General features: G+C 69.2%; 44 protein-coding genes (1 of these 44 only partly in view). 23 read left to right on the forward strand and 21 right to left on the reverse strand.

Annotated features, from left to right (window positions below; translation table 11 throughout):
- From Q8Q77_RS10500 to clpB, 3 genes are all read left to right on the forward strand, one after another.
- Positions 1 to 1,319: the 3' portion of an arylsulfatase gene (locus Q8Q77_RS10500; RefSeq protein ID WP_305583522.1), read on the forward strand. The gene continues 907 nt to the left of window position 1, outside the view; the window shows 1,319 of its 2,226 coding nt (coding positions 908–2,226); the start codon falls outside the window, past its left edge; the stop codon is at positions 1,317 to 1,319.
- A gap of 66 nt (positions 1,320 to 1,385) precedes the next feature.
- A complete protein-coding gene (locus Q8Q77_RS10505) occupies positions 1,386 to 3,293 on the forward strand; it encodes a S9 family peptidase (protein ID WP_305583523.1) in 1,908 nt (635 codons plus the stop codon).
- Positions 3,294 to 3,401: 108 nt separating this feature from the next.
- Positions 3,402 to 5,984, forward strand: a complete 2,583-nt coding sequence (gene clpB / locus Q8Q77_RS10510; protein ID WP_305583524.1) for an ATP-dependent chaperone ClpB — start codon at positions 3,402 to 3,404, stop codon at positions 5,982 to 5,984.
- A gap of 40 nt (positions 5,985 to 6,024) precedes the next feature.
- Here the strand turns inward: clpB and Q8Q77_RS10515 are convergent, their stop codons facing one another.
- From Q8Q77_RS10515 to arfB, 3 genes are all read right to left on the reverse strand, one after another.
- Positions 6,025 to 6,399, reverse strand: coding sequence for a hypothetical protein (locus Q8Q77_RS10515; protein WP_305583525.1), 375 nt, complete (start codon positions 6,397 to 6,399; stop codon positions 6,025 to 6,027).
- A gap of 72 nt (positions 6,400 to 6,471) precedes the next feature.
- The gene (locus tag Q8Q77_RS10520) at positions 6,472 to 7,011 is read right to left on the reverse strand and encodes a hypothetical protein (protein ID WP_305583526.1); all 540 of its coding nucleotides are present in this window, start codon (positions 7,009 to 7,011) and stop codon (positions 6,472 to 6,474) included.
- 173 nt (positions 7,012 to 7,184) lie between these two features.
- Positions 7,185 to 7,610 carry an alternative ribosome rescue aminoacyl-tRNA hydrolase ArfB gene (gene arfB / locus Q8Q77_RS10525; protein ID WP_305583527.1) on the reverse strand — a complete coding sequence of 142 codons (426 nt, stop codon included), beginning with the start codon at positions 7,608 to 7,610 and terminating at the stop codon, positions 7,185 to 7,187.
- A gap of 204 nt (positions 7,611 to 7,814) precedes the next feature.
- On the opposite strand from arfB, the gene Q8Q77_RS10530 reads away from it, so the two are divergent.
- Together Q8Q77_RS10530 and hisC are read left to right on the forward strand one after the other, a co-directional pair.
- Positions 7,815 to 8,309 (forward strand): GNAT family N-acetyltransferase, encoded by a 495-nt coding sequence (locus tag Q8Q77_RS10530; RefSeq protein ID WP_305583528.1) that lies wholly within the window; start codon positions 7,815 to 7,817, stop codon positions 8,307 to 8,309.
- 38 nt (positions 8,310 to 8,347) lie between these two features.
- Positions 8,348 to 9,421 carry a histidinol-phosphate transaminase gene (gene hisC, locus Q8Q77_RS10535; protein WP_305583529.1) on the forward strand — a complete coding sequence of 358 codons (1,074 nt, stop codon included), beginning with the start codon at positions 8,348 to 8,350 and terminating at the stop codon, positions 9,419 to 9,421.
- Here the strand turns inward: hisC and Q8Q77_RS10540 are convergent.
- A complete protein-coding gene (locus tag Q8Q77_RS10540) occupies positions 9,418 to 9,897 on the reverse strand; it encodes a Fur family transcriptional regulator (RefSeq protein WP_305583567.1) in 480 nt (159 codons plus the stop codon). The two genes, hisC and Q8Q77_RS10540, sit on opposite strands and share 4 nt — an antisense overlap.
- A 133-nt stretch (positions 9,898 to 10,030) precedes the next feature.
- On the opposite strand from Q8Q77_RS10540, the gene Q8Q77_RS10545 reads away from it, so the two are divergent.
- On the forward strand, positions 10,031 to 12,025 hold the full coding sequence (locus Q8Q77_RS10545) for a TonB-dependent receptor (RefSeq protein ID WP_305583530.1): 1,995 nt from the start codon (positions 10,031 to 10,033) through the stop codon (positions 12,023 to 12,025).
- A gap of 60 nt (positions 12,026 to 12,085) precedes the next feature.
- Here the strand turns inward: Q8Q77_RS10545 and Q8Q77_RS10550 are convergent, their stop codons facing one another.
- The 3 genes from Q8Q77_RS10550 to Q8Q77_RS10560 form a co-directional block, all read right to left on the reverse strand.
- Entirely contained in the window at positions 12,086 to 13,141 is a 1,056-nt protein-coding gene (locus Q8Q77_RS10550) for a DUF4167 domain-containing protein (RefSeq protein ID WP_305583531.1), read from the reverse strand.
- 241 nt (positions 13,142 to 13,382) lie between these two features.
- A complete protein-coding gene (prmC, locus tag Q8Q77_RS10555) occupies positions 13,383 to 14,252 on the reverse strand; it encodes a peptide chain release factor N(5)-glutamine methyltransferase (RefSeq protein ID WP_305583532.1) in 870 nt (289 codons plus the stop codon).
- A complete protein-coding gene (locus Q8Q77_RS10560; protein ID WP_305583533.1) occupies positions 14,249 to 15,019 on the reverse strand; it encodes an MOSC domain-containing protein in 771 nt (256 codons plus the stop codon). Before Q8Q77_RS10560 ends, prmC begins: the two co-directional genes overlap by 4 nt.
- 119 nt (positions 15,020 to 15,138) lie before the next feature.
- Between Q8Q77_RS10560 and Q8Q77_RS10565 the strand changes: the two genes are divergently transcribed.
- Complete coding sequence (locus tag Q8Q77_RS10565) at positions 15,139 to 16,371, forward strand: YihY/virulence factor BrkB family protein (RefSeq protein WP_305583534.1); 1,233 nt, start codon at positions 15,139 to 15,141, stop codon at positions 16,369 to 16,371.
- On the opposite strand, the gene prfA is transcribed toward Q8Q77_RS10565, so the two are convergent.
- From prfA to ispG, 3 genes are all read right to left on the reverse strand, one after another.
- Positions 16,329 to 17,405: a peptide chain release factor 1 gene (gene prfA, locus Q8Q77_RS10570; RefSeq protein ID WP_305583535.1), complete on the reverse strand. Its 1,077-nt coding sequence runs from the start codon at positions 17,403 to 17,405 to the stop codon at positions 16,329 to 16,331. The genes Q8Q77_RS10565 and prfA overlap by 43 nt on opposite strands.
- A gap of 121 nt (positions 17,406 to 17,526) precedes the next feature.
- Positions 17,527 to 17,820 (reverse strand): hypothetical protein, encoded by a 294-nt coding sequence (locus tag Q8Q77_RS10575; RefSeq protein ID WP_305583536.1) that lies wholly within the window; start codon positions 17,818 to 17,820, stop codon positions 17,527 to 17,529.
- A gap of 134 nt (positions 17,821 to 17,954) precedes the next feature.
- Positions 17,955 to 19,097 (reverse strand): flavodoxin-dependent (E)-4-hydroxy-3-methylbut-2-enyl-diphosphate synthase, encoded by a 1,143-nt coding sequence (ispG, locus tag Q8Q77_RS10580; RefSeq protein ID WP_305583537.1) that lies wholly within the window; start codon positions 19,095 to 19,097, stop codon positions 17,955 to 17,957.
- 154 nt (positions 19,098 to 19,251) lie between these two features.
- Here ispG and Q8Q77_RS10585 point away from each other — a divergent pair, with 154 nt between their 5' ends.
- Entirely contained in the window at positions 19,252 to 19,683 is a 432-nt protein-coding gene (locus Q8Q77_RS10585) for a nuclear transport factor 2 family protein (RefSeq protein WP_305583538.1), read from the forward strand.
- Between the two features lie 120 nt (positions 19,684 to 19,803).
- Here Q8Q77_RS10585 and Q8Q77_RS10590 read toward each other — a convergent pair whose 3' ends face one another.
- Both Q8Q77_RS10590 and ptsP read right to left on the reverse strand, forming a co-directional pair.
- Positions 19,804 to 20,802 carry a RodZ domain-containing protein gene (locus Q8Q77_RS10590; RefSeq protein WP_305583539.1) on the reverse strand — a complete coding sequence of 333 codons (999 nt, stop codon included), beginning with the start codon at positions 20,800 to 20,802 and terminating at the stop codon, positions 19,804 to 19,806.
- Positions 20,803 to 21,039: 237 nt separating this feature from the next.
- Positions 21,040 to 23,307: a phosphoenolpyruvate--protein phosphotransferase gene (gene ptsP, locus Q8Q77_RS10595; RefSeq protein ID WP_305583540.1), complete on the reverse strand. Its 2,268-nt coding sequence runs from the start codon at positions 23,305 to 23,307 to the stop codon at positions 21,040 to 21,042.
- A 237-nt stretch (positions 23,308 to 23,544) separates the two neighbouring features.
- On the opposite strand from ptsP, the gene Q8Q77_RS10600 reads away from it, so the two are divergent.
- Positions 23,545 to 25,269, forward strand: a complete 1,725-nt coding sequence (locus tag Q8Q77_RS10600) for an alpha/beta hydrolase (RefSeq protein ID WP_305583541.1) — start codon at positions 23,545 to 23,547, stop codon at positions 25,267 to 25,269.
- Here the strand turns inward: Q8Q77_RS10600 and Q8Q77_RS10605 are convergent.
- Together Q8Q77_RS10605 and Q8Q77_RS10610 are read right to left on the reverse strand one after the other, a co-directional pair.
- Positions 25,266 to 25,817, reverse strand: coding sequence for a GNAT family N-acetyltransferase (locus Q8Q77_RS10605; protein ID WP_305583542.1), 552 nt, complete (start codon positions 25,815 to 25,817; stop codon positions 25,266 to 25,268). The genes Q8Q77_RS10600 and Q8Q77_RS10605 overlap by 4 nt on opposite strands.
- Positions 25,790 to 26,431 (reverse strand): metalloregulator ArsR/SmtB family transcription factor, encoded by a 642-nt coding sequence (locus Q8Q77_RS10610; protein ID WP_305583543.1) that lies wholly within the window; start codon positions 26,429 to 26,431, stop codon positions 25,790 to 25,792. The genes Q8Q77_RS10605 and Q8Q77_RS10610 overlap by 28 nt, the downstream gene beginning before the upstream one ends.
- Positions 26,432 to 26,501: 70 nt before the next feature.
- On the opposite strand from Q8Q77_RS10610, the gene Q8Q77_RS10615 reads away from it, so the two are divergent.
- A complete protein-coding gene (locus Q8Q77_RS10615; RefSeq protein WP_305583544.1) occupies positions 26,502 to 27,917 on the forward strand; it encodes an MFS transporter in 1,416 nt (471 codons plus the stop codon).
- Here the strand turns inward: Q8Q77_RS10615 and Q8Q77_RS10620 are convergent.
- Complete coding sequence (locus tag Q8Q77_RS10620; RefSeq protein ID WP_305583545.1) at positions 27,877 to 28,467, reverse strand: TetR/AcrR family transcriptional regulator; 591 nt, start codon at positions 28,465 to 28,467, stop codon at positions 27,877 to 27,879. The two genes, Q8Q77_RS10615 and Q8Q77_RS10620, sit on opposite strands and share 41 nt — an antisense overlap.
- Positions 28,468 to 28,586: 119 nt before the next feature.
- Between Q8Q77_RS10620 and Q8Q77_RS10625 the strand changes: the two genes are divergently transcribed.
- From Q8Q77_RS10625 to Q8Q77_RS10635, 3 genes are read left to right on the forward strand one after another with little or no spacing between them, the layout of a single operon-like run.
- Complete coding sequence (locus Q8Q77_RS10625; RefSeq protein WP_305583546.1) at positions 28,587 to 29,237, forward strand: N-acetyltransferase; 651 nt, start codon at positions 28,587 to 28,589, stop codon at positions 29,235 to 29,237.
- Positions 29,234 to 30,220: a hypothetical protein gene (locus Q8Q77_RS10630; protein WP_305583547.1), complete on the forward strand. Its 987-nt coding sequence runs from the start codon at positions 29,234 to 29,236 to the stop codon at positions 30,218 to 30,220. The genes Q8Q77_RS10625 and Q8Q77_RS10630 overlap by 4 nt, the downstream gene beginning before the upstream one ends.
- A complete protein-coding gene (locus Q8Q77_RS10635; RefSeq protein WP_305583548.1) occupies positions 30,217 to 31,167 on the forward strand; it encodes an NAD(P)-dependent alcohol dehydrogenase in 951 nt (316 codons plus the stop codon). Before Q8Q77_RS10630 ends, Q8Q77_RS10635 begins: the two co-directional genes overlap by 4 nt.
- Here the strand turns inward: Q8Q77_RS10635 and Q8Q77_RS10640 are convergent.
- A complete protein-coding gene (locus tag Q8Q77_RS10640; RefSeq protein WP_305583568.1) occupies positions 31,164 to 32,414 on the reverse strand; it encodes an aspartate kinase in 1,251 nt (416 codons plus the stop codon). The two genes, Q8Q77_RS10635 and Q8Q77_RS10640, sit on opposite strands and share 4 nt — an antisense overlap.
- A 176-nt stretch (positions 32,415 to 32,590) precedes the next feature.
- Here Q8Q77_RS10640 and ubiG point away from each other — a divergent pair, with 176 nt between their 5' ends.
- From ubiG to Q8Q77_RS10660, 4 genes are read left to right on the forward strand one after another with little or no spacing between them, the layout of a single operon-like run.
- Positions 32,591 to 33,340, forward strand: coding sequence for a bifunctional 2-polyprenyl-6-hydroxyphenol methylase/3-demethylubiquinol 3-O-methyltransferase UbiG (gene ubiG, locus Q8Q77_RS10645; protein ID WP_305583549.1), 750 nt, complete (start codon positions 32,591 to 32,593; stop codon positions 33,338 to 33,340).
- 25 nt (positions 33,341 to 33,365) lie between these two features.
- On the forward strand, positions 33,366 to 34,169 hold the full coding sequence (locus Q8Q77_RS10650; RefSeq protein ID WP_305583550.1) for an FkbM family methyltransferase: 804 nt from the start codon (positions 33,366 to 33,368) through the stop codon (positions 34,167 to 34,169).
- Positions 34,170 to 34,172: 3 nt separating this feature from the next.
- A complete protein-coding gene (locus Q8Q77_RS10655) occupies positions 34,173 to 34,613 on the forward strand; it encodes a thiol-disulfide oxidoreductase DCC family protein (RefSeq protein WP_305583551.1) in 441 nt (146 codons plus the stop codon).
- Entirely contained in the window at positions 34,610 to 36,238 is a 1,629-nt protein-coding gene (locus tag Q8Q77_RS10660; protein ID WP_305583552.1) for a DUF4166 domain-containing protein, read from the forward strand. Before Q8Q77_RS10655 ends, Q8Q77_RS10660 begins: the two co-directional genes overlap by 4 nt.
- Before the next feature lie 82 nt (positions 36,239 to 36,320).
- On the opposite strand, the gene Q8Q77_RS10665 is transcribed toward Q8Q77_RS10660, so the two are convergent.
- Positions 36,321 to 36,731, reverse strand: a complete 411-nt coding sequence (locus tag Q8Q77_RS10665; protein WP_305583553.1) for a nuclear transport factor 2 family protein — start codon at positions 36,729 to 36,731, stop codon at positions 36,321 to 36,323.
- Between the two features lie 343 nt (positions 36,732 to 37,074).
- Here Q8Q77_RS10665 and Q8Q77_RS10670 point away from each other — a divergent pair, with 343 nt between their 5' ends.
- The 6 genes from Q8Q77_RS10670 to Q8Q77_RS10695 all read left to right on the forward strand — a co-directional run bounded on the left by Q8Q77_RS10670 (position 37,075) and on the right by Q8Q77_RS10695 (position 42,595).
- Complete coding sequence (locus Q8Q77_RS10670; RefSeq protein ID WP_305583554.1) at positions 37,075 to 37,752, forward strand: tetratricopeptide repeat protein; 678 nt, start codon at positions 37,075 to 37,077, stop codon at positions 37,750 to 37,752.
- 112 nt (positions 37,753 to 37,864) lie between these two features.
- Positions 37,865 to 39,481: a long-chain fatty acid--CoA ligase gene (locus Q8Q77_RS10675; protein WP_305583555.1), complete on the forward strand. Its 1,617-nt coding sequence runs from the start codon at positions 37,865 to 37,867 to the stop codon at positions 39,479 to 39,481.
- An 82-nt stretch (positions 39,482 to 39,563) separates the two neighbouring features.
- The gene (locus tag Q8Q77_RS10680) at positions 39,564 to 40,514 is read left to right on the forward strand and encodes an alpha/beta fold hydrolase (RefSeq protein WP_305583556.1); all 951 of its coding nucleotides are present in this window, start codon (positions 39,564 to 39,566) and stop codon (positions 40,512 to 40,514) included.
- Between the two features lie 64 nt (positions 40,515 to 40,578).
- Positions 40,579 to 41,016 (forward strand): hypothetical protein, encoded by a 438-nt coding sequence (locus Q8Q77_RS10685; RefSeq protein ID WP_305583557.1) that lies wholly within the window; start codon positions 40,579 to 40,581, stop codon positions 41,014 to 41,016.
- A 183-nt stretch (positions 41,017 to 41,199) separates the two neighbouring features.
- Entirely contained in the window at positions 41,200 to 42,282 is a 1,083-nt protein-coding gene (locus Q8Q77_RS10690; RefSeq protein ID WP_305583558.1) for a Zn-dependent alcohol dehydrogenase, read from the forward strand.
- Positions 42,283 to 42,454: 172 nt separating this feature from the next.
- The gene (locus Q8Q77_RS10695) at positions 42,455 to 42,595 is read left to right on the forward strand and encodes a hypothetical protein (protein WP_305583559.1); all 141 of its coding nucleotides are present in this window, start codon (positions 42,455 to 42,457) and stop codon (positions 42,593 to 42,595) included.
- Between the two features lies 1 nt (position 42,596).
- Here Q8Q77_RS10695 and Q8Q77_RS10700 read toward each other — a convergent pair whose 3' ends face one another.
- The 4 genes from Q8Q77_RS10700 to Q8Q77_RS10715 all read right to left on the reverse strand — a co-directional run bounded on the left by Q8Q77_RS10700 (position 42,597) and on the right by Q8Q77_RS10715 (position 48,292).
- Positions 42,597 to 43,826, reverse strand: a complete 1,230-nt coding sequence (locus Q8Q77_RS10700; RefSeq protein WP_305583560.1) for a TetR/AcrR family transcriptional regulator — start codon at positions 43,824 to 43,826, stop codon at positions 42,597 to 42,599.
- A gap of 150 nt (positions 43,827 to 43,976) precedes the next feature.
- Positions 43,977 to 45,335, reverse strand: coding sequence for a M23 family metallopeptidase (locus tag Q8Q77_RS10705; RefSeq protein ID WP_305583561.1), 1,359 nt, complete (start codon positions 45,333 to 45,335; stop codon positions 43,977 to 43,979).
- A gap of 189 nt (positions 45,336 to 45,524) precedes the next feature.
- A complete protein-coding gene (gene arsC, locus Q8Q77_RS10710; protein WP_305583562.1) occupies positions 45,525 to 45,875 on the reverse strand; it encodes an arsenate reductase (glutaredoxin) in 351 nt (116 codons plus the stop codon).
- Positions 45,876 to 45,898: 23 nt separating this feature from the next.
- Positions 45,899 to 48,292, reverse strand: coding sequence for a M20/M25/M40 family metallo-hydrolase (locus tag Q8Q77_RS10715; RefSeq protein WP_305583563.1), 2,394 nt, complete (start codon positions 48,290 to 48,292; stop codon positions 45,899 to 45,901).
- Between the last annotated feature and the right edge of the window lie 277 nt (positions 48,293 to 48,569).

A 48,569-nucleotide genomic window follows, 5' to 3' on the forward strand; every position in this document is an offset into this window, starting at 1 on the left:
ACCATGCGGACCGCCACCTGGCGCGTCTGGTGGAGTTCCTGGACGAGGCGAACCTGCGCGACGACACCCTGATCCTGGTGCTGTCGGACAACGGGGCGAGCCAGGAGGGCGGCCCGTTCGGCTTCGTCAACGCCATGGGCCCCTACAACATGAAACCCGAGCCGGTGGCCGAGAAGCTGGCGCGGATCGACCTGATCGGCGGACCCGACAGCCATTCCAACTTCCCGCACGGTTGGGCTATGGCCTCCAACACCCCGCTGCGGCGCTACAAGCAGAACACCCACGGCGGCGGCATCCGCGACCCGCTGGTGATCTCCTGGCCCAAGGGGATCGCGGCGCGCGGCGAGCTGCGCGGCCAGTTCGCCCATGCCAGCGACTTCACACCGACTCTGCTCGAGGTCCTGGGCCTGACCCCGCCGGACGCCATCAACGGCGTGGTCCAGATGCCGATGGAGGGGGTGAGCTTCGCGCCCTCCCTGGCCGATCCCACCGCGCCGCCGCGAGGCCGAGCGCAGTATTTCGAGATGTTCGGCCATCGGGGCCTGTGGAAGGACGGCTGGAAGGCCGTGGCCTACCACCCGCCGGGCCTGTCGTTCGATGACGACCGGTGGGAGCTGTTCCACTTGGACGCCGACTTCTCCGAGACCGACGACCTGGCGCGGGCGCAGCCCGCCAAGCTCGCCGAACTTCAGGCCCTGTGGTGGAAGGAAGCCGAGGCCTGCCAGGTGCTGCCCCTGGATGACCGCTTCGCCGCCCGCTTCGCCGAGAACGCCGCGCGCTATTCCGGCCCCCGCAAGCGCTTCGTCTTCCACAAGGGCATGGGGCACCTGCCCACCGACTGCGCCCCGGACGTGCGCTCGCGCGACTACCGCATCGTGGCCGAGGCCAGGATCGAGCCCGGCTGCGAAGGCGTGCTGATCGCCCATGGCGACGCCACCTGCGGCTACAGTTTGTTCGTCCGCGACGGACGCCTGCACCACACGATCAATATCGGCGGGACGCGGGCCACGGTCAGCTCCGATGCGCCGCTGGCGCCCGGCTGGCGGACCCTGGGCGTGATCTGCGCGCAGGGTGATGGGCGGACCTTCACCCTGACCGTCGACGGCGAGCCGGCCGGCCAGCTCCACACCTATCTGGGCTTCGCCACCCTGATCTCCTGGTCGGGCCTGGACATCGGCCGTGATCGCGGCAGCGCGGTGGGCGACTATCCCGCCCCCTTCAGCTTCACAAGCAAGCTCCGCAAGGTGACCGTGACCATGGACGGCGAACAGGATCTGGACGGCGAGGCCGTCGGCCAGGCGGAGATGGCCCGGCAATAGGCCGCGACTCAAGGTTGATCGCCGCCGACCGCTGCGCCACTCTGCGTGGGTTGGGGAGTGGGGCGCATGAGCATCCGGAATCTGGTCTTTGCGGCGTGTGCGGCGCTGTTCGCCTGGCCCTGCCTGGCGGCGCCGCTTGAGGCCTATGGCAGACTGCCCAACATTGAGGTGGCGACCGTTTCGCCCGACGGCGCGTACCTGGCCGTCATCCAGACCAATGGCGAGCAGCGCCGCATCCTGATGAAGAACCTCGGCACGGGGGAAATGTCCGGCGTGCTGGTGGGAGAGGCCAAGGTCCGCGACCTGGACTGGGCCGACTCGAGACACTTGCTGATCACCACCTCAACCACGGCGCGCATCATGAACGTGATCGCGCCCCGCGACGAATGGCGGCTGCTGTTCTCCTACGACGTTGAGACCAAGAAACTGCATCACCTGCTGCGGGACATCGGCGGCGGGCTCAACGTCCTCGCAGGGACACCCAGCCTGCGGACGGTCGCGGGCGAGCCCCTGGTCTTCGCCGAGGGCATCAAGTTCGACAGCATGGGACGCGGGCGCGTTGCGCTGTTCAAGATCGAACTGAAGCGCGGCACCTCCAAGCTGGTGCACGCAGGCTTCCCCGACACCCGCGACTGGCTGGTCGGGCCGGATGGCGAGCCCATGGCCGAGAGCGAATACGACGGGCGCACCGGACGCTGGTCCATCCGGGTCAAGGAGGGCGCCGGTTGGCGGGAGATCAAGTCCGGCCGCGCCGCCTATAGCCCGACCCGCCTGCGCGGGTTGGGCCGCGATGGAAAGTCGATGCTCGTCGTGGAGGACGACGGCGAGGAGACCAAGGTCCATGAGGTGAGCGCGGCCGGCGAGTGGGGCGAGGAGGTGCTGGAGTCTGACGCCTCGCCGATCCGCGATCCGGTCGGCCATCACCTGATCGGCTACTCTCGGCGCACCGGCGAGGAGCTCGGCTACACTTTCTTCGACCCCCGCGACCAACGCGCCTGGAACGCGGTGCGTGCGGCCTTTCCGAAGGACGCGGTCACCCTGCAGTCGTGGTCCGACAACCGGCGCAAGCTCGTGGTGCTGGTGGACTCACCCACCGAGGGTCCCGCCTATTCACTGGTCGACCTGGACGCCAGGAAGGCCACCTGGATCGGTGGGGAGTACGAAGGCGTGGAGCCTGGAGAGCTCGCCACGGTCCGCCCGATAAGGTTCAAGGCTGCGGACGGCCTGGACCTGAGCGGTTATCTGACGACGCCGAATGGCCGGCTGGCCAAGGCGTTGCCGCTGGTGGTCCTGCCGCATGGCGGGCCCGCCTCACGCGACACCGCCGCGTTCGATTGGTGGTCGCAGGCCCTGGCTTCGCGCGGCTACGCCGTACTGCAGGTCAACTTCCGGGGCTCCGACGGTATGGGACGCGAGTTCCTGGAAGCCGGCTTCGGCCAATGGGGCCGCAAGATGCAGACCGACCTCTCCGATGGGGTGCGCCACCTCACCGCCCAGGGGGTGATCGATCCCAAGCGGGTCTGCATCGTAGGGGCGAGCTACGGCGGCTACGCGGCGCTGGCAGGCCCTAGTCTCGATCCGGGAGTCTATCGCTGCGCCGCTTCGGTGGCTGGCCTCTCCGACCTGACGCGGTTCGTGGCCTGGACCCGGGATCAGAACGGCGCCAGCTCCCAACGCTATTGGACGCGGTTCATGGGGACCAGCGACCCCAAGGACGCCGTGCTGGGTCAGATCTCTCCGGCGAACCACGTCGACAAGATCAATGCGCCAATTCTGCTGATCCACGGTCGAGACGACACGGTGGTGCCGTTCTCACAGTCCGCGATCATGGCCGAGGCGCTCACCAAGGCCGGCAAGCCCGTGGATCTGGTCACCCTGCCCGGCGAGGATCACTGGCTCTCACGCGGCGAAACCCGGCTGCAGATGCTGAACGCGATCGTCGCCTTCCTGGAGAAGCACAACCCGCCGACCTAGGCGGGATCGTGATCCCTTGTGTTGCGTTATGGCCACACTACATCGGGTCATGCCGGCGTTGCGCTTGATCAAGGCGATGCCTGCAAATCCGCCTATCCAGGGGACAGCATGAACATCGATCTCTATTCCGATCGCGCCAAGCAGGCGATCCAGTCGGCGCAGAGCCTCGCGCTTGCGAGGCGCCATCAGCAGCTCGCACCGGAGCATCTGCTCAAGGTCCTGCTCGAAGAAAAGGATGGCCTCAGCGGGGCCCTGATCCAGAGCGCCGGCGGACGGCCCGAGGCCGCCGACAAGGCCGCCGACGTGTTGCTGGCCAAGCGGCCCAAGGTCGAGGGCGGCTCGGGCCAACTCTACATGACGCCGGAGGTCGCGCGCATCTTCGCCGACGCCGAGGCCGGGGCGAAGGCCGCCGGCGACGCCTTCGTCACCACCGAACGCCTGTTGATCGCCATCGCCAAGGAAGGCGGCGACGCCGCCAAGGTCCTGACCGAGTCCGGCGTCAACGCCGCGGCCCTGGAAGAGGCCGCCACCGCCATGCGCAAAGGCAAGACCGCCGACTCGGCCTCGGCCGAGGAAGGCTATGACGCGCTCAAGCGCTATGCACGCGACCTGACCCAGGCCGCCCGCGACGGCAAGCTCGACCCGGTCATCGGCCGCGACGAGGAGATTCGCCGCACCATCCAGGTGCTGAGCCGCCGCACCAAGAACAACCCGGTCCTGATCGGCGAGCCCGGGGTCGGCAAGACCGCCATCGTCGAGGGCCTGGCCTTGCGCATCGTCAACGGCGACGTGCCCGAGAGCCTGAAGGAGAAGCAGCTTCACTCCCTGGACATGGGTTCGCTGATCGCCGGCGCGAAATACCGTGGCGAGTTCGAGGAGCGGCTGAAGGCGGTGCTGAACGAGGTCACCGCGGCCGAGGGCTCGATCATCCTGTTCATCGACGAAATGCACACTCTGGTGGGGGCCGGGAAATCAGACGGGGCCATGGACGCCTCGAACCTGCTCAAGCCCGCCCTGGCGCGGGGCGAACTGCATTGCGTCGGCGCCACCACCCTCGACGAGTACCGCAAGCACGTGGAGAAGGACGCCGCGCTCGCGCGCCGCTTCCAGCCGGTGTTCGTCTCCGAGCCGACGGTCGAGGACACCGTCTCGATCCTGCGCGGCCTGAAGGAGAAGTACGAGGTTCACCACGGGGTGCGCATCTCCGACGCCGCCATCGTGGCCGCCGCGACGCTGTCGCACCGCTACATCGCCGACCGGTTTCTACCCGACAAGGCCATCGACCTGATCGACGAGGCCGGCAGTCGCGTACGCATGGCCGTCGACTCCAAGCCCGAGGAGCTGGACGAGATCGACCGGCGCATCGTGCAGCTGAAGATCGAGCGCGAAGCCCTGGCGCGGGAGACCGACGCGGCCTCCAAGGCCCGGCTGGAAAAGCTGGAGGAGGAGCTCGACGACCTGGAAGGCCAGTCGGCCGAGATGACCGCGCGCTGGCGTTCGGAAAAGGAAAAGGTCTCGTCGGCCGCCCAGGCCCGCGAAGCCCTGGACCGGCTGCGCGCCGAACTGGTGACGGTTCAACGCCGCGGCGACCTGCAGCGCGCCTCGGAGATCGCCTATGGCGAGATCCCGGCCCTGGAACGCCGGCTTGAAACCGAGGAGGCCGCAGCCGCCGAGAACCCGATCAGCCCCGAGGTGGTCGACGCCGAGCAGATCGCCGCCGTCGTCTCCCGCTGGACCGGCATTCCGGTCGAGAAGATGCTGGAGGGCGAGCGCGAGAAGCTGCTGCAGATGGAGGACGCTTTGCGCGGCCGGGTGGTGGGACAGCAAGAGGCCCTGGTCGCCGTCTCCGACGCCGTGCGGCGCGCGCGGGCCGGCCTACAGGACCCGCATCGGCCCATCGGCTCGTTCCTGTTCCTGGGCCCGACGGGCGTGGGCAAGACCGAGCTCACCAAGGCGCTGGCCGAGTTCATGTTCGACGACGAGGCGGCTATCACCCGCATGGACATGAGCGAGTACATGGAGAAGCACTCGGTCAGCCGGATGATCGGCGCGCCGCCCGGCTATGTCGGCTACGACGAGGGCGGGGCGCTGACCGAGGCCGTGCGCCGCCGACCCTATCAGGTGGTGCTGTTCGACGAGGTGGAGAAGGCCCACCCGGACGTCTTCAACATCCTGCTGCAGGTCCTGGACGATGGGCGCCTGACCGACGGCCAGGGCCGTACGGTCGACTTCCGCAACACCATCCTGATCATGACCTCGAACCTCGGCTCCGAGTTCCTGGCAAATCAGGGCGAGGGCGCGGATGTCGACGAGGTCCGGCCGATGGTGATGGACGTGGTCCGCCGCCATTTCCGGCCGGAGTTCCTGAACCGGATCGACGAGATCATCCTGTTCAAGCGGCTGGGCCGCGCGGCGATGGACGACATCGTCAAAATCCAGCTCCAGCGGCTGGAGAAGCTGCTGGCCGACCGGCGGATGTCCATCGCCCTGGATGGCGCGGCGACCCATTGGCTGGCCGAGAAGGGCTACGACCCGGTCTATGGCGCCCGGCCGCTGAAGCGGGTGATCCAGAAGGACCTGGTCGACCCCATCGCCCGCAAACTGCTGGCCGGCGATCTGGAGGATGGCTCCGTCATCCAGGTCGGGGCCTCAGGCGATGGCCTCCTGATCGGCAAGGCGAAGGTGCACTAAGGCGAACGCCCCGGGTCATCCCGGGGCGTTTGGCTGTCGGCTACCAGCAGCGCCTAACCCGGACATAGCCCCCGTAGTAGGGGTCCCATTGGGTGTAGGTGCGGCAGTTCGAACGGCGGTGTCGCGGGGCGTAGTAGCCGTAGGCCGGCGGTCCGTAGTAGCGCCGGTCATAGTAGCCGCGAGGGTAGTAACCCCGGTCATAGTAGCCATCGCGATAGTAGTACCCGTCGCGGTAGCCACGATCACGGCTACTGGACGCCAGGGCCGCGCCGATAGCCAAGCCTGCGACGCCGGCGGCTATGGCCGCACCGTCGTCATTGTTGCGATGGCGGCGGCGGTCGGCGGCCTCTGCGCCCGTGGCCAGGGCGCCGGCGAACATCACGGCCGCCAGGCTGGTGGCGATCAATTTGCGCATCTTCGCCTCCATGCGGATTTGCGCGTCCCTCGAGGGGTTAACGCACAAGCCCGCCAGGGGGTCCCGCCAGCCCTAGAGTTCGACGCCCACCGGCTTGCCGCCGCGGATCTCGACACGGCGCATGATGGCGATGTCGGGTCCTCTGGCCGGCGCGATCGGCTTGGCGACCGTGATGACGAACCAGGCTCCGTTCGGCAGGCCCGAGAACGAGAACTGGCTGTTGGCGTCGCACACCGTGCGCTTCACGAAGGCGGAATAGTCGCCGCTGGGGGCCGAGGGCGTGCGCGCCCGGACATCGGCCGCCGGCAGGGCCGCGCGCTCGGGCGACAGGTAGAGGATGGTCATCCGCCGCCGGCTCCAGAGGGTCTCCGGCGTCAGCACCACACCGGCGCCGGCGCAGCTGTAGCGGGCGGGACCGGCGCGATAGGTCAGGCGGCCCTCGACGCGACCCTTGCCCGGCACGGCCGACCACGAGAAGTCCCCGGGCCGGAACACGGCGGAGGATGGCGGCACCTCACGTGGACGCGGCGGAGGCGGCGGGGGACCCAGGGTGGGCGCGCAGGCGGCGACCAGAAGCAGGGCGGCGAGGGCGGAGGTAAGGGGTCGGAACATGGCGGGCGCACCATAGGCAAGGCAAGGGTCGCGCGCCAAGGCCTTAGACCCCTTCCGTTTCAGATGGAATCATCTGATCGGATGAAAAGGGTCTGACTTCAAAAACTTAGAGCGTGACGGGCGCCTGAACCGGTATCCACTTCAGGCTGTCACGCTCTAGGCGTCCGAGCCGTTCAATCCTCGCCGGTCACCCGGCCGCGGTTCGACTTGATGCCGCCGCGCCGGACCTTCGCCTCGACCCGGCGGATCTTGGAGGCCTTGGTCGGCTTGGTCTTCTTGCGAGGCGGCGGTGGAGGCTCGGCGGCCTTGCGGATCAGCTCCAGCAGCCGGGCCAGGGCGTCGGCGCGGTTACGCTCCTGGGTGCGATGGGTCATGGCCACCAGGACCAGCACCCCGTCCTGGGTGATCTTGCGGCCACCCAGCTTCATCAACCGGATCGCGACGTCGTTGGGCAAGGACGGCGAACCGCGCACGTCGAAGCGCAGCTCCACGGCGGTGGAGACCTTGTTGACGTTCTGGCCGCCGGGACCGGCCGAACGGATGAACCGCTCCACGACTTCGTCGTCCGACAGGCTGATGTTGGGGGTGACTTCGATCACCGGCTTTTCTGATTCCCCTATCCGAACTAAGCTTAGCCCATGCGCGCCGCGATCTTCATGCACGTAACGCTTTGCACCGCCCAGGCCGGGCCGGTGGGAGACGTCGTGCGCTGAGGGTCAGCGTCGCCTTCGAACACCAGCCCCGCCGGCGACGGACGGGGCTTTTTCCTTGGCCCCGTCTCCCCGGCTTCAAGGAGAGACGAGATGAGTCAGGACATATTGGTGCGCGCCCGCGAGCCCGAGGACGCCACAGATGTCGCCGAACTACTGAACCAGCCGAGGGCGGTGTGGGGAACGCTCCAGACGCCTTTCACCAGCGTCGACGAACGGCGAAAACGGATGGCGGCCCTGCCGGCCGGCCACACCAACTTCGTAGGCGTGGTCGAGGGCAAGGTCGTGGGGACCCTGGGCATGAACCGGCTGGAGGGACGGCGCGCCCATGTCGGCACGTTCGGCATGGCCGTCCACGACGCCTATGCCGGCCAAGGGGTCGGGACCGCCTTGATGTCAGCCGCCGTCGACCAAGCCGACAGGTGGTTGAACCTCAGGCGGATCGAACTCACCACCTGGACTGACAACGCCCGCGCCATTGCGCTCTACGAGCGGTTCGGGTTCGAGCGGGAAGGGGTGCTGCGCGGCTACGCCTGGCGGGACGGCGACTATGTCGACGCCCTCGCCATGGCCCGGCTGAGGCGCTAGGTCGTGATGCTCGCCACCGCCAGACCGGGACAGGACCGATGAGCCGTTTGTGGAGCCGTCTGGTTCACGACCTGAGGCCCTATGCGCCGGGCGAGCAGCCCCGCATGCCGGACCTGGTCAAGCTCAACACCAACGAGAGCCCCATCGGTCCCTCGCCGCGGGTGCTGGACGCGATTCGCGCCGAGGCGGCCGAGACGCTGCGCCTCTATCCCGACCCGGAGGCCACGGCGCTCCGGCACGCCCTGGCCGCCTATCACGAGGTGGCGCCCGAGCAGGTGTTCGTCGGCAACGGCTCGGACGAGGTGCTGGCCCACGCCTTCGCCGCGCTGCTCAAACACGATGCGCCGCTGCTGTTCCCGGATGTCACCTACAGCTTCTATCCGGCCTATTGCCGGCTGTTCGGCATCGAGCATGCGACCGTCGCGCTCGATGAGGCCCTACGGGTCCGGGTCGCCGACTATAGGCGGCCGGCTGGCGCGATCATCCTGGCCAATCCCAATGCGCCCACGGGCGTCGCGCTTTCGCGAGCGGAGATAGCAGGTCTGCTGGATGACCACCCGGACCTGCCGGTGGTGATCGACGAGGCCTATGTCGACTTCGGCGCCGAGACCGCCATCCCGCTGATCGTCGCCCATCCCAACCTGCTGGTGGTCCGCACCATGTCGAAGTCCCGGGCGCTCGCGGGCCTGCGGGTCGGATACGCGATCGGCGATGCGGCCCTCATCGAGGCGCTGGGTCGGGTGAAGGACAGCTTCAACTCCTACCCGCTCGGCCGGCCCGCCCAGGCTGGCGCGATCGCGTCGCTGGAGGACGAGGCGTTCTTCCAGCAAGGCTTGGCCGAGATTGTCGCGAGCCGCGCGCGGCTGAACCGGGGGTTGGTCGAGCTTGGCTTCGAGGTCCTGCCGTCCAGAGCCAACTTCCTATTCGCCCGGCATCCGGCGCATGGCGGCGCGGCGTTGGCGGCGGCCTTGCGCGAGCGCGCCGTGCTCGTGCGCCACTTCGCGGCCCCGCGCATCGCCGACCACTTGAGGATCACCGTGGGGACCGACGCCCAGACCGAGCGGTTGCTGTCGGTCCTGTCGCGCTTGCTGGAAACGGGGGTGCGCGCCTAGTTCCGGCAGGCGGCGCAGCGGCCCCTGGCTTCCAGAGTGATGCTGGCGACCTCGTAGCCGGCCTTGCGGGCGGCTGCGAGCTGGGCGGTGAAGTCGGGTTCGAACTCCTCCGCCGCCCCGCAACAGTCGCAGATCAGGAAGGCCGCGCGATGGCTCTGGCCGTCGATACGGCAGGGGACATAGGCGTTCAGGCTCTCGATGCGGTGGGCGAAGCCCAGGCGCTCCAGGAACTCCAGCGCGCGATAGACCGTCGGCGGCTTGGCGGGCTCGCCCTGGGCGCCGAAGGCGGCGATCAGGTCATAGGCCTTCTGCGGCGCGTTGGATTCGAGCAGCAACTCCAGCACCCGGCGTCGCGGGGCGGTGAGCCGTTCCTGGGTCGCGGTGCAACGGTTCTCAGCCGCGCCCAGGGCGTGGCTGAGCGCGTGGCCCCTAAGACCCGGATGCGCGCCGTCGGCGTGGTGGCACTCTGATCCCATGTCCATCAGCTAAACACCCTTTCGCGCGTTCGCAACCATCGCGGCTTGACGGTCGGTTATGTTATCTCATAACAGAAGTGTTATTACGTAACAGGGCGGCCGATCGCCCGCCCCTGGGTTGCAGGACCGCCGCATGACCAAGACCGCCCTGTTCGCCGCCGCTGGGGTCATCGCCCTGATCGCCGGCCCCGCCTTGGCGGAGGACGCGGCGCCCCCCACGGGGTTCAAGAGCGTCTCCGAGGTGGTGGTCACCGCCGCGCCCTATGTGGTCTCGATGGACTCCACCACCACCAGCGTCGACGTCATCAAGCGCGAGGACCTGGACACCGCCGCCCCCGGGGGGCTGGGCGACGTGCTCTCAGGCCTGCCCGGGGTTCGCTCCACCTTCTTCGGACCCGGCGCGAGCCGCCCGGTGATCCGCGGTCTGGCAGGGCCGCGGGTGCTGGTCCTGACCAACGGCGTCGGCATGATCGACGCCTCCTCGCTGTCGCCCGACCATCAGGTGGCCACCGATCCGCAGGAGGCCGAGCGGATCGAGGTGCTGCGCGGGCCCTCGGCCCTGGCCTATGGCGGCTCGGCCATCGGCGGCATCGTCAACATCATCGACGACCGGATCCCCAGCAAGGTCGAGACCGGCGTCCACGGCCGGGTCCTGGGCTCGGTGTCCAGCGTCGACGAAGGCCGGCTGGCCGCCGCGGCTTTCAAGGCCGGGGTCGGAAACTGGGTGTTCAGCCTCGACGGCCTGCGCAAGGAAAGCGGCGACTACACCGTTCCGGTCGGCCAGATGTCGCGCCGCCTGGCGGCGGCCGAAGGCCTGCCAGAGCCCGGCCGCTCGGAGACTGAGGTGATCAACAGCGCCGTGGAGCTCACGGCCTTCGGGGGCGGGGTCTCCTATGTCGGCGCCGTGGGCTTCGGCGGGCTCTCCATCAAGCACACCGACACCACCTACGGCGTGCCCTCCGAGGAGGAGGTGACCATCGGCCTGGAGCAGACCCGGGTCGACGCCAAGGCGGAGTTCGCCCTGGACCTGGGCCCGTTCGAGAAGGTCAAGCTGGCCGCCGGCTGGGCCGACTACACCCACACGGAGTTCGAGGGTGAGGAGGTGGGGACCACCTTCTTGTCCGACGGCTGGGAGGGCCGGGCCGAACTCGTCCAGCCCGACCGCGGTGGCTGGCAGGGCGCCGTGGGCGTCCAGGCCCTGCTGCGCAACTTCGACGCCATCGGCGAAGAAGCGCTGATCCCAAAGACCAAGATCACAGAGCAGGGGATCTTCACCCTGCAACGGTTGGATCGCGACGTCTGGGGGATCGAGGGCGGTCTGCGGGTCGACAAGCGCAAGCTGGACAGCCTGGCCGGCGAGCGCGACTTCACCAATGTCTCGGGTTCCGTGGGGTTGTTCGCCCGTCCGGCCGAGGGGTGGTTCGTCGGCGCCAGCGTGTCGCGCACCAGCCGCGCGCCCACCGAGGAGGAGCTGTTCTCGGAAGGCGCTCACCCGGCCACCCGCGCCTTCGAGATTGGCGACGCCAGCCTGGACAAGGAGGTCTCGTTCTCCTTCGACGCCACTGTCCATTATGACGGAGGCCCCTGGGATGTGGATCTGCACGCCTTCGCGGTGAAGTACGACGGTTTCATCGACCTGGTTCCCACCGGCGTGGTCGACCCCGACTCCGGCTTCCCGATCTTCCAGTTCCTGCAGACCGACGCCGAGTTCTACGGGACCGAGGCCGAGGTCGGCTATCGTTTGTGGCAGGACGGTGAGCGCAGCCTTCGGCTGGAGGGGTCCGCCGACTATGTGCGCGGCGACACCGACCGCGGGCCGGCCGTGCGCATCCCGCCCTGGTCGGCGACCGCGCGCGCGGTGTTCGAGGGCGCCTGGTGGACCGGCACGCTGGAACTGCGCCAGGTGGGCGAGCAGGATGAGGTGGCGGCCTTCGAACTCCCCACCGACAGCTACCGGATGCTGAACGCCTCGCTGGTGATGCGACCGTTCGCCGACAAGGGCCTCAAGGTCTTCGTGGACGCCCGCAACATCAACGACACCGAGGCGCGCGAACACACCTCGTTCCTCAAGGACCTGGCGCCCCTTCCGGGGCGGAACATCCGGCTCGGGGTCGGCTACACCTTCTAGGAAAAAGGACGCCCGCCGATCAGGGCGGGCGTCCTCAATTCGTCGGCCGTGGCCGATGGCTTAGGCGTCTTCGGTCTCGCTGGAAGCCGGACCTTCTCCGCCCTCGAAGCTGCGCGGAGCGCGGCGACGCTTGGCCTTGGGCTTTTCCTCGCCGGCGTCATCCGCCGGTTTGGCTGCGGCGCGAGGCGCCTTCGGGGCCTTCAGGAAGGCCGGGGCGTGGCTCTCGCCGCCATCGTCGTCGCGCAGGACTGGAGAGGCCTGCTCGTCGCGCGCCACCAGGGGCGAGGCCTTGGGCTCGACCACCGCCAGGGGATCGCGGTCCGGGCGATCGGCGCGATCACGGTCCCGGTCGAAACGCTCGCGGCGCGGCGGACGGTCGTCTTGAGCGGCGCGGTCTTCGCGGGGACGTTCGTCGCGCGGGCGATCATCCCGGGGACGCTCGTCACGCGGGCGTTCGTCACGGGGACGCTCGTCGGCGCGGGCCGGACGGTCGTCGCGCTGCGGCTGCTGGCCATCGCTCCGGGGGCGGTCGTCGCGATCACGCCAGCGGTCGCGGCCACGGTTCTGGCCTTGGCCCTGACCTTGGCCCTCGAAACGGTCGGCGCGGGGCCGATCGTCACGCTGGCGGTCGTCACGGGGCCGCTGCTCTTCGCGGGGACGTTCGTCGCGCCACCGTTCGGGGCGCGGTTGCTGGCCTTCGCCGTCGTTGTCGGCATTGTCGCCTTCGGCCTCGGCGGCCGCGGCGTCCGCGGCGGCGGCGGCCTGGGCGCCGCTCTCATCCTCGAAATCGATGTCGAAGCCCGACGTGATGCTGTCGCGGCCCAGGATATCGCTGGCCGGACGGGTGGGCTGCATGGCCCGCACCACCCGGAAATAGTGCTCGGCGTGCTGCAGGTAGTTTTCCGCCAGCACCCGGTCGCCGCCCGACGAGGCGTCACGCGCGAGCTGCTGGTACTTCTCGAAAACATGCTGGGCGTTGCCGCGCACCTTGGCGCCTTCGGGGCCGTTCGAATCGAAGGCCCGGTTGGCGTTCTGCTGCTGTGGCTTACCGCCACCGCCACCGCCGCCGCCGCGATTGCGGCCGCGCTGGCGCTTCATACCCTTGAAATCTCTCATTCTTTGCTGATCATCCCGCTGCGCCCCCGCTATGCAGGCGGCGCGCGGTCTATCCTCTCGCCTTGGGTCGGGCGACATCGCCCGAAATCCGTGTTGAAGACGTAAGTGTTCCCCGTCGTCCGCCCTGACCTTTAGGCGCGTGACACGCGATCCGCGCGCCTGCCGAGGCGTTGTCCGTTCTGGGTCCCAGAACGTGCGAAACCCGGCGAATTGGGTGGAGACAGGAGAAAGACTTAGCGATTCAGGCGCGGGTTTCCAAGGGGTTTTTCGTGCCGACCACCACGCGGTCGTTGAGGGACAGGTCTTTGATCGTCCAGACGTCGTGTCCGCCGGCCGCTGTGAACAGCGCTTCGACGGCGTCTTTCTGGTCGTAGCCGATCTCCACGGCGAACATGCCGCCGGGCTTCAGCACCCGCAGGATCTCGGGCGCAAGACGGCGGTAGTGGTCCAGTCCGTCCGGCCCGCCGTCCAGGGCGATGCGCGGTTCGTGGTCCTTCACCTCGGGCTCGAGGGTCTCGATCACCTTGGTGGCGATATAGGGCGGGTTGGAGACCACCACGTCGAAGCTTGCGTCGCCCAGGCCCGAGGTCCAGTCCCCGCGTAGCAGGGCCAGGCGTGAGGCCAGGCCCAGATTGGCCGCGTTCTCGCGGGCCACGGCCAGGGCCTCGGCTGAGACGTCGACGCCCAGGCCCTTGGCCGCCGGCCGCTCGGCCAGGATGGAGAGGATGATGGCGCCCGAGCCCACGCCCAGGTCCAGGATGTTGAACGCCATCTGCTCGGGCCAGCCCTTGAGCACATAGTCGACGATCACCTCGGTGTCGGGGCGCGGGGTCAGCACATCGGGCGTGACCGCCAGCATGATCTTCCAGAAGCCCTTGCGGCCGAGGATGTGGCTGACCGGCTCGCGGCGTTCGCGGCGGTCCAGATAGTCGGCGAGCGTCGCCTCCTGCTCCGCCGTCAGCGGGCGATAGGGATCGGTGACGATGTCGGCGCGGGTGGCGTCGGCGGCGGCCTCGACCATGAGCCGCGCGTCGATGACCGGACCGGCGAGGCCGGCGGCCTCCAGCCGGGCCTTGGCGGTCTGCCAGGCCTGCAGCAGGTTCAGGCTCATTGCGGCGGTTCCGGTTGGGTGCAGGCGTCGCCCACGGTCAGCCGGCCGCCGTCGGTGACGTGGACATAGACGCCCAGGTTCATGTGGCCGTAATTGTCGAACAGCGCCTTGACCACGTCCATGTCCCGCTCGGCGGTGGCGGGGTCGACATGGGTCGCAGCGCAGCGGACGATGGGCTTATAGACCTTCACCCGGGCGAAACCGACCATCAGCTCACGGCCGGCCCACTCGTTCTCCACCCAGGCGGGCCAGCCCTCGACATAGACGTTGCCCCGGAAGCGCAGGGGATCGACCGGCCGGCCCATCCGGGCCTCCAGGTCGCGAACCGTGGCCAGGTTGATGATCGAGACGTGGCCCAGGGGATGGTCCATGAACCGGTGGCCGGGGGCTTGGATGACCCGCAGCGGACCCTGCGCGGCGTCGCCCAGCAAGGCGGCCAGCCAGGCGGTGAAGGCGGCCTGGCCGGCCTCGTCGGCCATCGGGCCCTCGAAGTCCGGTTGGCCGGGCGCGCTGGCGCTCAGGGTGTGGCTCGCCTCGTCATAGGCGGTGCGGGCCTGGGCGACCTCGGGGATGGCCGCCAGGACCGTGAACTTCTGCTTGGAGATGAAGGCCGGCGCGGCGGGATTGAAACCCGAGGGCCCGTTCTCCACCGCATAGAGCCGGTCGCAGGGGAACGGTCCGCCTGACGTCAGGTCGGCATGACCCAGGCGCTCGGGCGTGAATCCCTTCACGGGATGGCGATAGAGGGCGGCGATGTGACCGGTCATGGTCCCTGGTAGCCGCAACGCTTGGCGCAATTCAAGCGTGGGATCGCCGAAGTCGCGGCGAGGAACGGCGCCAGGGCTGACGTGTTCAAGCCGTGCAACCGACGTCGGAGGCCGCGAGCTTGCCTAGGGAGAGAGGGATCGGTCACCGTGCGGGGCGGCTGGCCCTGCAGATGGCGCCCTGGGTCGGCCTGGCCGCCATGGCGGAGCTGTGGCGTCGCCGTGGGCTGGCCTCCAGGCCAGGCATGAGCGTCGAGGCCACCGCCACGCCGCATGCCTTCGACGCAACCGAGCCCGGCCGCGGGCGCCTGGCCCATGGTCCCCACCGCATCCCGCCGCGCGGCTGGAAGGATATCGCCTGGCGCACCTATCAGGAGATCGGCCGCGACCGGCTCTCGGCCGTGGCGGGCGGGGTCACCTTCTACACCCCGCTGGCCCTGTTCCCGGCCATCGGAGTCTTCGTCTCGCTGTACGGCATCTTCGCCGATCTCGGCGCGGTCCAGCAGCAGCTCACCGAGATGGCGACGGTGTTCCCGCGCGAGGTGGTCAGCATCGTCGGCGATCAGATGGTGCGCTTGGCGACCCGCCCTCAGGCCTCGCTCTCGCTGGCCTTCCTGGTCAGCCTGCTGCTGTCGATCTGGTCGGCCAATGCGGGGATGAAGGCGCTCTTCGAGGGCCTGAACGTCGCCTATGACGAGGAGGAGACGCGCAACATCGTCACCCGCACCCTGCTGACCTACACCTTCACCTTCGGGGCCCTGGTGTTCCTGGTGGTGATGACGGCGATCCTGGTGGCCGCGCCGCTGGCCCTGGAGCGGCTGGGCCTGCGCGCCCTGGCCGGGGTCTGGATCCCCCTGCGTTGGCTGGTGCTGCTGAGCGTGGCGGCGGCGGCCTTCTCGATGATCTATCGCTACGCCCCCTGCCGCGCCCGGGCCCGATGGCGCTGGGTCTCGCTGGGCGGCGTGCTCGCCGCCTGTTTCTGGCTGGGCGGTTCGCTGGGCTTCTCCTGGTACGTCAACAACGTCGCCCATTTCGACGTGACCTACGGGTCGCTGGGCGCGGTGATCGGATTCATGATGTGGATCTGGTTCTCCGTGATGGTCGTGTTGATCGGCGCGGAGCTCAACGCCGAGATCGAACACCAGACGGCGCTGGATTCCACCACCGGCCCGGAACAGCCGATGGGCGCGCGGGGCGCGGCCATGGCCGACACCGTGGGCCTGGCCTTCCACTTCGACGCCAGCAAGATCGCCAGCCGCGCCTGGACCGACGGCCAGCGTCAGGCGCAGCGCGTGCGCAAGGCGCTATGGCGTCAACCGAACTCGTCTTCCAACGCCGCCAACCGGGCGGCCTGATCCTCGGCGATCAGCGGATTGATCACGTCGGCGAGGCCTTCGCCCTCCATCACCTTGGCAAGGTTGTAGAGCGTCAGGTTGATGCGGTGGTCGGTCACCCGGCCCTGCGGGAAGTTGTAGGTGCGAATGCGCTCGGAGCGGTCGCCGGACCCCACCTGGCTCTTGCGGGCGTCGGCGCGGGCGCTGTCGAGCGCCTCGCGCTGCTGGTCATAGAGCCTCGCCTGCAGGACCTTCATGGCCCGGGCGCGGTTCTGGTGCTGCGACTTTTCCGAGGACGTCACCACGATCCCGGTGGGCAGGTGGGTGATGCGCACCGCGGAGTCAGTCTTGTTGACGTGCTGGCCGCCGGCCCCGGACGAGCGGTAGGTGTCGATGCGCAGGTCGGCGTCGCGAATGTCGATCTCCACGTCCTCGACCTCGGGCAGCACGGCTACGGTGGCGGCCGAGGTGTGGATGCGTCCGCCGGCCTCGGTGTCGGGCACCCGCTGGACGCGGTGGACGCCGCTCTCGAACTTCAGCTTGCCGAACACCCCGTCGCCGTTGATCGAGGCGATGATCTCCTTGTAGCCGCCGACCTCGCCCTCGGAGACCGAGTCGATCTCCACCCGCCAGCCCTGGGCCTGGGCGTAGCGCTGGTACATGCGAAACAGGTCGCCGGCGAACAGGGCGGCCTCGTCGCCGCCGGTGCCGGCGCGGACCTCCAAGATGGCCGAGGCGTTCTCGTCCTTGTCCTTGGGGGCCAGCAGCAGGGCGACCTGGCGCTCGAGCTCCGGCAGGCTATCGTTCAGCTTCTGCAGCTCCTCCTGGGCCAGCCCCGCCATCTCCGGGTCGCCGGCCTTGACCATCTCCTCGAGTTCCGGCAGCTCGTCGCGGGCCCGGGCCACGGCCCTGACCGCCTCGACCACCGGCTTCAGCTCGGCGTGCTCCTTGGAGAGCTTGACGATCTCGGTCCCGTCGGTGGCGGCTTCCATCCGCGCCTCGATCTCGCGGAAGCGGTCGAGCACCTGGTCCAGTCTGGCCTGGGGAAGTCGCACGGAGTCTGATCACCGAAGGAAAATGGGAGGCCTCCTCTAACGCTCCCACGCCAAGAAGCCAAACAAACGAAAAGGCCCCCGCCGCAAGGCGAGGGCCTTCAGGTCGTTGCCGTGAAGTTGCTTAGGCGCGAACGCCGGTCAGCGGGGCGTTACCAAACGCGCCCAGCTTGACGTTGCCGGTCATGCTGTCGCCGGCCACTGTGGCCGAGAATTCCAGCGTCATGGGCATGGGTTGGGTGATCGAGGTGGACCAGGTCAGCGTATCGCCGTCGACCTTGCCTTCGATGGTCTGCTCACCCATGCGACCCTTGGTGGAGCCGGTGAAGGTGTCACCGCTGGTGGTGATGGCCGCCTCGACTTCCTGCGCGCCCATAGGCGAATTGATGGTGATCTTCCAGTTGCCGTCCGCGGACATGGTGTCCCTCCCTGATTAGGCCGCGAACCTAAGCAAGCCTTGGCGTTTGGCGCAAGGGTGACGCGGGCGTCATTTTTGTGACATCCGTGCAATGTTCGGATTGTTTCGACCGTGGCGGGCGCCCGGGCGGCTGGTCACTCAGCGGCTTCCAGGGCCTGGTCCTGGGCCTTGGCGAGCTCGGCGGCCTTGGCCTCCACCAACTGGACGATGTGTTCGACCATCGCTTCGTTGTCCATCTTGTGGTGCGCCTTGCCGGCCATGTAGACCATGCCGGCGCCCTTGCCGCCGCCGGTGAAGCCGATGTCGGTCATCAGGGCCTCCCCCGGACCGTTCACCACGCAGCCGATGATCGACAGGCTCATGGGCTGGGAGATATGCGCCAGCCGCGCTTCCAGGGTCTCGACCGTCTTGATGACGTTGAAGCCCTGCCGCGCGCAGGACGGGCAGGCGATGATGTTGACGCCGCGGTGGCGCAGGCCCAGCGATTTCAGGATGTCGAAGCCGACCTTGATCTCTTCCACCGGGTCGGCGGCCAGGCTGACACGGATGGTGTCGCCGATGCCGGCCCAGAGCAGATTACCCATGCCGATGGCCGACTTCACCGTGCCGTTGCGCAGGGCGCCGGCTTCGGTGACGCCCACGTGCAGCGGGCAGTCGATGGCCTCGGACAGCTGCTGGTAGGCGGCCACGGTCATGAAGACATCCGACGCCTTCACGCTGATCTTGAACTCATGGAAGTCGTGGTCCTGCAGGATCTTGGCGTGGTCCAGCGCGCTCTGGACCATGGCCTCTGGGCAAGGCTCGCCATAGCGTTCCAGCAGGTGCGGCTCCAGGGACCCGGCGTTGACGCCGATGCGCATGGAACAGCCATGGTCGCGGGCGGCCTGGATGACCTCGCGGACGCGGGTCGCATTGCCGATATTGCCGGGGTTGATCCGCAGGCAGGCCGCGCCGGCCTTGGCCGCCTCGATGCCGCGCTTGTAGTGGAAATGGATGTCGGCCACGATCGGGACCTTGGAGGCCTTGACGATCGTGCTCAGCGCCGCGGTCGAGGCCTCGTCGGGGCAGGAGACGCGGACGATGTCGGCGCCGGCCTCCTCCAGCTGGCGGATCTGGTCGATTGTCGCCGCGGCGTCGGCCGTGAGCGTGTTGGTCATCGACTGGACCGTAATCGGCGCGTCGCCCCCCACCTCGACATTCCCCACCCGGATCTTGCGGGAAGGGCGGCGCGCGATGGCGCGCCAGGGGCGGAGATGGGTGTGATCTTGGGCGGTCATGGCGGCCGGAAAATAGGGCCTTTCACGGCAAACCCCAAGCCTGTGGGCGCATGGATCACAAATGTGTCGCGCGAAATGTCGGGCGCCTGGCGCCGGCGGCCGTCCTTGGGGCGACACCCCCGGGGCGACATGCCCTTCGAACCAGGAGTTCTACATGACCGCCGCAGAACAGATCCGCGCCCTGCTGCAGGCCCGCGCCGACGCCCTTCACGCCCGCGACACCTCCTCGGTGGTCGCGCCACTCGCCGAGGACGTTGTGACCTACGATCTCGACCCCCCGCTCGCCCATGCCGGGGGCAGGGGCCATGACCATGCGGGTCTTGAGCGATGGTTCGCCACCTGGCGCAGCCCGATCTCCTACCGGCTCGGGGAGCTGACGGTGGTGGCCGAGGGCGACGTGGCGTTCAGCTATTCGCTGAACCAGATCAGCGGGACCAAGGCCGACGGCGCCGAGATCGATCTGTGGTTCCGCTCCACGGTCTGCCTGCGCCGCATCGAGGGCGCCTGGCGGATCGTCCACGAGCACGCCTCGACGCCGTTCTACATGGACGGCAGCCAGCGGGCGGCGCTGGATCTGAAGCCGTAGGGCGGCGCTAGACCCTTTCCGGGTCAGAAGGAATCATCTGCCCGGATGAAAAGTGTCCATCTTCAAAAGTCTAGAGCGTGACGGCCGCCTGAACCGGCATCCACTTCAGGCTGTCACGTTCTAAAGCGCCAACTTTTCCAGGGAGGCGGTGGTGGCGGGCAGCAGGCCCTTGGATTGGCCGCCCACGAAGACCTGGACGGCGGCCGGATCCGAAACCTCGATCGTCAGGCCCTTCAGCGCCGGAGCGCGGTAGGCTTCCCCCGCCGAGAGTTGGCGGGCGAAGTAGACCGCGCCGTCGGCGCCGCGCACGATCAGCGAGGCCGACTTGCGGGCCTGCAACGTGACGACGGAGGCGCCGGGCTCGGCGCCATAGACTGCGCCGTTGGCGGCGAAGGTGGCGGGAAGGGTCTCGACGGGCTGTTCCGGCTGGGCCTGCGGGTTGGCCTTGGCCGCCTGCTTGGCGGCCTCTACTGCGTCGGACGAGCCGCCCGCGGCGGTCGCGTCCGCCAGGCCGGGGGTCTCGTATGGGGCGGGGGTGGTTGACTCGACCGGAGCCGGTAGCGGCGCGCCCAGAGCGAGGGGGCCGGCGGGCGGCGCCGCGTCCTGGCTGACCGGGGCCGACTGCGGCGCCGCGTGGGCGGGCGGGGTCTGGTCGTCCATGGTCCGCCGGGCGACGTTCCAGAGGACGATGGCGCCGACCAGCACCGTGCCGACCACCAGGATCAGGGTCAGCCGGGGGTCTTTCTCGTGACCGACGCCCACGGGCTCGCGGAGGGCGGTGTCTGGGGTGGGCTCCTCGGCCTTGAATCGGTCGACGGCGGCTTCGCCGTCCAGGCCCAGGGCGTTGGCGTAAGCGCGCACATAGCCGATCGTGAAGGGACGTGACGGGAGCTGTTCCAGCCGCATTTCCTCGATGGAGGCCAGATAGCTGCGGCGAATGCGGGTGATGTCGGCGAGCTGCTCCACGGTCAAGCCGCATGACTCGCGAACCGCTTTCAGGGCCGCGCCAATATTGGGGCCGCTGCTCAAGGTGGGCATGTTGGATTCAACCGGGCCGAGTTCGACGGGCTCGTCGCTCCGCAAATGCAGATTCGTAACCCGGCCAGTATCGAGCGCCATGGCTACCCGCAGCCCCTTTCATCATCCGCGACCAGAGGCGCGCGAAGACAGCCCGACCTGATAGCACGCACTCTTTAACAGTCTGTTGCGACTAGCAGATTTGGCCCCAAAATTCAATGCGCTGTTGCGTCGCGGCGAAGTCGTCGAGGTCGGCCGCCCGGCCCGTCGGCGAGGTCTTCTGGCGATGAATCGAGACCGAAATTGTGGCCAATGGCCAAGCTGCAGGCGGGGCCAGCCTTAGATGGCGAGGTACAATTTACGCGCGAGCGTCTCGATCTCGTTGCGGATCGAACCGGCGGACCCCTTGATCAGGGCCGAAACGCCGCGGCGGGCGGCCTCGCGGTCGCAGGACAGCACCATCTGCTTGACCGGTCCGACGCCGGCGGGCGGCATGGAAAGTCGCTCGAATCCAAGCGCCACAAGGACAAACGCCTCCAGCGGCCGGCCGGCCATCTCGCCGCACACCGAGACGGGGGTGCCGGTCTCGGCGCAGGCTCGCTGGATGGTCTCCAGGGCGCGCAGGGCCGGCGGCGACAGGAAGTCGTAGCGGTCGGCCACCCGCGGATTCCCCCGGTCGGCGGCGAACAGGTACTGCATCAGGTCGTTGGTGCCGACGCTGACGAAGTCGGTCATGGGCAGCAGGGCGTCCAGGTGCCAGATCAGGGCCGGAGCCTCGATCATGGCGCCGACGTCCAGGCGTGACGGCGCCAGGCGGCCACGGCGCTGGGCCCAGGCCACCTCGTGGTCCACCAGGGCGCGGGCGGCGCGGAACTCGTCGACGCTGGCCACCAGCGGGAACATGATCCTCAGGGGCCGGCCTTGGGCGGCGGCTATCAGGGCGCGCAGTTGCAGGCGCAGCAAGCCGGGCCGGTCCAGGCCCATGCGAATGGCGCGCCAGCCCAGCGCCGGATTCTCCTCGCGCTCGGCCTCCATGTAGGGAAGCACCTTGTCGCCGCCGAGGTCGAGTGTGCGGAAGGTCACCGGCATGTCGCCGGCCGCGTCCATCACCCGGCCGTAGAGCGCGGTCTGGGCGTTGAAGCGCGGCATTTCCTCGGCGACCATGAACTGGAACTCGGTGCGGAACAGGCCGATGCCCTCCGCGCCGGTCTCGACCAGGATGTCGAGGTCGACGTCGAGGCCGGCGTTCATCAGCAGCGTGATCTTGGCGCCGTCGCGGGTGAAGGCCGGGGTGTCGCGCAGCTTGGCGAACTCCGCGCGCCGCTGCAGCCGGACGTCGAGCCGGGCCTTGAGCGACTTCACCACGTCGGGGCGGGGCCTCAGATAGGCTTCGCCGGTCTCGGCGTCGACGATGACGGCGTCGCCCTCCGAGACCCGGTCGCGCAGGCCCGACAGGCGGCCGACGCAGGGGATGTCCAGGGCGCGGGCGACGATGGCCGCGTGGCTGGCCGAGGAGCCTTCCTCCAGCAGGAGGCCCTTCAGCTTGGTGCGGTCGTATTCAAGCAGATCGGCGGGGCCGAGGTTGCGCGCGATCAGGATGGCGTTCTCAGGCAGCTCCCGGGCCGAATGGGCGTCGCCCGACAGGTGGCGCAGCAGCCGGTCGGCCAGGTCCTCGAAGTCGTGCAGCCGCTCGCGCAGATAGGCGTCGCGGGCCTGGCCAAGGCGGGCGCGATGCTCGGAGCGCACGCGCTCCACCGCCGCCTCAGCGGTCAGGCCGTTGCGTACCGCGTCTTGAAGGCCGCGGTTCCAGCCTCGGTCGTGGGCGAACATGCGGTAGGTGTCGAGCACCTCGTAGGAGACGTCGGCCAGCAGGCCGTGCTGGCCGTCCAGCATCTCGTCGATCTGGGCCTGCAGGCTGGCGATGGCGGTCTCGAGCCGCGCCTCCTCGGCTACTACGTCGTCGGCGAGCAATTGCGACGGCGCCACCGGCGGCTCGTGCAGCACGGCCACGCCCAGCGCCAGGCCGTCGGCGAACTTGGCGCCCTTCAATCGCTCGGGCTTGTGGGGGGCAAGCTCGACACCCTTGAGTTCGCCCTCGGAGATCAGCTCGCCGCCGGCCACCATCTCGGCCAGAACCATGGCGACGATCTGCAGGTCCTCGACCTCGTCGTCGACATAGACTCGCTCGGTGCGGTTCTGGACGACCAGCACGCCGATGGCGCGGCCGCCACGCAGCAGGGGCACGCCCAGGAAGGCGTGGAACGGGTCTTCGCCGGTTTCCGGACGATAGGAGAAGGCCGGGTGGTTGGGCGCGTCCGACAGGTTGAGCGGCCTGCCCAGGCGCATGATCTCGCCGACCAGCCCCTCGCCGGTCTTCAGGCGCGTCACGTGGACGGCTTCGGGATCGAGGCCCTCGGTGGCGAACAGCTCGATGTCGCCTGCCGCCCGGCGCATGTAGAGAGAGCAGACTTCGGCCACCATCGAGCGGGCGATGATCCGCACCACCGTGTCCAGGCGCGCCTGGGCCGGTCCGCCCGAGGCCAGCGCCTCGCGGATTTGACGCAGCAGGCTTCGCTGTCCGCGAATGGCGACGCCCTGGAAGGCCATCGGCCGTTTCTCTCCCTCGTTCAATCCGCTCCTAGCAGCTTTGGATGTCGGAACGGAGATGGAAAAGCCGTCCTAGCGTCAACGTGAGGCGCGACCGAGCAGTTCGCTCCGCCCACCCCGCATTTTGCGCTGTTCTTGGACATCGATGTCAAAACCGGCGCCTTCGAAGTCCTGGCGCGCCGCCCCCGAGGCGCCCATAGTCGCCGCCAAGAACAAGGTGCGTCTGGGGAGGCGACGATGCGGAAGACCTGGCTGCCATTCGTGGCGGGCGTATTGCTGATCCTGGCCGGATCGCTGCTAGCCCATACGATCCAGACCTCGGGCGGCATAACCGTCGCCGACGTGCGCTTCGCCGGCGACAAGGGCACGACGCTCTCGGCCCTGGTCTACACGCCGTCGGGCGCAACCGCGGCCAATCCCGCGCCGGCGGTGCTACTCAGCCACGGCTATATCAACACCCGCGAGATGCAATCGGCCTTTGCCATCGAACTGGCCCGGCGCGGCTTCGTGGTGCTGTCCATCGACCAGTCCGGCCACGGCTATTCGACCGGCATCGTGGGCAGCAACGACTTCGGCGGGCCAGCGGCTCTGCGCTACCTGAAGAGCCTGCCGCAGGTCGATAAGGCCAACATCGGCCTGGAGGGCCACAGCCTGGGTGGCGGTCCGGTGGTCGGCGCGGCGGCCTCGGACCCGGCGGGCTACAAGTCGGTGGTGCTGGAGGGCTCGACGCCCGCCATCGGCGCGGTGTTCGGTGGCCAATCCAAGGTCGAGCTTCGCAACCTCGCCATCGTGTTCGGCGGCTATGATGAGTTCGCCCAGTTGATGTGGCAGGTCGAAAAGGGGTCGGACATCGCCAAGTCCAAGGCGTTGCAGGCCCTGCTCCGGACGAGCGCGCCTGTCGTCGAGGGTCAGGTCTATGGCGACATCGGCGCGGGTACGGCCCGCGTGCTGCACAATCCGGCCATCACCCATCCGTGGGAGCACTTCTCGGTCGCGGGCGTCGCCCCGGCGATCGACTGGTTCCAGCAGACCCTGGACGGGGAGGCCAACCCCCTGCCGCCGACCCAGCAGATCTGGATATGGAAGGAGGTCGGCACGCTGGTCGGCTTCGCCGGACTGGTGGTGCTGATGCTGGGCGCGTTCCAACTTCTGCTGGCCGCGCCCTGGTTCTCCGGCCTGGCCCAACCCGCCCAACCGGCGGCCGAGACCAAGGGCCGCCGCTGGTGGCTGGCCTTCGTGCTCACGACCGTGATCCCGGCCGCCACCTTCTTCCCGCTGATGAAGGTCGGCCAACTGTTCTTCCCGCTGCCGGTCTTCCCGCAATGGATCACCAACCAGCTCCTGGTCTGGGCGCTGGTGAACGCCGTGATCACCCTGGTGCTGGGCCTGGTCCTGAAGGCCGCCAAGCCCGCGTTCCGCACCGACTGGCTCCGGAGCGCGGCGATCGCGGTGGCGACGGTCGGGGTGGGCTACGCCTCACTGGCCCTGGTCGACGCCCTGTGGGCCGTCGACTACCGGTTCTGGGTGCTGGGCCTGAAGCCGCTGGACGGCCTGCACCTCACCTACGCCCTGGCCTACCTGCCGCTCTGGACCCTGTTCTTCCTGGTCGCGCTCCGCGCGCTGCACACGAATCTCGCCGTGAAGGGCGAGGGCAAGGGACAGTATGTCGCCGCTGCGCTCGCCATGTGCCTGGGCTTCGTGGTGCTCGAGGCGATTCAGTACGCCAGCCTGTTCGCCACCGGCGTCCTGGCCATGGCCGAACCGCTGAACACCATCATCGGCATCCAGTTCGTGCCGCTGCTGGCCATCGTCGGCGTGATCGCGGTCTTCACCTACCGCCGGACCAATTCCTATGTGCCGGGCGCCCTGATCTGCGCCCTGTTCATCACCTGGTACGTGGTGTCAGGCACGGCGACGCACTGGTCGCCGGACTTTCAGTTGCCGATCCCGGGACGGGGCTAGGGTTTGGCGACCCGCTTCGCCATCCAGAGATCGGGCTTGCCGTAGCCGTTGGCGTCGGGGATCAGCCCGACCGGCTCATAGCCGTGACGGCGGTAGAAGAAGAACGGGTGGCCGGTGGTTGGCGCGATGGTCGCCAGCTTGGCCAACGCGTCGGGAAAGAGTTCGACCCCGAACAGGCTGGTGCCGCCGACCTCGTCGTCCGTGCCCAGATAGACCGTCAGCTTGCCCATGGCCGCGGCGCGGGCCTCCAGGGCGGCCAGCAGGGCCGCGCCGATCCCCTGGCCCTGGCGCGCCGGGACGACCGCCAGGGGGTGCAACTCCAGCCCATGGGAATAGGTGTCGATCCCACCGACCACACCCAGCACGACGCCGTCCTCGATCGCGGCCAGGGCGAAGCGTTCCGGGTTGGTGAAGAAGGTCTCGATCTCAGCCGCCGCGCCGTCGGGGCCGGTTCCATAGGCGCCGACATGGGCGAAGGCCGCGGTCAGCACCCGCGCGGCCTGTCGGCGCTGGTCGTCGGTCAGGGCTGCGAAGTCGACGATGTCCATGGGGTCACGACATAGGCGCAGCGCCGGGCTCCCGCCAGGATGTGCTCGACGCGCTCGACCCTGGCCGGGGCCAGCATCATCTCGAACAGCGCCAGCTCTGAACGGCAGAAGCCCTGGCAGGCGGTGGCCGCCGCACAGATCGGACAGTGGTTCTCGATGAGCAGGTAAGACCCGTCGTCGCGCGCGCTCCACTGCGCCATGTACCCCTCCGCGGCGCGGATCTGAGCCAGGCGTTCCAGACGCGCCTCGAGGGTGGCCGCGTCCTTCAGGGCCTTGCGATAGCCGGCCTCGGTCGCCGCCTCCCGCCGCTTGATCAGGCGGTCCAGGCCCGCCTCGCCGAACTCGCCGCGGACGGCGTCAAGCAGTTCGACGGTCATCTGGGCGTGGGTGTCGGGGAAGCGTCGGTGTCCGAGGGCGGTCAGCGACCACGACCGCCGCGGCCGACCCACGCCCGCGCGTTCCAGTGTGTGTTCGACGACGCCTTCGGCGGCCAGCTTTTCCATTTGCAGACGAGCGGCCTGACGGGTCACACCCACCGCCTGCGCCAGCGCGCCGGTCTGGGCGGGGCCCTTGCTCTTCAAGAGCAGGAGGATCTGGTCGGCGGTCGTGCGCATTTGACAAGTATATAGTTGCAAAACTAGAGCGCCAGGTCTACCTCGAATTTGTAAAGGCGGAGATTGTCAAATGACGGCAGGGGCGCGGGCGGACGGAAGCTGGGCCGATGTGCTGGGCGACGGCCGTCTGCCGCGCTTCGTGCTGATCTGCCTGGGCGTCTGGATCAGCGCCGCCGACTCCATGGTCACCGCCACCATCATGCCCAGCGTCGGCGCCGACCTGGGCGGCTACGCCTATTTCGGCTGGGCCACGGCAGGGTTCCTGCTGGGTTCGGTGCTGGCCGGGGCGAGCTCGGGCCTCTTGGCCCTGCGCTTCGGCCTGCGCCGGGCGACGGCGGCCGCGGCGCTGCTCTATGCGCTGGGCTGCGCCATGAGCGCGGCGGGGCCGGACATCGCCAGCTTCCTGGTAGGGCGCCTGCTACAGGGCCTGGGCGGGGGCTGGGTGGTCGGCTTCTGCTCGGTCGCCATCGGCCTCCTGTTTCCCGACCGGCTGCTGCCGCGGGTCTATGCCTCGATCACGGCGATCTGGGGCGTGGCCAGCCTGCTCGGCCCGCTGATCGGGGGCGTCTTCGCCGACCTGGGCGCCTGGCGCTGGGTGTTCTGGATGTTCGCCATTCAGGCGGTCGCCGTCGCGTGGGCCGCCTACGTCATGCTGCCGGCGGGCGAGCGTTCGGCCGGCGACAGCCGGGTGGCCTGGCCGCAACTCGGCCTGATCGCGGCCGGGGTCGCCGCCATCGGCCTGGCCGACATCGTCCATGACTTCGCCCGCTCCGCGGCCCTGGTCGTGCTGGGCGTCGGCCTGCTGATGGCCATGGTCTGGCTGGACGAGCGGTCGGTCGTGCGCCTGCTGCCCAAGGGATCGGCCCGGCTGACGACCATGGCGGGCTCCGGCTTCGCCACCATGTTCCTGCTGACCGCGGCCTCCATGGGCTTCTCGATCTATGGGCCGGCGATCCTGCAGAACCTGGCCGGGCTCTCGGCGCTGCAAGCGGGCTATGTGATCGCCGCCGAGGCCGCGGCCTGGACGGTCCTGGGGCTCGCCGTGGCGCACCTGACCGGAGCCTGGCCCAACCGGATGATCCGTCTGGGCGCGGTGGTGGCGACCCTGGGGGTGGGGTTCAGCGCGCTGGTCTTCCCCCTCGGCTCGGTGCCGGGCGTGGTGGTCGCCGGCCTGTTCCTGGGCGGTGGCTTCGGCCTCTCCTGGGCCTTCATGAGCCAGGCCGTCTTGGCCTCGCTGCCGGACCACGAGCGGGCCATAGGCGCGGCCGGCATGACCACCGTCAGGCTCACCGGCTCGGCGGTCGGAGCGGCGGCGGCGGCGGCGGTGGCCAATCTGGTCGGGTTCGCCGAGGGCCTGTCGGAGGCCAGCGCCCGCGCGGCGGGCCTTTGGGTGTTCGCGTCCATCCTGCCGGTTTCGATGCTGGGGGTTTGGACGGCGTGGCGGCTCAGCGCGCCTCGGCCCCAGGAGACACCGCTCCCAGCATGATCCGCGACAGGGCGCCGACCGCCGCGGCGCGCGCCATCCGCCCGTTGGCCGCGGCATAGGACAGGGCGTCGGCGGCGCCGATGATCCCCAGCAGCACCGCGCGGCCGTCGGGGCCGGGCAGGTCGACGAACCGCGACAGGGCCTGGCCGTAGAGGTCGACATAGCCGTCGCGCAGAGCCTCGCGGAAGCCTTCCATCTCCTGGGCGCCCGACAGGGCCGCGGCGATGGCGCCGAACTCGGGCCCCGCCGTCAGCACGCAGTCCACATAGGCCGCGCTCAGTATGGCGACCACGTCCTCGAGCGTCCGGGCGCGGCTGGCCAGGGCCGCCTGGGTCGCCTGGGCCTGGAGGTCGTCATAGTGGCGATAGAGGGCGATCAGCAGGCCGGCGCGGGTGCCGAAATGCTCGTAGGCGATGGGCTTGGTGACACCGGCCCGCTCCGCCAGATGGGCCAGGGTCAGGGCGTCGGTCCCCTCGGCGCGCACGATGGCCGAGGCGGTTTCCAGAAGCTGGGTCCGCCGCTGCTCGCGAGGCATCCGCTTGGCGGGCACACAGATCCTTCCCTGTTCATCGCATGCCCAAAGGACGCTTGACGGCCTGGTCGCTCCGCGTATGTTACGTTTCGTAACTTACGGATCGTAATATGTCGACAGTTCTAGCGGAAGCGCCCATGACGGCCAAGTCTATTCAGATCGCGCCGGTCACGCCCGACCAGGCCGAGGCCTTCGCCGGCCAGATCCCCGGGCTGATCCGCGCCACCGGGCCGGTGAGCTACGACTATCAGTTCGGGCCGGGCGGGAGCCTGCTTGAGCGCATGGTGGCGGCCTCCTGGGCGACAGCCGAGACCCTATTCGCCTCAGCCTGTACGACGCTGGCCACCGAGGGCGACGAGCTTCTGGGCCTGGAGCTCGGCTTCGAGGGGCCGAACTTCTACCGGTTCAAGGACAATCTCGTGGCCCTGGCGGGCGACCTGATCGCGCAGGGCGTCGTCACCTTCGACGAGTTGAAGGGCCTGGGCGACCGGGCCGAGGCGGCCAGCTATCTGAACGCCCATGTGCCGGAGGGCGTCTACTACCTGCACGCTCTCTCGACCCCGGAACAGCATCGCGGGAAGGGGGCCGGAAAGCGCCTGCTCGCCGCGGCGATCGAGCGCGCGCGGGCCGCCGGCCATCGTGAGTTGCAACTGGACGTCCTGGCCGACAATCCGGCGGTGGGCTTCTACCAGGCCAACGGCCTGCGCATCCTGGCCGAGACCCGCTCGCCGATGCTTTCGCGCGACCACGGCTTTCCCAGCGAGCTGCGCATGGCGGTGACGCTGTGAGGATCCTGATCGCCGGCGGGTATGGCCTGGTGGGCGGGCTGGTCGCGCGTCATGTCCGGGCCGCGGGCCACGACGTCGAACTGATCCTCGCCGGGCGGCGTCCCGAGGAGGGCGCGGCGCTGGCGGCCCAGTTGGGCGCGCGCGCCGTGCGGCTCGACGTTGCCGACCCCGAGCCGGGCCTGGCGGCGGCCGGTCCCGTCGATCTGGTGGTGGCCGCGCTGCAGGACCCCGGCGACGCCTTGCTGAGCACGACCCTGCGCGCCGGGGCGGCCCACATCGGGATCGTGCGGACGGCTGAAACCATGGCCTCCAGCGCCATCGCCGTCTGCGCCGCGGCGCCTGCGCGTCCGGCCCTGATGCTGGGCCATTGGCAGGCCGGGGTGCTGACCCTCGCCGCCCAGGGCGCAGCGCGGGCCTTCGATACGGTCGAGGCCGTCGCGCTGGCGGCGCTCTACGACTATGCTGACCCCATCGGGCCGATGACCGCGGGCGACAGCGAGGGCTTCGTGGGCCGCGCCCTGATCCGGCGCGACGGGATCTGGACCTCGGTGAACGCCGCCGAGGCCGGCCGCCGGGTGGCGCGCCGGGGGCAGGACGATTTCGACGCCATGCCCATGGGCGTGCTCGATGTCCCGGCCCTGGCCGCCGTCACCGGCGCGCGCGACGTGCGCTTCGACCTGGGGACCGGCGAGTCGATGGGAACCCAGGCGGGGCGGGCGGCCTCGCACGATCTCTTCATCGACATCACCGGCGAGGCCGGCGGCGAGGTTGTCACCCGCCGCACCCTGGTCACCGATCCCCGCGGCCAGGCGCACCTGACCGCCCTGGGCGTCCTGGTCGGCGTCGAGCGGATCCTCAACCTGGACGGCGCGGGCCCGGCGCGCGGCGGCCTGGCCTTCCCGGAGAGCTTCCTCGACGCCCCCACGGCGCTCGCCCGGTTCGAGGCCTTCGGGGTGGTGATCGAGACGCAGGACCTGCCATGACCACGACCATGCGCGCCCTGGCCCCGGCGCCCGATGGGCGGATGCAGCTCGTCCAGGTCCCGATCCCAAGCCCGGGCCCGGGTCGGATCTTCGTCGAGGTGAAGGTCTCGGCGGTGAACGAGATGGATGTCCAAGTCCGCGCGGGCGGTTGGGGCCCGCAGGTGAAGCGGTTCCGCAAAACGGGTCCGGTGGTCACCGGGTTCGAGTTCGCCGGCGTCGCGCGCAGCGACGGCGCCCGGATCAAGGTGGGCGACCGGGTGATCGGCTATGTCCACGTGCTCGACGGTCCCCGCGTCCACGCCGACTTCGCCTGCGTCGCCGAGGCGGACATGCAGGTCATTCCGCCGGACCTGAACGACGAGGACGCTGCTGCCCTGGTGGTGATGGGGCTGACCGCGATCGAGATCCTGGAGCGTCTCAAGCGGCTGTCCGTCGGCCAGCGCTGCCTGGTGATCGGAGCGGCCGGCGGGGTCGGCGCCTACGCGGTGCAATTGGCCCGGAGCCAGGGCGCGTCGGTGGGCGCCGTCTGCTCGTCGGCCAACGCCGGCTGGGTGGAGTCGCTGGGCGCGACCGAGATTCGACCCTACGAGAGCGAGCCGAGATACCGGCCGGGCGACCGCTTCGACCTGGTCATCGACTGTCCGGCCAAGTTCTCCTTCAGGGAGGCGGCGCCATGCCTGGCCAAGGACGGGATGTACGTCACCACCAATCCGCTGGCCGATGCGGCCGGGTTCGCCCGCGCGGCGCTCACCTCGCGCAAAGCGGGCTATCTGATGATGCTGACCACCACGCCCGCCAAGCTGTCGCGGCTGGTCGAACTGCACGGGCAGGGCGCGCTAAGGCCGGTGATCGACGGCGTCTTCGACATGGAGGACGCCGACGCGGCCTTCGATCGCTTCGAGACCCGCGGGAAGCAGGGGCGGGTGCTGCTGAAGATCTCGTCCTAGAGTTGGTCCAGCCCGAAACCCGCGTGCAGGGCGCGGACGGCGAGCTCGGTATAGGCCGCGTCGATCAGCACGCTGATCTTGATCTCGCTGGTGGAGATCACCTGGATGTTGACGCCCTTCTCGGCCAGGGCCTGGAACATGGTCTTCGCCACGCCGGTGTGGCTGCGCATCCCCACCCCGATCACCGAGACCTTGGCCACGTCCTCGTTCACCTGGACGTCGTCGAAGCCGATCTTCGGCTGGGCGGCGCGGACGATCTCGACGGCGCGCTGGGCGTCGCGCTTGCCGACGGTGAATTCCATATTGGCCGTGTCGGCCGTGCGCGCGTGGCTCTGGACGATCATGTCCACGTTCACATTGGCGTCGGCGAGCGCGCCGAAGATCACCGAGGACACACCCGGATGGTCGGGCAGGCCGAACAGGCTGATCTTCGCCTCGTCGCGGCTGTAGGCGACGCCGCTAACGATCCGCTTTTCCATGATCTCTTCCTCGTCGCACACGATGGTGCCTTGGCCGGGCGCTTCGCCGGGCTCGACAAAACTGGACAGCACCCGCACCGGCACGTTCTGCGCCATGGCGAGCTCAACCGAACGAGTCTGCAGCACCTTGGCCCCCAGTGAGGCCATCTCCAGCATCTCCTCATAGGAGATCTTGTTGAGCTTGCGGGCCTTGCTCTCGATCCGCGGGTCGGTGGTGTAGACGCCGTCGACGTCGGTATAGATGTCGCAGCGGATGGCCTTCACCGCCGCGGCGATGGCCACGGCGCTGGTGTCGGAGCCGCCGCGGCCCAGGGTGGCGATGCGGTTGTCGCGGGTCACGCCCTGGAAGCCGGCGATCACGGCGATCTCGCCGGCGTCGAGCGCCTTGTCGAGGTTCTCCGAGGGAATGTCGTCGATGCGGGCGCGGCCGTGGGCGTCGTCGGCGATGATCGGGATCTGCCAGCCCATCCACGACCGGGCGGGCAGGCCCATATTGCGCAGGGTCATGGCCAGCAGGCCCGCCGTCACCTGCTCGCCCGAGGCGACCACGGTGTCGTATTCGTCGTCGGAGGGGTTCAACCCTTGCCCCGCCGCGCCGGCGCCGTCGGTCCAGGCGACCAGCTCGTTGGTCTTGCCGGACATGGCCGAAACCACGACGGCGACGCGATGTCCGGCCGCGACCTCGGCGGCCACCAGCCGTCCGACGCGCCGGATGCGCTCCAGGTCGGCCACGGACGTGCCGCCGAATTTCATCACCAGCCGGGACAGGGCGAGGACTCCGCGTGAGGGGAAAGGCTGCGCCTCATAGCGGCACGAACCGCAAGGGGCAATGTCTGCCTGTCACCCGAGCGGAAAGCAGCCTTTCCGGCAAGATGGCGCCCGCCCATGGGCCTTCGTCGCATGGGGACTAGCGCGCCGGGCCGCGCGGGTGGAAAAGGGCGGCGATGATCGCCGCCGCCACCTCCATCGACCCGCAAGAGGTCGAGCGCTTCTCCCGCATCGCCGCCGAATGGTGGGATCCGCGGGGCAAGTTCGCGCCCCTGCACAAGTTCAATCCCGTGCGCCTGTCCTTCATCCGCGAACAGGCCCTGGTCCGCTTCGGGCGCGCCGCCGCCGCGCGGCGGCCGTTCGAGGGCCTGCGCCTGCTGGACATCGGCTGCGGCGGCGGGCTGCTCAGCGAACCGATGACGCGGCTGGGCTTCCAGGTGACCGGCGTCGACGCCTCCCCGCGCGGTATCGGCGCCGCCTCGGCCCACGCCGCCGAGCAGGACCTCGCCATCGACTACCGCGCCTCGACCGCCGAGGACCTGCTGGCCGCCGGCGAACCGCCCTTCGACGTGATCCTCAACATGGAGGTGATCGAGCACGTGGCCGATCCCGGCGCCTATCTGCGCGACTGCGCCCGCTTGCTGGCGCCGGGCGGCCTGATGGTGGTGGCCACCCTCAACCGCACGCTGAAGGCCTTCGCGCTCGCCAAGGTGGGCGCCGAATATGTCCTGCGCTGGGTGCCGGCCGGGACCCACGACTGGAACAAGTTCCTCAAGCCCGAGGAGCTGCGCGGCTTCCTCGAGCGCGAACCGGTGGCCGTCCAGGGCCCCTTCGGCGTCGCCTACGATCCCCTGGGCGGGCGATGGTCCCGCTCCTCCGACTGCGACATCAACTACATGATGACGGTCACCCGCGACCCAGCGTAAAGAGGGTCCTCAAGGGGAAGTATCCATGCCTTCGATACGCGTGCTCAGCCACGCATTCCGCGCCTGGCGGCGCAATATGAAGTGGGCCAAGCACGAGCCCGAGACTCCATACCTCGCCGACCTGTTGTCCGGATCGCCGGTGTGCCTGCACGTGGGCGCCAGCGACGGCCGCCATTCCTATGTGATGACCCAGGTCGCGCCCGACGCGCGCATCTACGCCTTCGAGCCCTCGGCCTTCACCTTCGAGGTGCTCAAGCTCTGCCTGAGCTGGCACGGTATCGCCGACCAGGTGACCCCGATCCACGCCGCGGTCTCCGACATGCCGGGCGAGCTGCTGCTGGTGACGCCGAAGAAGACCTCCGGCCGCATGGGCCGGGCCTACGCCTTCGTCGCCGAGGCGCCGCCGGAAGGAAAGGTGCGCCCCGACCTCGAGGACACCGGCGTGGAGCTGCAGCCGACCCCGGTGGTGACGCTCGACGGCTATTGCCGCGCCCATGGCGTGACCCGCGTCGACTTCATCCGCATGGACATCGAGGGCGCCGAGCAGAAGGCGCTGAAGGGCGCCGAGCACGTCATCGACCGCGACCTGCCCCATGTGCTGCTGGAGATCCACCCGATCATGTTGGAGAGCCGTTTCGGCGGCTCGGCCGAGGCGGTGATCGATATCTTCCGCTCGCGCGGATACCGGATGTTCGCGCTCAACGGCGACCGGCTGGAGGAGCGCACCACGGTGGCCCCGGACGTGCCGTGGAAGGACTATTTCTTCGTCCATCCCTCGCGCGCCCCCAACCTGCCGGACGGTGTCTTCAAGGCGCGGATGGCGGCCTGAGCGATGATCGACCCCGCGCCTGCCGATCCGTCGCCTGACGGTCTTTGGGTGTTCGACGGGGTCTGCAACTTCTGCTCGGGCTCAGTGCGCTTGGCGCTGGCCCTGGATCGAGACAAAACGCTGCGGTTCACGCCGATGCAGTCGCCCTACGGGCGGCTGTTGGCGGCGAAGGCGGGTCTCGATCCGGATGCGCCCAATACCTTCGTGTTTTTCGATCGCGGCCGTGCCTTGGGCGCTTCGGACGCCGTCATGGCCCTGGCGGCCCGGTTGCCGGCGCCCTGGCGGTGGGCGACCGTCCTGCGGTTCGTGCCGAGGCCCCTGCGGGACGCGACCCATGGCTGGATCGCCCGTAACCGCTACCGGCTCATGGGACGTCGTGAGAGCTGCATGGTTCCCACCCCGGAGATCCGCGCCCGCTTCATCCTTGAGCCGCCGATACCGTGAACCATCGCGTCGTCCTGGTGGGCGCGACGGGCGCGTTTGGCGAACGCCTGGCCCGGCTGCTGGCGGCCTGGCCCGATATCCGGCTGGTCTTGGCCGCGCGAAGGTCAGCCCCGCTACATGCCCTCGCTGCCGAACTGGGATGCGAGGCGGCGCGCATCGATCGCGACCAGCCAGAAGGCCTGGTTGCCTTGCGCCCCTGGGCCGTCGTCGACGCCGCCGGTCCCTTCCAGCATAGCGACCTGCGCTTGGCCCGGGCCGCCATCGGCTACGGAGCCCACTACGTCGACCTAGCCGACGCCCGTGATTTCGTGGCGGCCTTTCCGGACGCACTCGACGCGGAGGCTCGCGCGGCCGGAGTGCTCGCGGTCACCGGAGCCAGCTCGACTCCGGCGCTCTCCAATGCGGTGCTGGACCGCCTGACCGCCGGCTGGACCATCGTCGACGAGATCTCGGTGGCGATCTCCCCTGGCGCCAAGGCGCCGCGCGGCCTCTCCGTCATGCAGGCGATCCTCTCCTATGTCGGCTCGCCCGTGCCACTGTTCACGAGCGGACGGTGGCGCGAGGCGCCGGGCTGGAGCGGCGTGCGGCGACTGGACTTCCCAGGCCTCGGACCTCGCCTGGCCTCCCTGTGCGAGACCCCCGACCTCGACATCCTGCCGGCCCGGTTCGCCGTGCGGCGCGAGGTGCGATTCATGGCGGGGTTGGAGCTCGCGCCGCAGCATCTCGGCCTTTGGCTGCTCTCCTGGGCCGTTCGCTGGCGGCTGATCGGCTCCCTGGTTCCCTTCTCGCGTCCCCTGCTGTGGGCGGCGGGCCTCGCGGCGGGGCTGGGCTCGGATCGAGGCGGCATGCTGGTGACCGCTGACGGCCAGGGGCCGGATGGCGGCCGCATCGCCGCCAGGTGGGCTCTCTGGGCTGAGGACGGCGCCGGACCCAACGTGCCGGTCGCCGCCGCCGCCGCCCTGCTGCGCGGCCTGGCGAGCGGTGAGATCGCCGTACGCGGCGCCCAGGCCTGCGTCGGCCTGCTGAGCCATGACCAGATCCTGGCCGAACTCGCCCACCTACCGATCTTCACCCGCACCGACGAGGCCTGCCCCGACCATCCCTCCCTGCTGCGCCGAGTGCTGGGATCGCGGGTCGACGCCCTGCCGACGCGGGTGGCGCAGGTCCATGCCGGTGAGGCGCCGGCGACATTCCAGGGGCAGGGCAGGGCGCGGGGTTCCCGCTCGCTGCTCGCCCGGCTGGCGCGCGCCTTCGGCGGCCTGCCCGAGCCCGGCGACTATCCCAACCTGGAGGTCGACATCGTTCCCGACGCGACGGGCGAAGCCTGGACCCGGCGGTTCGGCGGCCGGGTCTTTCGTTCGCGGCTCGTGAGCCTGACCGCAGTCGGCGAGTTCGAGGAGCGGGTCTGGCCGCTGACCTTCGCCTTCAATATCGACCTGGCGCCGGATGGTTTCCGCTGGCGGCTCCGGCGCTGGCGCCTGGGCCCGCTGAAGCTGCCCAGGGCGTTGGCCCCGCGCGTGCGGGCCACCACGTTCGCCCGCGACGGAGCTTATCGGTTCAGGGTGCTGGTGGCCCATCCGGCGATAGGCGTGATCTTCGCCTATGCGGGACGGCTGGATCCCTAGCGAGCATCCCGGACGGCGTCCCGGAATGGCGGCCTTAGCCGCGGTCGGGAAGCGGCCCCTGCGAGCCGCTTCCCCTGGGCGATCAGTCCGGGAACTGGATCAGGGCGTCGAATTTCACGCCCCGGCGCATGGCCTGCAGGGGCGCGGTGTCAGAGTAGACGATCTCCTCGATCACCTTGCCGTCGCGCAGGGTCAGCTTGTCCACGCCGCGCCAGGTGACGACACGCCCGCCGTACCGGTTGGAGCTCTCCCACTCGATCACGACCACGTCGCCGCGCGAGGTCCAGTCGATCAGCTTCCAGGTGAGGTCGGGCGCATTGACCTTGGTCAGGTCGTTGAGCTTGCCGATCTCGTGGCCCCCGATGATCCGGCTTGCGAAGGGGTAGTGCAGCTTGCCCTCGGCGTGCCAGAGCGCGAGAAACGCCTGGCCGTCCTTGGCGGCCCAGGCCGCCGCGAACCTGTCGACGAACGCCTGCTTGTCGGTCTCGTTCATTGCTATCCTCCGATGCGATGCCCGAGCCATAGGCCGGCCCCGATCGGGCGTCTGGCGCGATACGGACTCGACCGTCGGCGCGGGGGTTCCGGGGTCGGAGGGCTGCGCGGCCGCGGCCGGCGGGCACAGGGTCAGGGCGAGCAGGAGGGCTGTCGCGCCAAGGATTGTCTTGTTCATCGTCTCGCCTGTTTCATGGGAGACGGCGATGTAGCGGTCTGGGTTGGGTGAGGCTGGCGGGGTTCGGACCCGACCTGCTGGCGGCTAGCGTGGTGCGCCTGAGCACAACCCGCTATGATTGCGCTTGCCCAAGCTCTAGCTTTCCATGGTTGGTGGAGTCAGTTGGATGCAACGATCGCTAGTTTCGGGCGCGATACTTGCGGCGGTCGTTCTCTGCCTTCCCACGGTCGGCGCTTGCGCTGAGCGGCCGCGTTCGACGGATCGACAGGCGAGATTCCCAACGGGCGCTGCGCAGGCGGCGGCTTTCAGGCGCGGAATGAGCTCTTTTCAGCGCAAGGACTACGCGTCCGCCATTCCGGCGTTTGATGAAGCCATTCGACTGCAGCCGGAATTCGCAGTGGCGATAGCACAGCGCGGCTTCGCTCACATCGAGGTCGGCAATTACGGGCTAGCCATTTCAGATCACGACACGGTCCTGAAGCTCGCATCTGATAGTCCGCAGGCCTGGGTGAATAGCTGTTGGGCGCGTGCGGTTGCGAACTCGGAACTGGATCAAGCCCTAGCGCTCTGTGATCGGGCTGTGGCCTTGAGGCCAGACGTCAGTGCGCTGGACTCGCGCGGGTTCGTGCGATTTCGCCGAGGCGAGTTTGCCTTGGCGATATCGGACTATACGGCTGCGATCCTCAGCTCGCGGTCGGGCAGCTCGCTCTTTATGCGAGGAGTGGCCAAGTCGCGCATGGGGTCTGACGCTGGAGGCCTGGCGGATATTCGCTGGGCGCGGAGAATCGATCCCGGTGTCGCTGATCGCTACTCGCGTTTCGGCGTGGCCATGAACGCGAAGTAGCGGCGCAGTCGTTCGTCCTCAAGGGTGTGCAGAAAGGCCGCTCCTTCCGGCTGGCATGCGGAAGGCCAGGGCCTTACCCTCATCTGAACAACGATAAGGGAGAAGGTCGCCGATGCTGGCTCTGATGATGGACCGGGCGCTGAGCCTGCCGTCGATCCTGGAATACGCCGCGACCTATCATGGCGACCGCGAGGTGGTGACGCGCACCCTCGAGGGGCCGATCCATCGCTACACCTATGCCGAGGCCCTGAAACGCGCCAAGCGGATGGCCAATGCGCTCACCGCGCTCGGTGTGAAGCCGGGCGACCGGGTGGCGACCCTGGCCTGGAGCACCTATCGCCACTTCGAGCTCTATTACGCCGTGTCCGGGATCGGGGCGATCCTGCACACCATCAATCCGCGGCTGCATCCCGACCAGGTCGCCTGGGTGGCCAACCACGCCGAGGACTCCATCCTGCTGTTCGACCTGAGTTTCGGCGAACTGGTGGGCGAGCTGGCGGCCAAGATGACCACGGTGAAGACCTTCGTGGCCATGACCGACCGCGAGCACCTGCCAAAGGGCCGCCCGGCCGGGACCCTGGTCTATGAGGAACTGATCGCAAAGAGCTCGCCGGACTTCGACTGGCCCGAGCTCGACGAACGCCAGGCCTCGGGGCTCTGCTACACCTCGGGCACCACGGGCAATCCCAAGGGCGTGCTCTACGGTCATCGCTCGACGGTGCTGCACGCCATGGCGCTGGTGGCGCCCGACGCCTTCGACCTCTCGGCTCGTGACACCGTCCTGCCGTGCGCGCAGATGTATCACGCCAACGCCTGGTGCACGCCCTACGCAGCCCCCCTGGTCGGGGCCAAGCTGGTCCTGCCCGGCCGCCAACTGGATGGACCCGCGATCTGCGAGCTGGCGGTGGCCGAACAGGTGACCTTCCTGCTGGGGGTGCCGACCATCTGGGTCGGTGTGCTGGATCACCTGGATCAGACCGGCCAGAAGCTGACCACGGTGCGCAACGTGGCGGTCGGGGGCTCGGCGCCCACGGCGACCCTGATGCGGCGGGTGGAGGACCAGCTCGGCGCCACGGTGCGCCAGATCTGGGGGATGACCGAGACCAGCCCGATGGGGGTGATCAACACTCCGCTCTCCCGGCACGCCGCCGAGGACACCGACGCCGCCTACGCCCGCAAGCTGAAGCAGGGCCGCGGCATGTTCGGGGTCGACCTGCGAATCATGGGCGACGACGGCGTGGTCCAGCCCCGCGACGGGGTCAGCGTCGGCGCCCTCCAGGTGCGCGGGCCCTGGGTCAGCTCGGCCTATTACAAGAACGACGGCGCGGCGGTGTTCCTGGAGGACGGTTGGTTCGACACTGGCGACATCGCCACCATCGACCCCGAGGGCTATCTGCGGCTCACCGACCGGGCCAAGGACGTGATCAAGTCTGGCGGGGAATGGATCTCGACCCTCGACCTGGAGGACGCGGTCTCCTCCCATCCCGCCGTGGCCCTGGCGGCCGCCATCGGGGTGCCGCATCCCAAGTGGGACGAGCGTCCGCTGCTGCTGGTCACCCTGCGCCCCGGCCAGAGCGTCGACCCGGAAGTCCTCAAGGCCCACGTGGCCGAACGGGTCGCCAAATGGTGGACGCCGGACGAGGTGCGCATCGTCGACGAACTGCCCATCGGACCCACCGGCAAGGTGCTGAAACGCGAGCTGCGCGACCGGCTGGCCGCGTCTTCGTAAAACAAGCGGCGCCGGCCGAACCGGACTTGCAGTCTCGCGTTAATCACCCACGTCTAGAGTATGGGCTGGGAGACGACAGACCGTGGCGCGTAAGAGGCCCAAGGGCGTGCTTTCCATGGGGTGGGCGGCGATCGAGGCCGCGGCCACCGGGCGAACCGAACACGCCCCGACCTCCGCCGACTATCCCGACAGTGTGGTGCGCAGGATGCATTTCCCCGCCGGCGCGGGCCTCGGCTGGAAACTCTCGGCCATCACCACCCCGCGCGCCAAGACCGCGCCCTGGAAGATCGTGGTCGTGACCGGGGCGCCGTCCTGGGCCGAGTACTGGGCCCCGGCCCTGGCCGCCCTGCCGCTGGACCGCGAGATGACCGTGGTGGACCGGCCGGGCTACGCCGGCTCCGAGCCCGTCGAATATGTCGGCGACATCCGGATCCAGGCCCGCGCCCTGGCCCCTTTGCTGGACGCCAAGTTCGGCCAGAAGGTACTGTTGGTCGGCCAGTCGTACGGGGCGGCGATCGCCGCGCTCATGGCGGCGGAAAATCCGCGCAAGGTGGCCGGCCTGGTCCTCCTGTCGGGCTATTTCGGCGAGTCCGGCCCCACGGCGCGCTGGCTGCTCGACATGGGATTGCGCTTCTTGAAGATCATTCCCCGCGACCTCCGCCACGCGGTGATCGAAGTCACCAACCAGTCCTCCCAGCTCGACGGCATGCATGCGGCCCTGGTTCGCCTTCGGGTCCCGGTCCACGTCATCCACGGCGACAAGGACGACTTCGCCCCCATCGAGATCGCCGAACGCCTGGTCTCGGAGACCCGCACCCACCGGCCCATGCGGTTCGAGCGGGTGGCGGGCGCGACCCACTTCATGAACGAGGGGCCGACCGAGACCCTGCTGTCGTACATCGAAGCCTGCATCCCGGCTCGCAAGCCGTTCGTCCTGAAACTGCCGGCCGTTCCCGGCCTGCCAAAGCTTCCCTCGTTCGGTTGGTTCAAGCCCCGGACCCCGCGCCAGCGTCAGACCGCCGCAGTCGTCTAGAGGAACTTACCGTCGTCCCGCCTCGTTTTGCGTCCGCTGGCGGGCTTACGAGGGAACATCTCAAATGACGACCAAGCTTCTTCTGGCTGGCGCAGCCGCCGCCATGCTCGCATTCCCGGCCATGGCTCAGGTTCCGGCTGTGACCCCGTCCGTGGGAGCGGGCGCCTCGAGCGCCGTCGTGGCGACGCCGCCGGCCAATCCCGACCCGATGGCGGCCACGGCTTCGGCGACCGGTTCGACCTCGGCGCGCGCCGAGACCGGGATCGCGGCCAACATCTCGGCCACCGAGGCCGACCTGAAGACCGGCGCCACGGTGACCGATTCCACCGGCGCGGAGATCGGCAAGATCTCCAAGGTCACCAAGAAGGCCACTGGCGGCCACCAGGTCACCCTGAGCGCAGGCGGCAAGACGGTCGCCATCCCCGCCGCTAGCCTGTCAGTCTCGGGCGGCGCCCTGGTCTCCACCGAGACCAAGGCCGACATCTGGGGCGCGCCGAAGTAAGCTCGCGCCAAGCCAATACGACGAGGGCCCCGGTTCGCGCCGGGGCCTTTCCGTTTGCGTCATCCGCAAAACCTCTTGGCCCGCGCCATCTGAACAGCGATAAGGTTGCCGTGCGAAAGCCGCGGCCATACCGCGACTTCGATAATCAGCCCCATCGGGGCGCCGGTTCGGGGAAACGCTGACATGAAGGCCGCAGTGCTGCGCGAAGTGGGCAAGCCGCTTCAGATCGAAGACGTCCAGATCAACAAGCCCGGCCCGCACGAGGTGCTGATCCGCACCAAGGCCGCCGGTCTCTGCCACTCCGACCTGCACTTCATGGAAGGCTCCTATCCGCATCCGCTGCCGGCGGTGCTGGGCCACGAAAGCGCCGGCGTCGTCGAGGCGATCGGTTCGGAAGTGCGCACGGTGAAGGTGGGCGACCACGTCATCACCTGCCTGTCAGCCTATTGCGGCCACTGCGAATCCTGCCTGACCGGCCATCTGAGCCTGTGCGTCTCGCCCGAGACCAAGCGCGGCGCGGACGACGAGCCGCGGCTGTCGTCGCCCACCGGCCCGATGATCCAGTACCTGAACCTGTCGTCCTTCGCCGAGCAGATGCTGATCCACGAGCACGCCTGCGTCGCGATCCGCAAGGACATGCCGCTGGACCGCGCCGCCCTGATCGGCTGCTCGGTCATGACCGGCGTCGGCGCGGCGATCCATACGTCCAACGTCCGTCCCGGCGAGACCGTGGCGGTCATCGGTCTGGGCGGCGTTGGCTTGGCGGCCGTGAACGGCGCGGCGATCGCCGGCGCCGGCCGGATCATCGCCATCGACATGGTCGCCTCGAAGGGCAACCTGGCCCGTGAGTTCGGCGCCACCGACTTCATCGACGCCTCCCAGACCGACGCGGTCAAGGAAGTGCTGGAGATGACCAAGGGCGGGGTGCACCACTCCTTCGAGGCCATCGGCCTTTCCAAGACCGCCGAGCAGGCCTTCAACATGCTGCGCCGGGGTGGCACCGCCAACGTGATCGGCATGATCCCGGTCGGCCAGACCATCACCCTGATGGGCGCCGCCTTCCTGGGCGAGAAGCGCATCCAGGGTTCGCTGATGGGCTCCAACCGCTTCCCGGTCGACATGCCTCGGCTGGTGGACTTCTACATGTCGGGCCGGCTGAAGCTGGACGAGATGGTCTCCCAGCGCATCAAGCTGGAGCAGGTCAACGAGGGTTTCGCCGAGATGAAGAAGGGCGAACTGGCCCGCTCCGTCATCGTCTTCGACTGATCGAATTCGATAGGGATTATATAGAAAAACCCTCCGCATCGCGGAGGGTTTTTTGTATGGTCTTTGGTTAAGTCGTTGTTAACCCTAGAAAAACCTGTGATCGAGTGAAACCCCCGACCACGCCGGGGGTTCCCCATCCGGCGGTGGCGTCGCTCGAAGGGAATTTCCGAACATGTCGCGGGACCGCGAAGAAGAGATGCTGGCCGTCGCGCGCCTCTGGGAGGAGCGGTTCGGTGAGCCGCCGCCCATCCTGACCGACCCCGACCTGATGCGGTCGATCATGGACGGCCCGGAGAGGGAGGCGGCGGCCTAGGCTATTCGACGAAGAAGCCCAGCAGGGCCGGTCGCACATAGGCGTCCATCAACCCGGTGACGTCGCCGGGCTGATTGCGCCAATCCAGCGCCAGGGAGGCGTTGAACACCACCATCATCAACTGGGCCGCCAGCAGCGGATCGACCGGGCGGACCGAGCCGTCGGCCACGCCGTCGGAGATCATGCCCGCGAAGGAGTGGGCGATCTGCTGGAAGCGGACCAGGACCTGGCGGCGCATGGGGTGGGGGACGGCGGCCAGGGCGTGGTGGCGCAGCATCCGGCCGCCCTCGGCCGAGGCCTGGTGCATGGCCAGGGACACGACCGCCAGCCACAGGCGGTTCCAGCCGGTGTCGGCGGCGCCGGCGCGGCGCTTGGCGTCGTCCACCAGCTCGAAGGTGCGCGCGAAACAGGCGGCGGCCAGCTCATCCTTGTCGGCGTTGTGGTGGTAGAACGAACCCTTGGTGACCTTCAGCTCGGCGGAGATCTTGTCCACCGAGGCGCCGCGATAGCCCTCGCGGTTGATCAGCTTGGTGGCCGCCACCAGGAAGCGGTCGCGGGTCACCTCGTCGTTCTGCGCCACCGGCGAGCCAAGGGGCAGCAGCGGCAGGTCGGGCCAGGCCTGGCCGTCGGCGGCCAGGCCGCCGATCATCACGTCGGCGACGCGCGCGGCGACGCGGGCGTAGTCCTCGGGCTCATAGCTGTCGAGCCAGGCGTCGGACCAGGTGAGCTGGAAGACCACCAGCCGCGCCAGGGCCTGGCGGCGGGCCGGCGTGATCCAGGGCAAGTCCGGGCTCTTCATCAGCCGGCCGATGCGGATGTAGAGGCCGGTGAAGGCCTCGATGAGCGGCTGGTGCTGCTCGCCCTCGATCAGGGATATCTCACTGAACGGCGCCAGCGGAATCTCCTGGCCCAGCGCCACCCGGCGGCGGGTCTCGTAATAGGCGGCCACGAAGGCGCGCAGGCGGGCGGCGGGGGTGGTCTCGACCTCGGCCTGCTCCAGCATGGCGTTGAAGCGGGCCATGGTCTCGTGCAGCACCGCCGCGGCGAGATCTTCCTTGCGCTTGAAATAGTAGGTCAAGCTGACGGGGTGCAGGTCCATCCGTTTGGCCACCGCCGCAAGGGTGAAGCCGCTGACCCCGTGGTCGTTGAAGACCTTGGTGGCGGCGCCCATGATCGCGTCCCGCTTGGCCGCGTAGCGGGCGCGGGCCTTGGGTTCAACGACTGCGGTCAAGTTCGATTCTCCGCCGAAAACTTCTCTGGAACCGGGACCCTAGTTCGCCAAGCCGCGCGTTGAAAGGACAGCGCGTACGGAAACGCCGCGGCATCGACGCCGGCCGCAACAGCCCGTTGCGAAGCGCCGACCCACGGTTGGCGGCCGCCCCTACCGGCGAAGCCCGGCGTTGGCGACCTGGTCGGTCTCGGCCATGGCCAGCTTCTGGTCCTCGACGTCCTCGCCACGGACCATACGGTCGATGCGGTGCTTCTGGGCGCGGAAGGCGTTGAGCTCGACGCCGGCCAGGATGGTGCCCTGGGGCACCTTGGCGCCGACCGGATTGACCCGGCCGCCGTTCTTCCAGATCTCGTAGTGAAGGTGGGGGCCGGTGGAGGCGCCGGTCGAGCCCACATATGCCACGACCTGGCCCTGGCTGACCCTCATGCCGGGCCGGACGCCCTTGCCGTAGCGCGACAGGTGGGCGTAGCCGGTCTCCCAGCCGCCCGAGTGACGGATGCGCAGCCAGTTGCCATAGCCGCCCCAGCGGCGCGCCTCGATCACCACGCCGTCGCCGGAGGCCACGATGGGGGTGCCGGAGCCCGCGCCGAAGTCGATGCCCTGGTGCATGCGGTTGAAGCCCAGGATCGGGTGGCGGCGCATCCCGAAGCGGCTGGTCATCCGCGCCCCGTCGACCGGGGTGCGCAGCAGGAAGCCTTTGATGTTCTTGCCTGTTTCGTCGAAGTACTGGACCTCGCCGCTGGTCCGCTTGAAGCGGTAGAACTCGATGCCCTTGATGGAGGCGTATTCCAGGTCGCCGGTGCCGATAGTGCGGCCGCTCTCGGTGACGGTGCGGTCGAAGACCAGGGTGAAGTCGTCGCCGGGCTTCAGGTCGCGGTCGAAGTCCACCTTGTGGGCGAACAGCTTGACCATGGCGCCGACCATCGAGGGGTTGGCGCCCAGCGCCGAGGCGCTCTCGTAGAGCGAGCCGGTGATCTCGCCGCGGGCCACCATCTGCTCGTCGCGGATCTTCTCCTCCATCTCGCGCAGCCGAATGGCGCCGTCGAAGGTGCGCGACAGGGTGATGGAGTTGGCGGGACCGGTGCGCAGGGACAGGCCGACCAGGCGGGCCGGTCCGCGCTGGCCGCGGGGATGGGCGATGGCGGCGTCGAAGGCCATGCCGGCCTTGATGTGGACGGTGTCCATGGCCTCGCCCAGGGCCTGGACGGCCTGGCGGGCTTCGTCAGGGGCGACGCCGGCGCGTTGCACGGCGTCCTCGAAGGTCTCGCCGCGCTGGATCTTGACCGGGATGCTCTCGGGCCGGGTGAAGCCCGGCTGGGCCTCGGCCTGGGTGAAGGCGGCGTGCTGCAGGGCCGCGATCGCGGCGGGATCCAGCGGCGGCTTGGCGGGGACGCCCGTATCAACCGTGGCCAGGCGCAGGCCCAGGGCCAGGGCGGCCAGGCCGGCGACGCCGAGCACCAGGCGCGGGGCGACCCGGAAGGTCGGACGTCGCGGATCGAACTCTTGCAATCTAAGCCCCCATTACTGACGACGCCCTGGGCCCGGCTCGAGGAAGCAGGACCTGTTGAACTGGGTGTCGAAAACGGTGCGTTCGGCGGGAGGGTAGCGGCTCCTCGGCGCCCGCATCGTCAACTGAGTTGGTTAATCTCGGGTAAGTCTTTTGTGTGACGACGACGCAGGGCGACTCGACCTGATCGATTAGAGCAGACCCAGCACCAGTTCGGCAGGACGGCACAGCGCCGCACCCTTGGGCGTGGCGACGATCGGTCGGTTCACCAGGATCGGATCCAGGATCATGGCCGCGATGATCGCCTCGTCCGAGGTCGAGGGATCGGTGAGGCCGAGTTCCACGGCCCGGGTGCCGCGCTCCCGCAGGATCTCACGCGCGCTGAGCCCCATCCTGGCGGTCAGGGCCTCGAGCTGCTGGCGGCTCCAGCCGGCGCTCAGGTACTCGACCACGGTGGGCTCGACGCCCTTCTCGCGCAGCAGGGCCAGGGTGTTGCGCGAGGTTCCGCAGTCGGGGTTGTGGTAGATGACGACATCGCTCATCCGCCCCTTCTAGCCTCCCGCGGCTACCAGGTGAACCGCCTAGAGGCCGCCACGACCGTCGAGTCGGTGGTGTCGAAGGCCATGACGTCGGCCGGCCGGGCCGGCAGCGGCTTGGCGTCGGCGGGCCAGGTCTCAGTGATCGAGGCGTAGCGGGCCTCGATGGCGCCCGGGCCCGTGGCCCGGAAGGTCACGGCCACGCCGGTGGGCGCGTTCTGCCACCGGATGCGGGTCCATTGCCCCGCCTTCTCCAGCGCCTTCACAGGCCGGCCGTTCACGGTGACGCCCGACAGGGCCACGCTGGGCTTGAGGTCGAGCGCGCCGACCCTCGCGCCCGTGGGCAGGCTGAAGCTCAGGGTCCCACCATTGGCCAAGGCGGCGAAGGCCAGGGTGGGTTCGGGGACGGCGACCGGCTTGGCTGGGGCGGCCTGCACCTCGCGCCGCCAGAAGGCCGGCAGCTTCTGCTTGGCGATCTCCCCGCCGTCGGCGGTCAGGACGCCGCGCGCCCAGGGCGTCAGGTCGGGCGTGGTGCTGACCCGAAGGGTGCGCCGGGCGTCGAGGTCGAGATAGTAGGCGACGTGGCTCGCCTGGGGATAGCGGGCGCTCCACGGCGGATCGAAGCGGACCACGGCGACCACCACGAAACCCAGCACCAGGATGGCGAGGCTGAGGGTGCGGGCGTTCTTCTCGTTTTCCAGCGGCTGGACCAGGGGCCAGATCAGCAGGGCGGCCAGCCAGACGACCAAGGCCAGCAGTTCGGGCAGGTCCAGGCCCTGGAAGATGCCGTGGCCGAAGCCGAGCGCCCAGCTCAGGGCCAGGCCGCCCAGGCCCGCGACCACCGCCAGCGAGAGCGCCGAACGCTGAGATCCCATGGCGCTGAGCGCGCCCGCCAGGGCGCCGATGGTCAAGGGCCAGGCGGTCAGGAAGGCGGCCGGGGCGGCTGCGACCTGCAGGCCGGCGGTGACGACCAGGCCGCTCAGCAGGACGCCGGTCCAGGCGCCGGCCACGCTGGTCGGGCGTCCGAAGCTGGCCAGGGCCAGGACCGCGCCGGCCGCGCCGATCCCCGCGCCGATGGGGTCCCATCCCGCGAAGGCCGAGCAGCCGAGGCCAGCGGCGGCGGCCATGACGGCGGCGGCCAGCCTCATGCGGCCGCGCCCGGCCGCCGCGGCGGTGAAGACCAGGGCGCCGACGCCCAGGATCAGCAGGGCGATCTCCCAGCGGCTGACCTGGGCCAGCAGCACGCGCTGCTCCAGGAAGCCGAAATCGGCGCCGGTGGCGCGCCGTGCCAGGCGCAGCACCGCCGCGGCCAGGGCGATCAGGTAGAGCGCCGCGCCGAAGCCCTTGGCCACGTCCAGCCAGGGCATGGCGGACTTGCGACGGGCCTGCCAGGCGCCCAGGCCGATGAGGATCGCCGCCAGGGCCAGGACGGCCCAGCCTGCGGGCTGCGGATAGGCCAGGATATGGGACCCGAACGTGCTGGCGTAGACCAGGTCCGGGGCCGGCCCGGGCAGGGTCTCGGCGAAGGCGATCTCGCGGGCGGCGGCGAGCGCCTGCTCGCCCAGGTGCTGCAGCGAGCCCTTGTCCAGGTTCTGCGGCGTCGAGGTGGCCGAATGGTAGTCGAACTGCCGCCCGATGAAGGCGTAGTTCAGGCCGAGAACGCCGGCCTCCTTGGACACCGTGAAGTCGGTGTCGTTGGGCATGTGCTCGTAGAGGAAGACCGTCAGGGACGAGGAGGCGGGCGCTGTCGCGGTCTTCTTGAAGAGCTCGATCACCTGGCCGTTGGCGGGCCCGGTCTGGAACATCTGGGCCTGACCGCCGCCGCCGCGGGCCTCCATGTTGATCATGAAGCCGATGCGCTTGGCCAAGGGGTGGGAGTCGAAGAAGCCCTGGGCGCCCAGCAGTCCGGCCTCCTCGCCGTCGGTGATCACCAGGATGACGTCGCGGGCCGGCTGGCCCCCGGCCTTGATGGCGCGCGCGATCTCCAGGGCCGCGGCCACGCCGGCGGCGTCGTCGGCGGCGCCGGGCGAGGCCGGGACGCTGTCGTAATGGGCCATGATCGCCAGGGCGGGAGCGGTGCGGTCGGCGCCCGGCAGGACGGCGATCAGGTTCTCGACCCGACCGCCGATGACAAAGACCTCCTCGCCGAATTCGCGGCGCGACAGGCCGTCGGTGGTCTGGACCTGGCCTTCAAGGCCGAGCGCCGCGAAGCGGCGCAGCAGATAGTCCCGGACCTTGGCGTTCTCCGCCGAGCCGATCGCGTGCGGCGCGCCGGCCATGGCCACGATGTCGGGAAGGGCGCGGGCGGCGGAGAATTCCGCCTGCGGCGCGGAGACCGGCGTGGGCGCCGGGGTGAGCTCAGACCGCCAGGCCAGGCCCAGGGCAAGGGCGAGGCAGACCGCCAGCGCCAACAATCGTCCCAATGCGTCGTCTCCCCAGCAGAGCTGTCGGGCGGCAACCTAGCGGCTCATCCTCCGGATGCGAAGCGGGAGGGCGGAGAGGGGCGGTTGGATAGGGTTCGCAGATCCTCCCCCAGCGCGCAGCGCGATTAGGGGCCCCGCCCTTCGCGAGGCGAAGGGCGTTCTTCGCGGCGATCGACAAATCGTTGTCGATCGCATCCGGCTCGCAAGCGCGAGCCGGCGCTCATCACGGTGGCGCGTCGCCCTCTTCGGCGACGTGACGGAGGGGGTTGCAGCCCAC

It is taken from the genome of Phenylobacterium sp., from assembly GCF_030698145.1.
Classification (GTDB): domain Bacteria; phylum Pseudomonadota; class Alphaproteobacteria; order Caulobacterales; family Caulobacteraceae; genus Phenylobacterium.

What these genes read in the sequence shown, in the direction of transcription:
- Q8Q77_RS10635 (WP_305583548.1), top strand. Translation starts at nt 30,217, where the DNA reads ATGACCACGACCATGCGCGCCCTGGCCCCGGCGCCCGATGGGCGGATG.
- Q8Q77_RS10515 (WP_305583525.1), bottom strand. Translation starts at nt 6,399, where the DNA reads ATGCGCAAATTGATCGCCACCAGCCTGGCGGCCGTGATGTTCGCCGGC.
- Q8Q77_RS10615 (WP_305583544.1), top strand. Translation starts at nt 26,502, where the DNA reads ATGACGGCAGGGGCGCGGGCGGACGGAAGCTGGGCCGATGTGCTGGGC.
- Q8Q77_RS10600 (WP_305583541.1), top strand. Translation starts at nt 23,545, where the DNA reads ATGCGGAAGACCTGGCTGCCATTCGTGGCGGGCGTATTGCTGATCCTG.
- Q8Q77_RS10505 (WP_305583523.1), top strand. Translation starts at nt 1,386, where the DNA reads ATGAGCATCCGGAATCTGGTCTTTGCGGCGTGTGCGGCGCTGTTCGCC.
- Q8Q77_RS10670 (WP_305583554.1), top strand. Translation starts at nt 37,075, where the DNA reads ATGCAACGATCGCTAGTTTCGGGCGCGATACTTGCGGCGGTCGTTCTC.
- Q8Q77_RS10575 (WP_305583536.1), bottom strand. Translation starts at nt 17,820, where the DNA reads ATGTCCGCGGACGGCAACTGGAAGATCACCATCAATTCGCCTATGGGC.
- hisC (WP_305583529.1), top strand. Translation starts at nt 8,348, where the DNA reads ATGAGCCGTTTGTGGAGCCGTCTGGTTCACGACCTGAGGCCCTATGCG.
- Q8Q77_RS10560 (WP_305583533.1), bottom strand. Translation starts at nt 15,019, where the DNA reads ATGACCGGTCACATCGCCGCCCTCTATCGCCATCCCGTGAAGGGATTC.
- Q8Q77_RS10585 (WP_305583538.1), top strand. Translation starts at nt 19,252, where the DNA reads ATGACCGCCGCAGAACAGATCCGCGCCCTGCTGCAGGCCCGCGCCGAC.
- Q8Q77_RS10675 (WP_305583555.1), top strand. Translation starts at nt 37,865, where the DNA reads ATGCTGGCTCTGATGATGGACCGGGCGCTGAGCCTGCCGTCGATCCTG.
- ubiG (WP_305583549.1), top strand. Translation starts at nt 32,591, where the DNA reads ATGATCGCCGCCGCCACCTCCATCGACCCGCAAGAGGTCGAGCGCTTC.
- arsC (WP_305583562.1), bottom strand. Translation starts at nt 45,875, where the DNA reads ATGAGCGATGTCGTCATCTACCACAACCCCGACTGCGGAACCTCGCGC.
- Q8Q77_RS10605 (WP_305583542.1), bottom strand. Translation starts at nt 25,817, where the DNA reads ATGGACATCGTCGACTTCGCAGCCCTGACCGACGACCAGCGCCGACAG.
- Q8Q77_RS10610 (WP_305583543.1), bottom strand. Translation starts at nt 26,431, where the DNA reads ATGCGCACGACCGCCGACCAGATCCTCCTGCTCTTGAAGAGCAAGGGC.
- Q8Q77_RS10650 (WP_305583550.1), top strand. Translation starts at nt 33,366, where the DNA reads ATGCCTTCGATACGCGTGCTCAGCCACGCATTCCGCGCCTGGCGGCGC.
- ptsP (WP_305583540.1), bottom strand. Translation starts at nt 23,307, where the DNA reads ATGGCCTTCCAGGGCGTCGCCATTCGCGGACAGCGAAGCCTGCTGCGT.
- ispG (WP_305583537.1), bottom strand. Translation starts at nt 19,097, where the DNA reads ATGACCGCCCAAGATCACACCCATCTCCGCCCCTGGCGCGCCATCGCG.
- Q8Q77_RS10530 (WP_305583528.1), top strand. Translation starts at nt 7,815, where the DNA reads ATGAGTCAGGACATATTGGTGCGCGCCCGCGAGCCCGAGGACGCCACA.
- Q8Q77_RS10685 (WP_305583557.1), top strand. Translation starts at nt 40,579, where the DNA reads ATGACGACCAAGCTTCTTCTGGCTGGCGCAGCCGCCGCCATGCTCGCA.
- Q8Q77_RS10665 (WP_305583553.1), bottom strand. Translation starts at nt 36,731, where the DNA reads ATGAACGAGACCGACAAGCAGGCGTTCGTCGACAGGTTCGCGGCGGCC.
- Q8Q77_RS10690 (WP_305583558.1), top strand. Translation starts at nt 41,200, where the DNA reads ATGAAGGCCGCAGTGCTGCGCGAAGTGGGCAAGCCGCTTCAGATCGAA.
- Q8Q77_RS10550 (WP_305583531.1), bottom strand. Translation starts at nt 13,141, where the DNA reads ATGAGAGATTTCAAGGGTATGAAGCGCCAGCGCGGCCGCAATCGCGGC.
- Q8Q77_RS10625 (WP_305583546.1), top strand. Translation starts at nt 28,587, where the DNA reads ATGACGGCCAAGTCTATTCAGATCGCGCCGGTCACGCCCGACCAGGCC.
- Q8Q77_RS10655 (WP_305583551.1), top strand. Translation starts at nt 34,173, where the DNA reads ATGATCGACCCCGCGCCTGCCGATCCGTCGCCTGACGGTCTTTGGGTG.
- prmC (WP_305583532.1), bottom strand. Translation starts at nt 14,252, where the DNA reads ATGAGCCTGAACCTGCTGCAGGCCTGGCAGACCGCCAAGGCCCGGCTG.
- Q8Q77_RS10520 (WP_305583526.1), bottom strand. Translation starts at nt 7,011, where the DNA reads ATGTTCCGACCCCTTACCTCCGCCCTCGCCGCCCTGCTTCTGGTCGCC.
- clpB (WP_305583524.1), top strand. Translation starts at nt 3,402, where the DNA reads ATGAACATCGATCTCTATTCCGATCGCGCCAAGCAGGCGATCCAGTCG.
- Q8Q77_RS10545 (WP_305583530.1), top strand. Translation starts at nt 10,031, where the DNA reads ATGACCAAGACCGCCCTGTTCGCCGCCGCTGGGGTCATCGCCCTGATC.
- Q8Q77_RS10695 (WP_305583559.1), top strand. Translation starts at nt 42,455, where the DNA reads ATGTCGCGGGACCGCGAAGAAGAGATGCTGGCCGTCGCGCGCCTCTGG.
- Q8Q77_RS10540 (WP_305583567.1), bottom strand. Translation starts at nt 9,897, where the DNA reads ATGGGATCAGAGTGCCACCACGCCGACGGCGCGCATCCGGGTCTTAGG.
- Q8Q77_RS10590 (WP_305583539.1), bottom strand. Translation starts at nt 20,802, where the DNA reads ATGGCGCTCGATACTGGCCGGGTTACGAATCTGCATTTGCGGAGCGAC.